Origin of the sequence: Bradyrhizobium sp. CCBAU 25360, assembly GCF_028128695.1 — a bacterium.
GTDB lineage: Bacteria > Pseudomonadota > Alphaproteobacteria > Rhizobiales > Xanthobacteraceae > Bradyrhizobium > Bradyrhizobium ottawaense.
The window spans coordinates 108,693-163,826 of record NZ_LBJA01000031.1 but is presented as its reverse complement, the minus strand read 5'-3'; the positions used below and the strand labels follow the sequence as shown (position 1 = coordinate 163,826).

General features: G+C 65.2%; 60 protein-coding genes (2 of these 60 running past the window's edge). 25 read left to right on the top strand and 35 right to left on the bottom strand.

The features are described 5' to 3' along the window. On the top strand, positions 1-92 hold the end of the coding sequence (locus XH81_RS08945) for a CHASE2 domain-containing protein (protein WP_028142925.1). Its footprint begins 1,795 nt before the window's first position; only the last 92 of its 1,887 coding nucleotides appear in the window; the start codon falls outside the window, past its left edge; the stop codon is at positions 90-92. A gap of 193 nt (positions 93-285) precedes the next feature. Here XH81_RS08945 and XH81_RS08940 read toward each other — a convergent pair whose 3' ends face one another. The 4 genes from XH81_RS08940 to XH81_RS08925 form a co-directional block, all read right to left on the bottom strand. Continuing rightward, complete coding sequence (locus tag XH81_RS08940) at positions 286-1,788, bottom strand: glycosyltransferase family 39 protein (protein ID WP_028142924.1); 1,503 nt, start codon at positions 1,786-1,788, stop codon at positions 286-288. 6 nt (positions 1,789-1,794) lie between these two features. Continuing rightward, positions 1,795-2,928, bottom strand: a complete 1,134-nt coding sequence (locus XH81_RS08935) for a glycosyltransferase family 2 protein (protein WP_028142923.1) — start codon at positions 2,926-2,928, stop codon at positions 1,795-1,797. Positions 2,929-3,169: 241 nt separating this feature from the next. Then, complete coding sequence (locus XH81_RS08930; protein ID WP_028142922.1) at positions 3,170-3,373, bottom strand: hypothetical protein; 204 nt, start codon at positions 3,371-3,373, stop codon at positions 3,170-3,172. 128 nt (positions 3,374-3,501) lie between these two features. Continuing rightward, on the bottom strand, positions 3,502-3,882 hold the full coding sequence (locus XH81_RS08925; protein WP_028142921.1) for a hypothetical protein: 381 nt from the start codon (positions 3,880-3,882) through the stop codon (positions 3,502-3,504). A gap of 104 nt (positions 3,883-3,986) precedes the next feature. Here XH81_RS08925 and XH81_RS08920 point away from each other — a divergent pair, with 104 nt between their 5' ends. Next, entirely contained in the window at positions 3,987-4,823 is an 837-nt protein-coding gene (locus XH81_RS08920) for a DUF72 domain-containing protein (protein WP_085967720.1), read from the top strand. A gap of 8 nt (positions 4,824-4,831) precedes the next feature. After that, positions 4,832-5,293 carry a DUF488 domain-containing protein gene (locus tag XH81_RS08915; RefSeq protein ID WP_028142919.1) on the top strand — a complete coding sequence of 154 codons (462 nt, stop codon included), beginning with the start codon at positions 4,832-4,834 and terminating at the stop codon, positions 5,291-5,293. A gap of 132 nt (positions 5,294-5,425) precedes the next feature. Here XH81_RS08915 and XH81_RS08910 read toward each other — a convergent pair whose 3' ends face one another. From XH81_RS08910 to XH81_RS08885, 6 genes are all read right to left on the bottom strand, one after another. Beyond that, positions 5,426-6,340, bottom strand: coding sequence for a PhzF family phenazine biosynthesis protein (locus tag XH81_RS08910; protein WP_028142918.1), 915 nt, complete (start codon positions 6,338-6,340; stop codon positions 5,426-5,428). 184 nt (positions 6,341-6,524) lie between these two features. Beyond that, complete coding sequence (locus tag XH81_RS08905) at positions 6,525-7,832, bottom strand: adenylate/guanylate cyclase domain-containing protein (protein WP_028142917.1); 1,308 nt, start codon at positions 7,830-7,832, stop codon at positions 6,525-6,527. Positions 7,833-7,861: 29 nt separating this feature from the next. Beyond that, entirely contained in the window at positions 7,862-9,025 is a 1,164-nt protein-coding gene (locus tag XH81_RS08900) for an ABC transporter permease (RefSeq protein ID WP_028142916.1), read from the bottom strand. Beyond that, on the bottom strand, positions 9,022-9,954 hold the full coding sequence (locus XH81_RS08895; RefSeq protein ID WP_028142915.1) for an ABC transporter ATP-binding protein: 933 nt from the start codon (positions 9,952-9,954) through the stop codon (positions 9,022-9,024). The genes XH81_RS08900 and XH81_RS08895 overlap by 4 nt, the downstream gene beginning before the upstream one ends. Beyond that, complete coding sequence (locus tag XH81_RS08890) at positions 9,951-10,868, bottom strand: HlyD family secretion protein (RefSeq protein WP_240536402.1); 918 nt, start codon at positions 10,866-10,868, stop codon at positions 9,951-9,953. The genes XH81_RS08895 and XH81_RS08890 overlap by 4 nt, the downstream gene beginning before the upstream one ends. Continuing rightward, on the bottom strand, positions 10,865-11,548 hold the full coding sequence (locus XH81_RS08885; RefSeq protein ID WP_028142913.1) for a TetR/AcrR family transcriptional regulator: 684 nt from the start codon (positions 11,546-11,548) through the stop codon (positions 10,865-10,867). Before XH81_RS08885 ends, XH81_RS08890 begins: the two co-directional genes overlap by 4 nt. 110 nt (positions 11,549-11,658) lie before the next feature. On the opposite strand from XH81_RS08885, the gene XH81_RS08880 reads away from it, so the two are divergent. The 3 genes from XH81_RS08880 to XH81_RS08870 are packed head-to-tail and all read left to right on the top strand — an operon-like array spanning position 11,659 to position 12,881. Next, positions 11,659-11,994 carry an ArsR/SmtB family transcription factor gene (locus XH81_RS08880; protein WP_028142912.1) on the top strand — a complete coding sequence of 112 codons (336 nt, stop codon included), beginning with the start codon at positions 11,659-11,661 and terminating at the stop codon, positions 11,992-11,994. After that, positions 11,991-12,455: an SRPBCC family protein gene (locus tag XH81_RS08875; RefSeq protein ID WP_028142911.1), complete on the top strand. Its 465-nt coding sequence runs from the start codon at positions 11,991-11,993 to the stop codon at positions 12,453-12,455. Before XH81_RS08880 ends, XH81_RS08875 begins: the two co-directional genes overlap by 4 nt. A gap of 12 nt (positions 12,456-12,467) precedes the next feature. Beyond that, positions 12,468-12,881: a GFA family protein gene (locus tag XH81_RS08870; RefSeq protein WP_028142910.1), complete on the top strand. Its 414-nt coding sequence runs from the start codon at positions 12,468-12,470 to the stop codon at positions 12,879-12,881. 4 nt (positions 12,882-12,885) lie between these two features. Here the strand turns inward: XH81_RS08870 and adhP are convergent, their stop codons facing one another. The 11 genes from adhP to XH81_RS08815 all read right to left on the bottom strand — a co-directional run bounded on the left by adhP (position 12,886) and on the right by XH81_RS08815 (position 22,070). After that, positions 12,886-13,911, bottom strand: a complete 1,026-nt coding sequence (gene adhP, locus XH81_RS08865) for an alcohol dehydrogenase AdhP (RefSeq protein WP_028142909.1) — start codon at positions 13,909-13,911, stop codon at positions 12,886-12,888. A gap of 134 nt (positions 13,912-14,045) precedes the next feature. After that, complete coding sequence (locus tag XH81_RS08860; protein WP_028142908.1) at positions 14,046-14,456, bottom strand: DUF2000 family protein; 411 nt, start codon at positions 14,454-14,456, stop codon at positions 14,046-14,048. A gap of 127 nt (positions 14,457-14,583) precedes the next feature. Next, positions 14,584-14,973: a DUF4189 domain-containing protein gene (locus XH81_RS08855; protein ID WP_028142907.1), complete on the bottom strand. Its 390-nt coding sequence runs from the start codon at positions 14,971-14,973 to the stop codon at positions 14,584-14,586. 192 nt (positions 14,974-15,165) lie between these two features. Then, positions 15,166-16,770 (bottom strand): NTP transferase domain-containing protein, encoded by a 1,605-nt coding sequence (locus XH81_RS08850; RefSeq protein WP_028142906.1) that lies wholly within the window; start codon positions 16,768-16,770, stop codon positions 15,166-15,168. Then, the gene (locus tag XH81_RS08845) at positions 16,767-17,468 is read right to left on the bottom strand and encodes an XdhC family protein (protein WP_028142905.1); all 702 of its coding nucleotides are present in this window, start codon (positions 17,466-17,468) and stop codon (positions 16,767-16,769) included. The genes XH81_RS08850 and XH81_RS08845 overlap by 4 nt, the downstream gene beginning before the upstream one ends. 2 nt (positions 17,469-17,470) lie before the next feature. After that, positions 17,471-17,794: an XdhC family protein gene (locus tag XH81_RS08840; RefSeq protein WP_007602422.1), complete on the bottom strand. Its 324-nt coding sequence runs from the start codon at positions 17,792-17,794 to the stop codon at positions 17,471-17,473. A gap of 10 nt (positions 17,795-17,804) precedes the next feature. Next, positions 17,805-19,007, bottom strand: a complete 1,203-nt coding sequence (locus XH81_RS08835) for a vWA domain-containing protein (protein ID WP_028142904.1) — start codon at positions 19,005-19,007, stop codon at positions 17,805-17,807. A 161-nt stretch (positions 19,008-19,168) separates the two neighbouring features. Beyond that, complete coding sequence (locus XH81_RS08830) at positions 19,169-20,107, bottom strand: AAA family ATPase (RefSeq protein ID WP_028142903.1); 939 nt, start codon at positions 20,105-20,107, stop codon at positions 19,169-19,171. A gap of 62 nt (positions 20,108-20,169) precedes the next feature. Beyond that, complete coding sequence (locus XH81_RS08825; RefSeq protein WP_028142902.1) at positions 20,170-20,976, bottom strand: FAD binding domain-containing protein; 807 nt, start codon at positions 20,974-20,976, stop codon at positions 20,170-20,172. Positions 20,977-21,003: 27 nt separating this feature from the next. Then, complete coding sequence (locus XH81_RS08820; RefSeq protein WP_028142901.1) at positions 21,004-21,489, bottom strand: (2Fe-2S)-binding protein; 486 nt, start codon at positions 21,487-21,489, stop codon at positions 21,004-21,006. 134 nt (positions 21,490-21,623) lie between these two features. Then, positions 21,624-22,070 carry an SRPBCC family protein gene (locus tag XH81_RS08815; RefSeq protein WP_028142900.1) on the bottom strand — a complete coding sequence of 149 codons (447 nt, stop codon included), beginning with the start codon at positions 22,068-22,070 and terminating at the stop codon, positions 21,624-21,626. 173 nt (positions 22,071-22,243) lie between these two features. Between XH81_RS08815 and XH81_RS08810 the strand changes: the two genes are divergently transcribed. The 3 genes from XH81_RS08810 (at position 22,244) to XH81_RS08800 (ending at position 24,932) form a co-directional block, all read left to right on the top strand. After that, positions 22,244-23,599, top strand: a complete 1,356-nt coding sequence (locus XH81_RS08810) for a 3-carboxy-cis,cis-muconate cycloisomerase (RefSeq protein ID WP_028142899.1) — start codon at positions 22,244-22,246, stop codon at positions 23,597-23,599. A 28-nt stretch (positions 23,600-23,627) separates the two neighbouring features. Next, a complete protein-coding gene (pcaD, locus tag XH81_RS08805) occupies positions 23,628-24,410 on the top strand; it encodes a 3-oxoadipate enol-lactonase (protein WP_028142898.1) in 783 nt (260 codons plus the stop codon). 129 nt (positions 24,411-24,539) lie between these two features. Further along, positions 24,540-24,932 carry a carboxymuconolactone decarboxylase family protein gene (locus tag XH81_RS08800; RefSeq protein WP_028142897.1) on the top strand — a complete coding sequence of 131 codons (393 nt, stop codon included), beginning with the start codon at positions 24,540-24,542 and terminating at the stop codon, positions 24,930-24,932. On the opposite strand, the gene XH81_RS08795 is transcribed toward XH81_RS08800, so the two are convergent. Next, a complete protein-coding gene (locus tag XH81_RS08795; RefSeq protein WP_028142896.1) occupies positions 24,894-25,430 on the bottom strand; it encodes a hypothetical protein in 537 nt (178 codons plus the stop codon). The two genes, XH81_RS08800 and XH81_RS08795, sit on opposite strands and share 39 nt — an antisense overlap. Before the next feature lie 226 nt (positions 25,431-25,656). After that, complete coding sequence (locus tag XH81_RS08790; protein WP_018316535.1) at positions 25,657-25,839, bottom strand: hypothetical protein; 183 nt, start codon at positions 25,837-25,839, stop codon at positions 25,657-25,659. Between the two features lie 276 nt (positions 25,840-26,115). Here XH81_RS08790 and XH81_RS08785 point away from each other — a divergent pair, with 276 nt between their 5' ends. The 5 genes from XH81_RS08785 to XH81_RS08765 all read left to right on the top strand — a co-directional run bounded on the left by XH81_RS08785 (position 26,116) and on the right by XH81_RS08765 (position 31,215). Next, a complete protein-coding gene (locus XH81_RS08785; RefSeq protein ID WP_028142895.1) occupies positions 26,116-27,033 on the top strand; it encodes an ABC transporter permease subunit in 918 nt (305 codons plus the stop codon). An 11-nt stretch (positions 27,034-27,044) separates the two neighbouring features. Further along, positions 27,045-28,364, top strand: a complete 1,320-nt coding sequence (livM, locus tag XH81_RS08780) for a high-affinity branched-chain amino acid ABC transporter permease LivM (RefSeq protein ID WP_028142894.1) — start codon at positions 27,045-27,047, stop codon at positions 28,362-28,364. Next, on the top strand, positions 28,361-29,194 hold the full coding sequence (locus tag XH81_RS08775) for an ABC transporter ATP-binding protein (RefSeq protein WP_271596101.1): 834 nt from the start codon (positions 28,361-28,363) through the stop codon (positions 29,192-29,194). The genes livM and XH81_RS08775 overlap by 4 nt, the downstream gene beginning before the upstream one ends. After that, positions 29,191-29,934: an ABC transporter ATP-binding protein gene (locus tag XH81_RS08770; RefSeq protein ID WP_026201689.1), complete on the top strand. Its 744-nt coding sequence runs from the start codon at positions 29,191-29,193 to the stop codon at positions 29,932-29,934. Before XH81_RS08775 ends, XH81_RS08770 begins: the two co-directional genes overlap by 4 nt. 162 nt (positions 29,935-30,096) lie before the next feature. Further along, positions 30,097-31,215 carry a branched-chain amino acid ABC transporter substrate-binding protein gene (locus tag XH81_RS08765; RefSeq protein ID WP_028142892.1) on the top strand — a complete coding sequence of 373 codons (1,119 nt, stop codon included), beginning with the start codon at positions 30,097-30,099 and terminating at the stop codon, positions 31,213-31,215. An 81-nt stretch (positions 31,216-31,296) separates the two neighbouring features. Here the strand turns inward: XH81_RS08765 and XH81_RS08760 are convergent, their stop codons facing one another. Beyond that, on the bottom strand, positions 31,297-31,683 hold the full coding sequence (locus XH81_RS08760) for a response regulator (RefSeq protein WP_028142891.1): 387 nt from the start codon (positions 31,681-31,683) through the stop codon (positions 31,297-31,299). Between the two features lie 241 nt (positions 31,684-31,924). On the opposite strand from XH81_RS08760, the gene XH81_RS08755 reads away from it, so the two are divergent. Genes XH81_RS08755 through XH81_RS08745 form a run of 3 tightly spaced genes read left to right on the top strand, consistent with a single transcriptional unit; the run spans position 31,925 to position 36,050 of the window. Further along, positions 31,925-34,732, top strand: a complete 2,808-nt coding sequence (locus XH81_RS08755; RefSeq protein ID WP_028142890.1) for a PAS domain S-box protein — start codon at positions 31,925-31,927, stop codon at positions 34,730-34,732. A gap of 58 nt (positions 34,733-34,790) precedes the next feature. After that, positions 34,791-35,786, top strand: coding sequence for a P1 family peptidase (locus XH81_RS08750; protein ID WP_028142889.1), 996 nt, complete (start codon positions 34,791-34,793; stop codon positions 35,784-35,786). A gap of 51 nt (positions 35,787-35,837) precedes the next feature. Continuing rightward, positions 35,838-36,050, top strand: coding sequence for a KTSC domain-containing protein (locus XH81_RS08745; protein ID WP_028142888.1), 213 nt, complete (start codon positions 35,838-35,840; stop codon positions 36,048-36,050). Positions 36,051-36,063: 13 nt separating this feature from the next. Here XH81_RS08745 and XH81_RS08740 read toward each other — a convergent pair whose 3' ends face one another. After that, entirely contained in the window at positions 36,064-36,855 is a 792-nt protein-coding gene (locus tag XH81_RS08740) for an EF-hand domain-containing protein (RefSeq protein ID WP_028142887.1), read from the bottom strand. Between the two features lie 255 nt (positions 36,856-37,110). On the opposite strand from XH81_RS08740, the gene rpe reads away from it, so the two are divergent. From rpe to XH81_RS08725, 3 genes are all read left to right on the top strand, one after another. Next, positions 37,111-37,812: a ribulose-phosphate 3-epimerase gene (rpe, locus tag XH81_RS08735; protein ID WP_028142886.1), complete on the top strand. Its 702-nt coding sequence runs from the start codon at positions 37,111-37,113 to the stop codon at positions 37,810-37,812. Positions 37,813-37,977: 165 nt separating this feature from the next. Further along, positions 37,978-38,118, top strand: a complete 141-nt coding sequence (locus XH81_RS08730; protein ID WP_162832251.1) for a hypothetical protein — start codon at positions 37,978-37,980, stop codon at positions 38,116-38,118. A 208-nt stretch (positions 38,119-38,326) separates the two neighbouring features. Then, positions 38,327-38,518 carry a hypothetical protein gene (locus XH81_RS08725; RefSeq protein ID WP_028142885.1) on the top strand — a complete coding sequence of 64 codons (192 nt, stop codon included), beginning with the start codon at positions 38,327-38,329 and terminating at the stop codon, positions 38,516-38,518. Between the two features lie 25 nt (positions 38,519-38,543). Here the strand turns inward: XH81_RS08725 and XH81_RS08720 are convergent, their stop codons facing one another. The 5 genes from XH81_RS08720 to XH81_RS08700 form a co-directional block, all read right to left on the bottom strand. Beyond that, positions 38,544-39,983, bottom strand: coding sequence for a serine/threonine protein kinase (locus XH81_RS08720; RefSeq protein ID WP_028142884.1), 1,440 nt, complete (start codon positions 39,981-39,983; stop codon positions 38,544-38,546). Positions 39,984-39,988: 5 nt separating this feature from the next. Beyond that, entirely contained in the window at positions 39,989-40,729 is a 741-nt protein-coding gene (locus tag XH81_RS08715; protein WP_028142883.1) for a metallophosphoesterase family protein, read from the bottom strand. 131 nt (positions 40,730-40,860) lie between these two features. Then, positions 40,861-41,466, bottom strand: coding sequence for a hypothetical protein (locus tag XH81_RS08710; RefSeq protein ID WP_028142882.1), 606 nt, complete (start codon positions 41,464-41,466; stop codon positions 40,861-40,863). Next, positions 41,459-42,145, bottom strand: a complete 687-nt coding sequence (locus tag XH81_RS08705) for a hypothetical protein (RefSeq protein WP_028142881.1) — start codon at positions 42,143-42,145, stop codon at positions 41,459-41,461. The genes XH81_RS08710 and XH81_RS08705 overlap by 8 nt, the downstream gene beginning before the upstream one ends. Continuing rightward, positions 42,142-42,927 (bottom strand): MotA/TolQ/ExbB proton channel family protein, encoded by a 786-nt coding sequence (locus XH81_RS08700; protein ID WP_028142880.1) that lies wholly within the window; start codon positions 42,925-42,927, stop codon positions 42,142-42,144. The genes XH81_RS08705 and XH81_RS08700 overlap by 4 nt, the downstream gene beginning before the upstream one ends. A 199-nt stretch (positions 42,928-43,126) precedes the next feature. Between XH81_RS08700 and XH81_RS08695 the strand changes: the two genes are divergently transcribed. The 3 genes from XH81_RS08695 to XH81_RS08685 all read left to right on the top strand — a co-directional run bounded on the left by XH81_RS08695 (position 43,127) and on the right by XH81_RS08685 (position 45,571). Next, a complete protein-coding gene (locus tag XH81_RS08695; RefSeq protein ID WP_271596100.1) occupies positions 43,127-44,497 on the top strand; it encodes a sensor histidine kinase in 1,371 nt (456 codons plus the stop codon). Positions 44,498-44,504: 7 nt separating this feature from the next. Further along, positions 44,505-45,155: a response regulator gene (locus XH81_RS08690; protein WP_028142878.1), complete on the top strand. Its 651-nt coding sequence runs from the start codon at positions 44,505-44,507 to the stop codon at positions 45,153-45,155. A gap of 107 nt (positions 45,156-45,262) precedes the next feature. After that, positions 45,263-45,571, top strand: coding sequence for a hypothetical protein (locus XH81_RS08685; RefSeq protein ID WP_018316558.1), 309 nt, complete (start codon positions 45,263-45,265; stop codon positions 45,569-45,571). Between the two features lie 15 nt (positions 45,572-45,586). On the opposite strand, the gene XH81_RS08680 is transcribed toward XH81_RS08685, so the two are convergent. Further along, on the bottom strand, positions 45,587-46,174 hold the full coding sequence (locus XH81_RS08680) for a TetR family transcriptional regulator (protein WP_028142877.1): 588 nt from the start codon (positions 46,172-46,174) through the stop codon (positions 45,587-45,589). A gap of 564 nt (positions 46,175-46,738) precedes the next feature. Here XH81_RS08680 and purB point away from each other — a divergent pair. Then, positions 46,739-48,046, top strand: a complete 1,308-nt coding sequence (gene purB, locus XH81_RS08675; protein ID WP_028142876.1) for an adenylosuccinate lyase — start codon at positions 46,739-46,741, stop codon at positions 48,044-48,046. Positions 48,047-48,106: 60 nt separating this feature from the next. Here purB and XH81_RS08670 read toward each other — a convergent pair whose 3' ends face one another. Beyond that, a complete protein-coding gene (locus XH81_RS08670; RefSeq protein ID WP_028142875.1) occupies positions 48,107-48,601 on the bottom strand; it encodes a hypothetical protein in 495 nt (164 codons plus the stop codon). A gap of 149 nt (positions 48,602-48,750) precedes the next feature. Here XH81_RS08670 and XH81_RS08665 point away from each other — a divergent pair, with 149 nt between their 5' ends. Continuing rightward, a complete protein-coding gene (locus tag XH81_RS08665) occupies positions 48,751-49,923 on the top strand; it encodes a M20 aminoacylase family protein (protein WP_028142874.1) in 1,173 nt (390 codons plus the stop codon). Positions 49,924-49,947: 24 nt separating this feature from the next. On the opposite strand, the gene XH81_RS08660 is transcribed toward XH81_RS08665, so the two are convergent. The 3 genes in view from XH81_RS08660 to XH81_RS08650 are tightly spaced (at most 41 nt apart) and all read right to left on the bottom strand, a layout consistent with a single transcriptional unit that may run on beyond the window. Beyond that, positions 49,948-51,768: a caspase family protein gene (locus tag XH81_RS08660; protein WP_049801763.1), complete on the bottom strand. Its 1,821-nt coding sequence runs from the start codon at positions 51,766-51,768 to the stop codon at positions 49,948-49,950. A 41-nt stretch (positions 51,769-51,809) separates the two neighbouring features. Then, on the bottom strand, positions 51,810-53,681 hold the full coding sequence (locus XH81_RS08655; RefSeq protein ID WP_080670193.1) for a caspase family protein: 1,872 nt from the start codon (positions 53,679-53,681) through the stop codon (positions 51,810-51,812). Beyond that, positions 53,681-55,134, bottom strand: partial view of a caspase family protein gene (locus XH81_RS08650; RefSeq protein WP_028142872.1) — the 3' portion only. Its footprint extends 388 nt past the window's final position; the window shows 1,454 of its 1,842 coding nt (coding positions 389-1,842); its start codon lies off the right edge, out of view; its stop codon occupies positions 53,681-53,683. Before XH81_RS08650 ends, XH81_RS08655 begins: the two co-directional genes overlap by 1 nt.

The following is a 55,134-nucleotide window of genomic DNA, read 5'->3' as shown; positions in this document are numbered from 1 at the left end:
TCCGTGGCCGCTCCGGCGTCGTGACCGTGTGGTTCTGGCGGGATCACAGTGGGCCGGGCCAGGGTGCGACAAAGGCTGAGATGATCGACTGATAGTCGTTGCTATCGACCCAGCACTCGGCTGTCGTCCCCGCGAACGCGGGGACCCATACCGCGTGATCTGTCGATGAGCACAGCTGGCCATACCAACTGAAAGATCGCCCACGAACAGTCTTCGCCAAACTGCTCCCTGGGGGTATGGGTCCCCGCGTTCGCGGGGACCACGCTGTGGAAGCAGTGCGGCCTACTACCGCGCTTCCGGCGGCGGCGAGCGGTCGAGGACGTCGCCCTTGGCGCCCTCCAGCAGATCGACGCTGTAGGTCTCGACCACGAGCGGCCCGCGCTTGCGCTGCAATTGCGCGACCTGCGTCACCTTCGCAAAGAGGTCGTTGAGGACGGGATGACCGTCCGGGCGCAGCTCGTCGACATAGAGCAGCTTGCCCGCGAGCAGCTTTGGATCGGGCTCGCCCATGTTGACCCAGCGGATGCGCTGGTTCTGCTGCACCACGCAGGTGCCGCGGGGCAAGTAAAAGGCCAGCCAGCCCGTGGTGCCGTAGTCCTGCGCGAGCACGCAGGTCGCGCCATGGCGCGCGCGCACGGCTTCGATTTCGGCAGCGAGCTCGCGCCAGCCGACGCCGACGCTGCGCACGGTGGCATCGCGGCGATAACCCGAGAGCCAGCCGGTGTTGGCCTGCACGATGAGTGCTGCAAACATCACGATGCCGACAGGCGCGGCCCAGCGCAGGCAGAAATCCACCAGGCGGCGCTGGCGCGGCTTCCATTGCACGAGGTTGGCGGCAGCGGCCGCGGCGACGACGAAGGGCGGATAGACCGGCGCGAACCAGTTGGCCTCGACGCGGGCATGCAGCGAATGCCAGACGAAATAGGCGACGATGGTCCAGAACATCGCCTCGATCAGCACACGCGAGGCCAGTGCGCCGGCCCGGCGCCAGGTCAGCGCGTGCAGACCCATCGCGCCGAGGATGAAGACCAGCGGGGTTGCGAACGCGATCTGGGTGGGGATCAGCTCGGCGATGAAGACGGGTCGGAAGTCCTCGATCTTCGCGCGCCCGAGCTGCTTTGCGAACGAGACCCATTGATGGTCCGCATTCCAGAGGATCACCGGCGAGAACAGCGCCAGAGCAACGAGACCGCCGAGATAGGGCCAGGGCGAGAGGAACCAGCGCCTGAGCTTCGGCACGCAAGCGAGCCAGATCAGGATCCCGGCGCCAAAGAACATCGCCGTGTATTTCGACAGCAGTGCCGCACCGACGGCCGCGCCGACCGCAAGCCACCAGACGCCGCGGCCGGTCTCCAGTACTTTTGCGAGGAAGAACAGCACGAAGCTGGATGCGACCAGGAGCGGCGCATCCGGCGTCACGATCAGCGTGCCGACGGAGGCCATCATGGTTACGTTGAGCAGGACGGCGCTGGTCGCCGCCACGCGCGCGCCGCCGAACAGGATCGCAGCGGAGCGGTAGATCGCATAGCTCATCGGCAGTGCGAGCAGGATCGAGACGAGGCGGACGCCGAGTTCGGTATCGCCGGCGATCATGGTGCCGGCGCGGATGACATAGGCGACCATCGGCGGATGGTCGTAATAGCCCCCGGCGAGGTTGTTCGACCACATCCAGTAATAGGCTTCGTCGAAGGTGATCGGCGTGAACGCGGCCGCGACGAGCCGCAGGGCCACCAGCGCCAGAATCAGCAGCACGGTATTGCGGACGATCCGCGCGTCAGCCCCGCCCATCGTGGGTTATTTCTTGCGCCAGACGAACAGGCCTGACATCGCGTAGTTCCACACCACACCCATCAGCGCACCGGCCATGCCGGCCAGCCACCAGATCGGCTCCTGGTCGTAGACCGAGAAGGCGACGCCGACATTGGCGAGCAGGCCGACGCTGCACACGATGTAAAAGGCGATCAGGCCGCGCAGCAGCGCAAAGCCCTTCAGCCGCTGGTCGCGATAGGTGAGGAAGTTGTTGAGGATGAAATTGCTGGTCATGGCGACGATGGCGCCGGCGGCCTGCGCCTCCGCGAACGGCACCTTGAACAGCTGAAGTCCGATGAACAGCGTGGTGAGATGCACCACGAGGCCGATGCCGCCGACCATCGCGAACAGGATGAAGCGCAGCGAGACGATGTCGTTGCTCAGCTTGGCCAGCACGAGGCCGAGGAAATCGAGCGCGACCATGGAATCGAGCTTGCTTTCGCCGTGCTGACGGGCGCCGAAAGTGTAGGGAATCTCGACCGCCCGCAAGCCGCCGTGCGCGGTCGCGACGACGTCGAGCAGGATCTTGAAGCCGTGCACGGAGAGCTTCGGCGCGAGCTGCTCGAAACGATCGCGGCGGATCATGAAGAAGCCGCTCATGGGATCGGCGATCTCGACCCGCAGCATCTTCCTGGCGAACTCGGTTGCCAGCGCGCTGGCGCCGGCGCGCTGCTTGTTGAAGCCCTCGCTCTTGTAGCCCTCGATGTAGCGGCTGCCGACCACGAGGTCGGCCTCGTCGCTTGCGAGCAGCAACAGCATCTTCGGCAGTTGCGTCTCGTCGTGCTGGAGGTCGGCGTCGATCACGGCCACAAAGGGCGCGCTGGACGCCAGGATGCCCTCGATGCAGGCGCCCGACAGGCCGCGGCGGCCGATGCGGCGGATACAGCGCACGCGGCTGTCCTGCTGCGCCAGCGCGCGCACGACGTCCCAGGTGCCATCAGGTGAATTGTCGTCGACGAACACGACTTCCCAGGCGACGTTGGCGAGCACCGCCTCCAGCCGCCGGTACAGCACCGTGACATTGTCGCGCTCATTGAAGGTCGGGACGATGACCGACAGTTCCGGCCCTGCTTGAGCCTGCAGCGGATTGTCGGAGCCCGGTCTGATCGCTTCATTCATGACGGCAGCGTATATCCGCCGCGTCCTGCGCTGCCAAGCCGGGGTTTCCAAGGGAATTTGGCCAAAAGAGGCCCTAAAATGCCAACGACCCCGGAACGGCGGGCCGCGCGTACATCCGGCGCGAGCCCAAGCTATTCCAAGGTCGTTCCAACGCCGGAGTTTTCGCTCAACGGCGCCGTTAAAAGCTAGATAGGAATGACAAGACCGCTTCGCAAGGGGCGAAAAGGACGATTTTCGTGCCTTATTGGTTGGGCACTTCCCGGATGATCGGCCCGCGCGGCGCCGGCGCGGCGGGAGCCGCGGGTGCGGCAGCCGGCGCCGGCTCGACTTTCGCCGGCTTAGGCGGCTTGCCGTACTGGCCAATCGGCCCGAACACGACGGCGACTGCAAGCACGATCGCGGCAGCGATCACGCCCAAAATGCCCCCTACCGACTCAGACGCCATGGAAACCCATCCCCGTTCCAGATACGCCCCGTGATATCACGGATGCGCGCGGAGCCGGAAGGGCTGCCGTGAGGCGAATGGCTGATGAGGCGGTCCAGGCTTCTGCCCTGCTCGCTATTAGCCGTTGCCTACTTCGCTGGCGGCCTCTGCTTGACGAAGGCCGTCACGATGTCCTTCTGCGCGGCCTCCACTGCCCTGTTCGCGGTAGCGAGATGGGCGCCGGCATCGATGCTCGGGTACTGCGTGGTGAGATAGTCGAGCAGCGCCACTCGGTAATATTGCCGCTCCGACGAACAGGCGCCCGCGACCGAGCGGCCAAAATCCTGTTCCGTCATTCCCCGATTGCTGTCGCGCGAATATTCCCGCGCCAGGCAATGCCAGTAATCGTCGCGGCCCTGCATGGCGAGCTTCTGCGCGCCCTTCGCATCGTCGTCATCCGCCATGACTGGAGATATCATGGCAGCAGATGTCATCATGACGAGCGCCGCTCCCACCATCAGCATCCGCATCCTTTTTCTCCTTTTTCGCAGATCCTGCCGCGACCTTAGACGGGACGCAGCAACTGGCCAATCACAACTGGTTTGACTAGGATGACGGCATCCCCTCCACGTCGATGCGAGATCCTTCCGTGGCCAAAGCAAAAACTGCGTCCAAAAAGTCAGGCAACATCTTCATCGGCATCGGCGGCTGGACGTTCGAGCCGTGGCGCGGCGTGTTCTATCCGGAGAAGCTGACGCAGGCGAAGGAGCTGTCCTACGCGGCCTCGAAGCTGACCTCGATCGAGATCAACGGCACCTATTACGGCTCGCAGAAGCCGGAGAGCTTTCGCAAATGGGCGAGCGAGGTGCCCGACGGCTTCGTGTTCTCGGTGAAGGGACCGCGATTCGCCACCAACCGCCGGGTGCTGGCGGAAGCCGGCGATTCCATCAAGCGGTTCTATGATTCCGGCGTGCTGGAGCTCGGCGACCGTCTCGGGCCGGTGCTGTGGCAGTTCGCGCCGACCAAGAAATTCGACGGCGCCGATTTCGGCAAGTTCCTCGAGCTATTGCCGCGCAAGCTCGAGGGACGCGCGCTGCGCCACGTCGTCGAGGTCCGCCACGACAGCTTCTGCACACCGGACTTCGTGGCGCTGATCCGCGAGTTCGAGACGCCCGTGGTGTTCGCCGAGCACGGCAAATATCCCGCCATCGCCGACGTCGCCGGTGATTTCGTCTATGCCCGGCTGCAGAAGGGCAATGACGAGATCAAGACCTGCTACCCGCCCAAGCAGCTCGATGCCTGGGCCGAGCGCCTTCAGGCCTGGGCTTCGGGCGGTGAACCGGACGACCTGCCCAAAGTTGACAAGGCCAAGCCAAAGAAGGAGCCACGCGACGTGTTCGCCTACGTCATCCACGAGGGCAAGGTGCGCGCACCGGCCGGCGCCATGGAACTGATCGCAAGGGTGAGCTGAGGTGCGCCATGGCAAAGGCGAAAAAGCTGTTCACCATCGGCTATGAGCAGACGCCGCCCAAGGCGGTGCTGGATGAGCTGGTAGAGGCCGGCGTCAAGCTCGTGGTCGACGTGCGCGCGGTGACATCCTCGCGCCGGCCGGGCTTTTCCAAGAAGCAGCTTTCGGCAGGGCTCGACGAACGTGGTATCGCCTATGTCCACCTCGCCGCGCTCGGCACGCCGAAGGAAGGCCGGCTCGCCGCACGCAGCGGTCAGTACGATGTGCTGGAGAAGATCTTCTCAAAGCACCTCAAGGCGCCCGAGGCCAAAGAGGCGATGGACGAGCTCTCGGCGCTGGTGAAGAAGGCCGGCCCCGTCTGCCTGCTCTGCTACGAGAGGGATCACACGCATTGCCACCGCCAAATGATCGCGGAGATCATCGAGGAGCGCGATGGGGTTGCGGTGAAGAATTTGGCGGGACGGCAGGTGTAGCCGGAGCTCGGGCGGGGAACGAAACCACGACGGCGTGCCCCAGGTTGCACCTCGGCCGCGCATCCTTCGAGGCTCGCAAGGGCTCGCATCTCCAGCGACAACGGCTTCGCCATTGCGCGGGGATGATGGTTCCTATCCCTCCCCTGCCAGCTTGAACGTCCCCTCCATCATTTGCACGCAGCTGCCGCCGACATGGGCGGAGATGATCTTGCCGTCCTGCTTGCGCACGCGCGTCAGCAGCAGGCTCGGCCGGCCCATGTCAAAGCCCTGGCCGACCGTGAGCTTGAGCTCGCCATCGCGCACGGGATCGAGATCGGCGAACAGTGCGGCCGCGGCAACCGTGGCGCTGCCGGTGGCGGGATCCTCAGCGTAGCCGCCGGCGCCGCGCATGAACATCCGCGCCTGGATCTCGCTAGGCGCCTCCGCCGCGGGCACATCGCGCGTATAGAACCACACCGAGACTGCACCGTCGCGCGGCAAGAGCCTGCCGAAGGCCGCCGCGTCGGACCTGGCCCGCTTCAGCGCATCGCGCGAACGTACTTCCGCCACCACGAAGGGCGTTCCGACGCCGACGACCTGCGGCGCATGGCGATCGGTCCTGATGTCATCGGCGCTCAGGGAGATGCAGGCCGCGACGTCTTCGGCAGAAAGCTGCGCAAGCCGTGACAGCGGCTGCGGCGCGGTGAGCTCGGTGCTGACCACCCGTCCCTGCTCGCGAAAAATATCGACCGGCACGAGCCCGGCCTTCTCCTCGAATAGCAGGCGCGGCTTCGGCTCCTTGGCGAGGCTCGCCAGCACGAAGGAGGTGCCGATATTGGGGTGGCCCGCAAAGGGCATCTCCCGGACCGGGGTGAAGATACGCACCTCGGCATCGTTGGCCTTGTCACGCGGCGGCAGCACGAAGGTGGTCTCGGAGTAGTTGAACTCGGTCGCGATCGTCTGCATCTGCGCCGTCGTGAGCCCGCCGGCGTCGAGCACCACGGCGAGCTGGTTGCCGCCGAAGGCGCGGTCGGTGAACACGTCGACGGTGATGTAGCGGCGCTGCATCGTCACTTCCTCATGCAAGTCGCGGCCGCGACCGGCCGCATCGGGCGGCAGTCTATAAGCCGGCGACATCGCTCGTCATGCCCCAAAATTCGGAGCAATCGGAGCAATCGCGGAAGAGATTCTAGAAGCCTTCAACGAACCGCGGCTCGCTTCAACGAAACGCGACTCACATTTGAAGGCCCCCTCAGCCGAGCTGAAACACCGCCACCTTCCGCTCATAGCCGCGCACCTCGACCTCGCCGAGCGCAACGGCATCGTCACCATCGTTGCCCAGCGCCTCGCGCACGGTCGCGGAAATCAGCAGTTGCGAGCCGAACTCCTTGTTCAGCGCCTCCAGGCGCGATGCGAAGTTCACGGTGTCACCGATCACCGTGTACTCCTTGCGCCGGGGCGAGCCGATATTGCCGGCGACGACCTCGCCGAAATGAATGCCGATGCCGATGCGCAGCGGCCAGCTCGTCTGTGCGTTGATGCGGTCCATCGCACTCAGCATCTCGCGGCCTGCGGCCACCGCGCGATGCGCGGCGTCGGAGGCTTCCAGCGGCGCGCCGAACAGCGCGAGAAAGCCATCGCCGAGAAACTTGTTCACGATGCCGCCGTGGCGATCGAGGACGTCGACCAGCACCGCAAAGGCGCCATCGAGCCGGTCGACCACCTCCTGTGGGGTGCGCGACTGCGCGCCCGCCGTGAAGCCGCGGAAATCGACGAACATCACAGCGACGCGGCGGACGTCGCCGCCACCGCTGGTTCCCGCCGCCATCAGCCGCTCCACCACCTGCGGAGAGACGTGCTGGCCGAACAGGTTCGTCACCCGGTCGCGTGCGGTCGCCGCCGCGATGCTCGCGGCGAACTGGCGGCGCAGCTGAGCGCCGACCGCGCCCGCCAACGCGCCACAGATCAGGATGACGATGCTGCGCACAGCGTGGAAATAGATCAGGGGCTCGCCGGCCTCGTCGGCCGCGTTGTAGAGCAGCGCGACGGACAGAAGCCCGGCTGCGGCGACGAAGCCTGTGAACGCAGAGAGCCAGAAGTCGAGCCGCAAGGTCGAGAGGATGACGAAGATGAAGTACATCAGCGGCACGGCGAAACCGAGCGCCTGGCTCGCGCCCATGGTCCGGGTTTGCAGGATCAGGATCACCGTTGGCAGCGAAGTCTCGATCAGCGTGCCGATATAGCGCCGGATCACCGGCAGATCGCGATCGAGCCGGAGGTTCTTCCTGATCTGGGTGTGGACCCAAACCTCGAACAGGATGAAGCCGCCGAGCAGGCCGTAGACCTCGACAAGCCCTTCCGTTCCGCGCCACACCCGGTTCACCACACTGGGGTCGATCAAATAGATCGCGGTGAGCAGCACCATCATGACGCAGCCCGTCATGATCAGCGCCCGCACCCGGAGCAACTCGGTGCGAAGCACTTCGCGTGTCAGCTCGCGCTCGAAATCCTCCGATAGCACGGCGTGCTGCCGTGTCCTCCTGCTGGCAAATCTGACCATTCCGCCCCTCGATTCCGGGGTATTGTGCCTCAATCCAGCGTGCGGCGGAAGCGCGTCACGGCGATGGTCATGGCGAGCGCCATCAGGATCGCCAGTGCCAGGGCGTCGAAATGCAGATTCTGCATGGTCGCGCCCTTCAGCATGATGGCGCGGACGATGCGAAGGTAGTGCGTCAGCGGCAGGCATTCGCCGAGGTACTGCGCCCAGGTCGGCATGCCCGCGAAGGGAAACATGAATCCGGACAGCAGAATGCTCGGCAGGAAGAACATCATCGACATCTGCATGGCCTGGAGCTGGTTCTGCACCACGGTCGAGATGGTGTAGCCGATCGACAAATTGGTGGTGATGAACAGCGTCGAGAGCAGTGCCAGCAGGAACAGATTGCCGAGCACGGGGACGCCGAACAGGCCAACCCCGATGCCGATGATGAGAAACGCCTGCACGAAGCCGACGAGCACGTAAGGCACGATCTTGCCGAACATCACCTCGACCGGCTTGATCGGCATCGACAGCAGGCTCTCCATGGTGCCGCGCTCGACCTCGCGCGTGACCGACAGCGCGGTGAAGATCAGCATGGTCATGGTGAGGATGGTGCCGACCAGGCCCGGCACGATGTTGAGGCTGGAGCTAGCTGCCGGGTTATAGCGGGCATGCGCGCGGATCTCGAACGGCATCTCCGGGGGATCGCCGATGTAGAGATCGTGCTTGAGCGCGGTCTGCACGACCATGCCGAGCGAGCCGATCGCCGCGCTCGCCGCCACCGGGTCGGTGGCATCGGCCGCAACCAGCAGCGCCGGCCTGTCGCCGCGCCGCACCGCGCGCTCGAAGCCGCGCGGGATCTCGACACCGAACAGCACCTTGCCGGATTTCAGCAGATTGTCGAAATCCTCGACATCGTGCACCTCGTAAAGGAAGCGGAAATAGGCAGTGTTCTCCAGAGCTTTCAGGATCGAGCGGGCGAGATCGGAGTCCTCCTGGAGCAGCACCGCGCTCGGCAGATGATGCGGCGTGGTGTTGATGGCATAGCCGAACAGCATCAGCTGCATCACCGGCAGCATCACGATCATCGCGAACGAGACGCGGTCGCGCCTCAGCTGGATAAACTCCTTGATCAGCATCGCATAGGAGCGCCGCAGGAAGCCGAAGCGCTCGCGGATTTCGTGCTGTGGTGCGGGATGATCGACGGCACTCATTGGAAATTGTCCTTGGAGCGCCCCATCAGTTCGATGAACACGTCTTCCAGTGAGGGATGCGACTTCTGCCAGTGCAGGCCGCTTCGCTCGCGCCACGGCGCAATGCTGGCTTCGAGCGCGGCAACGTCCCGCCCCGAAACGTGCAGCGAGGTGCCGAACGGCGCCACCATATCCACGCCGGGCTTGCCGGTGAGCTCGGCCGCGAGCTCGTTCAGGTCTTCGCCCGTCACGGTGTAGGTCGTCAGCGCGGATTTCGCGATCACCTCCTCCACGGTGCCGTGCACCAGCAGATGGCCGTAGGCGATGTAGGCGATCTCGTGGCAGCGCTCGGCCTCGTCCATGTAATGGGTCGAGACCAGCACGGTGAGGCCCTCGGCGGCAAGCGCGTGGATCTCGTTCCAGAAGTCACGCCGCGCCTTCGGATCGACGCCGGCGGTCGGCTCGTCCAGCAGCAACAGTTTCGGACTGGGCAGCGTGCAGGCACCCAGCGCCAGCCGCTGCTTCCAGCCGCCGGAAAGCTCGCCCGCAAGCTGCTCCTCGCGTCCCGAGAGCCCGAGCCGCTTGATCATGTCGCGCGCTGCCCCGCGCGCATCGGCCAAGCCATAGAGCCGCGCGACGAATTCGAGGTTCTCGCGCACCGAAAGATCCTGATAAAGGCTGAAGCGCTGGGTCATATAGCCGACCTGGCGCTTGATCTTTTCGGCATCGCGGCGGATGTCGTAGCCGAGACAGGTGCCCTCGCCGCTATCCGGGGTGAGGAGACCGCAGAGGATACGGATGGTCGTGGTCTTGCCCGAGCCGTTGGGCCCGAGGAAGCCGTAGATCGAGCCGCGCTTCACCTGCATCGACAGATCGTGCACGACCTCGCGGCCGCCGAACGATTTGGTCAGGCCCTTGACGTCGATCGCGATGCCGCTCTCGCCATTCATCGCTTGTCCGCCACCGGTGTCTTCGGATTGAGATAGACGTCGATCGGCTGTCCGACCCGCAGCGCGTCGGGGCGCGACGGCCGCGCCTGGATCAAATAGACCAGCTTGTTGCGCTCATCGAGGCTGTAGATGACAGGCGGGGTGTATTCGGCCGAGGTCGCAATGAAGTAGATCTTTGCGGTGAGATCGGCCGCGCAATTGTCGCAGCCGATCCGCACCGTGTCGCCGATCGCAAGCTTCGGCAGCGCGGTCTCTGGCACGAAGAAGCGCAGCTTCATGTTGCCGGGCGGCATGATCGACAGCACCGGGCGCTGCGCCGCTACCATCTCGCCCTCGCGGAAATAGATCTGCTGGATGGTGCCGGCAACGGGCGCAAAGCCCTTGCGCCGCGCCATCCGCGTCTCCGACGTCGCCACCCGCGCTTCCGCGACGCGCAAGGCAGACACGGCCGAATCGAGATTGGCCTGCGTGCCGGAGCCGGTCTTGCTCAGCGAGGCTGCGCGGTCATAGGTCTGTTGTGCGTTGGCGAGCGTCGCCTTTTGCTGATTGAGATCGGCAAGCTGAAGGTCGTCGTCGACGGAATAAAGGGCATCGCCGACCTTGACCTCGTCGCCCTCGCGGACATTGAGCTTCGTCACCCGCCCCGCTTCGTCCGGGCTGACGAAGATCATGTCGGCCTCGACCCAGCCCTGGAAGCCGGGATCACGCTTTTCGTTGCACCCGGCGAGACCGGTGGCGAGTGCCAGAACCGCGATCGCACAGAGGCGCGACAGATTCGGCTGTCGATCCCTCACCCTGAGGAGCCGCGAAGCGGCGTCTCGAAGGGCGAGAAGCCACAGCCGGGCCTGCATCCTTCGAGACGCGCGTTCCGCGCTCCTCAGGATGAGGTGAGAGATGGTTCGTGACGACGTCATGTCGTCCTCCGTTCGCCAAAAATCAAATCGAGATGAACGCGCAGCATGTCCTGCGCGTCGAGCGGCGCGTGCCGCGCAAACAGGCTTTGCCAGATCACCGCAATCATCGCGGGCGCGACCAGGATCTGCGGATAGCGCGCGAGGTCCTTCTCCCGGATCTCGCCGCGGGCGATCCCGAGCTCGATCAGCGTGCGCATCGCGGCGATCCCGCGCGAGACGACCTCGCGGTAGTAGAAGTCGGCGACGGACGGAAAGCGCGGGCCCTCCGCCACAATCAGGCGTACCAGATCACCCCGCCTGGTGCCGATGACCTCTTTCAGGAAATTGCTGGCAAAGGCCTCGACGAGGTCGCGCACCGAGCCCGTCGGCGGCGGCAGTGCGGTCAGCCGCGCCACGACCGGCACGATCACGACGCGCACCAGCTCCTCGAACATCGATTCCTTGTCCTTGAAGTGCAGGTAGATCGTGCCCTTGGCGACGCCGGCGCGTTTGGCAATGTCGTCGAGTCGCGTTGCGGCAAAACCGCGGGCGATGAACTCCTCCATCGCGGCGTCAACGATCGCCGCGCGCCGCTCCTGCGCGCGCGCAGCACGGTTCGATGCAGGCACCCCTCCGCGGGCTGCCGCAGGCTCCGCGCTCTGTGCCGACTTGTTGGCGAGCTTGGTCGACTTCTTCATCATTAGATGTATATGACTGACTAGTCAGTCATAGTCAAGTTAAGGCTGTTCTCTTGGGTAGCCTCAGACGAATTAGTATTGACTAATTAATTAGCGTCGGCTAATTGAATGACATGATCGAAACCGCTCCAAACCCCGTCACCACTGTGATGCGCGCCCTCGCCGACCCGACGCGCCGGGCGGTGTTCGAGCGCGTGTTCGAGAGCAAGGAGATCACCGTCGCCGAGCTGACGCGCGGCAGCGGCGTAACCCAGGGCGCCATCTCGCAGCACCTGAAGTCGTTGAAACAGGCGGGCCTCGTCGCCGAGCGCGCAGAGGGCCGCAACGTCTATTACCGCGCCGCGCCGCAGGGGCTCGAACCGCTGGTCACCTGGATGGACCATTACGGCGTGTTCTGGCGCGAGCGCTTCCAGAATCTGCGTGACCTCTTGAAGGAGATCGATCCGTGAGTGCTGTTGCTTCCAAGATCCAGACCCAGGACATCGTCATCGACGAGGTCTTCCCTCACGCCGTCGCGACGATCTGGAAGGCGCTGACCAGCGCACAGCTGATTGCGCGCTGGCTGATGCCGCCGACCGGTTTCGAGGCCGTCGAAGGCAACACCTTCACGTTCAAGACCAACCCGGCCGGCGCGTGGGATGGCACGATCCATTGCCGCGTTCTGGAGGTCGTGCCGAACCAACGCTTCGCCTATGCCTGGAAGGGTGGCGACGAGGGTAACACCGGTTACGGCTCGGCGCTCGACACGGTCGTCACCTGGTCCCTCACGCCGGTCGAAGCAGGGACGCGCGTGCGCGTGGTGCACTCCGGCTTCGTGACGCCGACGAACGACACCGCTTATCGCAACATGAGCGACGGCTGGGTCAAGGTGCTGCAGCGGCTGGATGCCATCTCCGGCGAAGACAAGTAGGGAAGCACCTCAATGGACAAGCCCTATACCGGCGGCTGCGCCTGCGGCGCGATCCGCTATTCGATTGCCGGCGAACCCCTGTTCAGCAATCACTGCCAGTGCCGGGACTGCCAGCGCGAAAGCGGCAGTGCGCATGGCTCATACGCGACGTTCGCACGAGCCGGCGTCACGCTAACCGGCGAGGCGAAGCATTGGGATATCGTCGCCGACAGCGGCAACGTGAAGACGCGCGGCTTCTGCACGCAGTGCGGCGTGCCTGTGTACATGACCTTCGCGGCGCAGCCCGACGTCTTCACAATCCGCGCCGCGAGCCTCGACGAGCCTGCCCGCTACAAGCCGCAGGCAGTCACTTTCGCCGCGCGCGGCCATGACTGGGATCGCCTCGATCCCAGCCTGGTAACGTTCGAAGGCATGCCGCCTGGATGAGGCGCTAGCCGAAATCAAGCACCATGCGACCGTCGATCTTGCCGGCCTTCATCCGCTCGAAGACATCGTTGATCTGCGCTAGCGGCACCTTCGTCACTTCGGCCTTCACCTTGCCATCGGTGGCGAATGCGACGGCTTCGTCGAGGTCGCGCCTCGTGCCGACGATGGAGCCGCGCACCGTGATGCGCTTGAGGACGACGTCGAAGATCGGCGTCGGGAATTCGCCCGGCGGCAGGCCGACGAGGCTGACGGTGCCCTTCCGGCGCACCATCTTGAGCGCCTGGGCGAACGCGGCGGTCGAGACCGCCGTCACCAGCACGCCGTGGGCCCCGCCGCCGGTTGCCGCAAGAACCTGGTCCACCGCACCAGCGGTGAGGGCATTGACCGCGAGATCGGCGCCGGTTTCGCGCGCCAGCTCCAGCTTGTCCTCGGCGATATCGACGGCAGCGACCTTGAGCCCCATCGCCTTGGCGTACTGAATCGCGACATGGCCGAGCCCGCCGACACCTGAGATCACCACCCACTCGCCGGGCCTGGCCTCCGTCTCCTTCAATCCCTTGTAGGTGGTGACGCCGGCGCACAGGATCGGCGCGATGGCGGCGAAATCGACCGTCGCCGGCAGCTTTGCGGCGAAGGCGGCCGAGGCGATCACATATTCTGCGAAGCCGCCGTTCACGCTGTAGCCGGTATTGTGCTGGTGCTCGCACAGGGTCTCCCAGCCGGTCTCGCAATATTCGCAAGACATGCAGGCGTCGTGCAGCCAGGCGACGCCGACGGCATCTCCGACTTTCAGATTCTTCACGCCGGGCCCGAGCGCGGCGACGGTGCCGGCCGCCTCGTGGCCGGGAATGAAGGGCGGTACCGGTTTCACCGGCCAGTCGCCGGAGGCTGCATGCAGATCGGTGTGACAGACGCCGCAGGCCTTCACCTTGACCAGAATCTCGCCGGGGCCGGGCTGCGGCACCGGCACGTCCTCGATCACCAGCGGCTTGCCGAATTGCTTGACGACTGCGGCTTTCATGGTCGGCATCTGTCTGCTCCTCTGCATTTTGGAGCAGAATAACGACCCCGCGCCGCGCTCCTTTGATGGGCGTCAAACAGCACAAAGTTTGCGCAAGGCGGCCCATCATGACACCACGATGACGCCGCGCCGATGCCGGCGTGTCAGCTATGGAACTTCAGGCCATCGACGATCTTGTCGATCACCTTGCGCTCGGCGCGCATGGCGATGCCGACGAGGTTGAGATCGTTGCGCGCCACGGCCCTCACCGCCTCGCGATTGGCGGCATCGTGCGTGGTGCTGAACATGTCCTCGGTATAGACCGCCGGCTTGACGTTGCGCGCGAGCGCACGATCCAGCGCGCGCGATAGTGCCGGCCCGTCGGCGCCGTAGATCAGGATCGGCTGGCCGATCAACGCATGATAGTTCGTGCCCGAGGCGTCTTCATAGGCATCGCCAATGCATTCGGGAAAAGCCGCGGCAATGCCGCTGGTGAGGAAGGACGCGACGTTGAGCTTCTGCCAGGCCTGAAGATCGGTGCGGATCACGACCGCGATCTTGGTGTCGAACTGCATCTATTCCTTCCACTGTCATTCGGGGGCGGTCCAAAGGACCGAGCCCGGAATCTCGAGATTCTCAGGTGCGCAATTGCGCACCATAGCTCGATGCTACGCATCGCCCCGGAATGACAGCAAGAGGAAATCAACCCTTGGCGTCGCAGGCCCAGGCGCGGATCACGCATTCCTTGCCGCCGTATTTGTAGCATTCGCGCGTGGCGGCGTTGAGCGAGGCAGAGATCTTCGGCTTGACGGCATAGCCATAAGCGCCGCAGGGGTTGGCGAGATCGACCGACATCGCAGCGCAGGCGCGCTTCATCGTCACGGTCGTGCAATCGCCCTTGCACTGCTTCTGCGCCGCGGCACGCGCCTCGTGCTCGTGGCCGTAATCAAAGGCCTGGCCATAAGCGCCGCATTTGCCGACTGCAATCGCGCCGGCGGCATGGGCTTCGGTGATGTAGCGGGCGCCCGTGACGGCAACTGACAAGACAAAGCAAAACATCGCGCAACGGCGCGCGACGACGTTCGAAGCCATGGAAAATCCCCTCCCCCAAGGCAGGTGGAGGCGACTCTAAGCGGCGGTCGTTTCCAGATGGTGAACGGGTGGTTGAAATCGTGCGCGCACGGGTGGATTAGCGAAGCGCAATCCACCTCTTTTGTATCCGCGCAGACACACAGGTGGTGGATTACGCCTTCGGCTAATCCACCCTCCGCAGCTACGGCACCGTCATCCGCCTCGCGCAGCTTCCAGCGCCTGCGGCGTGTCGATATCGAGGAAGGCGCTTTCGCCGTCGACGGGCACCTCGGCTACGGCCTCGGTGTGCTTGGCGATCAGATGGCGCGCGCCGACGTCGCCATCGAGCGTCATCAGCTCCTTGAAGAAGCGGCGCGACCACAGCACGGGATTGCCGCGGCGGCCCTCGCTCACGGGCACGACGATGAGATTGCCGCGATCCGGTGCGAAGCCGTCGATGAGACGATCGATCAGACCGGCATCGATCAGCGGCATGTCGCCCAGGCACACCACGGCGCCGTCGCAAGCTTCAGGGACGGCAGCGATGCCGGCCTTGACCGAGCTGGCGATCCCGCCGGCAAAATCCGGATTCCTGACGAACTTCACCTTCAGACCCTGCAGCGCCTGCTCGACCAGCTCGGTCTGGTGGCCGGTGACCACGATCACCTCGGATGCCCTGGAGGCCAGAGCCTGCTCGGTCGCGATTCGCACCAGCTTCTTGCCGTCGAGTTCGGCGAGCAGCTTGTTTGGCCCGCCCATCCGGGTCGAACGGCCCGCCGCGAGCACGATGGCGGCGACCTGGCTATTGCCCTCGGTCTCGGGCTGTGCGCGCGGCTGCGGCCGCGTCACGATCTCCATCAGGAGGCCGCCGACGCCCATACCCATCAGCTCCGAGCGCGTCACCTTGATGCCGGCGAGGAGCCGCATCAAGACCCAGTCGAAACCGTTCTCGACCGGCGAGCGCGCACAGCCCGGTGCGCCCAGCACCGGAACGTCGCCGGCCCGCGCGATCAGCAAGAGATTGCCGGGGTCGACCGGCATGCCGAAATGCTCGATCTCGCCGCCGATCCCCGTGACGGCCGCCGGAATCACGTCGCGGCGGTCGGCGATCGCGGACGCGCCGAACACGATGACGAGCTCCGCACCGAGGCCGAGCAATTCCTTGATCGCCGCCGACAGCGCGGCTTCGTCGTGCTGGACCCGCCGCTCGGCGATGATGCTGGCACCGGCGGGTGCGAGCCGCTCGGCCGTGACGCGCAGCGTCTTGTCGATCACCTTGGATGACAGGCCCGGCAGCAGCGTCGAGACCACGCCGACGCGCTGGATCACGTAAGGCGCGATCTTCAGCACGTCCTTGCCTGCGGCTTTCACCGCGGCATCGCGCAAACTGCCTTCGACGCCGAACGGGATGATCTTGACGGTGCCGACCATCTCGCCCTCGACCACCGGCTTGTAGGCGGTGAGCGTCGCAAAGGTGATGGCTTCGTCGATGTTGTTGATGCGGTCGACCGCGGCGCGGTCGATCACCAGCACGCCCGGACGTGCGGCGAACAGATTGGCACGGCCGGTGAAGGCACGCTCGACATGAATGCCCTCGCCGCCGACGGCCAGCGCGATGCCGGCGGCCGCAACGTCCTCGGAGACGTCGCCCGCCTCCATGCGCACCACGACGATGTCCTTGATGCCGGCGCGCGTGAGCTGCTCGACCTCGGCAGGCCCGATCGTCGTGCCCTTCTTCAGCACCAGCGGTCCCTGGCGCAGGGTATGGACGGTCACCCCGCCGATTGCATCCTTGGGGCTCGCCGGGCCGAACTTCATGCCGCTTCTTCTTTTTCTTTGGGTGGCAGGCGGAGCACCGCGGTGATCTCCGCCATGATCGACACCGCGATCTCGGACGGGGAGACCGCGCCGATCGCGAGGCCAATGGGCGCGTGAATGCGCGCGATGTCGCTTTCCTTGGCGCCCTGCGCCCGCAGCCGGTCGCCGCGCTTGGCGTGCGTCTTCCGCGAGCCGAGAGCGCCGATATAGAAGCAGCCGCGCTCGAAGGCGTGCAGTAGCGCGGGGTCGTCGATCTTGGGGTCGTGCGTCACCGCGACGAAGGCGGTGTAGGCATCGACATTGAGCGGCGGCAGCGCGGTGTCCGGCCATTCGGCCACCAGCGGAACGTCGGGAAAGCGTTCGGGGCTGGCGAACGCCGTGCGCGGATCCACGACGGTCACGTCGTAGCCGAGCGAGCGCGCCAGCGGCGCCAAGGCCTGGCTGATATGGACCGCGCCGACGATGACGAGTTTTGCGGTCGGCGCGTAGACGTTGAGGAACAGCTTCTTGCCGCCGGCCTCGACATTGGCGCTCTTGCCCATGCGGAGTTGCTTGTCGAGTTCGGCGCGCAAGGGATCTTTTGCAAAATCCTTCGCCTTCACCAGCCGCTGCTCGCCGCTCTCGGTGTCGGTCACCAGGATCACCGGCCGGCGCGCGGCGCGCTCGGCGTTGAGTTCGTGCAGGATCTCGAGCTTCACGGCTAACCGACCTTTTCGACGAAGACGCGGATGGTGCCGCCGCAGGACAGCCCGACATTCCAGGCGGTCTCGTCGGCGACGCCGAACTCCAGCATCCTCGGCTTGCCGCTCTGGATCACGTCCATGGCCTCGGTGACCACGGCGCCCTCGACGCAGCCGCCGGAAACCGACCCCAGGAACGTACCCTCGTCGTTGATGACGAGGCTGGAGCCTGCCGGGCGCGGCGCCGAGCCCCAGGTCTCCACCACGGTGGCGAGCGCGACGCCACGGCCGGCCTTCTGCCAGTCCTCCGCCGCCTTCAGAATATCCTCGTCGCGATCGAGCATGGGGTGCCTCTCAAGCTGCGGAGCGGATCAGGCTGCGGTGATGCGGCGGCAGCGGCCGGGAGAGCGTCGTGATCAGCTCCTGGATCGAACTCAAATTATGTACCGGGCGGAATTCGTCAACGTGCGGAAGCATCATTTTGATGCCCTGGGCCTTGGCCTCGAAGCCGCCGAACCGGAGCAGCGGGTTGAGCCAGATCAGCCGCCGGCACGAGCGGTGCAGCCGGTCCATCTCGAAGGCGAGCCTGGAATCCGCCTCCCGCTCCAGCCCGTCGGAGATCAGGAGCACGATGGCGCCCTGGCTCAGCACGCGCCGCGCCCACAATTTGTTGAAGTTGTGCAGCGAGGCCGAGATCCGCGTGCCGCCGGCCCAGTCCTCGACCGAGGCAGAACAGCTCGCCAGCGCCTCGTCGGGATCGCGCTGGCGCAGCGCGCGGGTGACGTTGGTCAGCCGGGTGCCGAACAGGAACACCGAGACGCGCTTGCGCGCATCGCCGATGGCATGGAGGAAATGCAGGAACAGGCGGGTGTACTCGCTCATCGAGCCCGAGATATCGAGCAGCGCCACGATCGGCGCCGGCTTCTCGATCCGCCCGAGACGATGGATGTCGATGATGTCGCCGCCGGTGCGCAAGGAGGCGCGTAGCGTGCGGCGCAGGTCGAGGCGAAGCCCGCGCGCATCAGGCCGGTGCCGGCGCGTCAGAAGCTCGGCCTGCGGCAGATGCATCCGCTCGACCGCACGCAGCGCCTCGCTGATCTCGGCGGCGCTCATCTGCGCAAAATCCTTCTTCTGAAGGATCTCCCTGTCGGACACCGACAGGCGCAGATCCTGCTCCTGGTGCTGCGGCGTCTCGGTCATGCGCGGCTGCGACATCGCCTCCTGCACGCGGCGGGAGCCCGCCTGCGGCTTCTTCTTGGCCTGGTCCGGCAGCGGCACCGAATCCAGCATGTGCTTCCATTCTTCCGAGGCGCGGAAGAACAGGTTGAAGGCCTGCTTGAAGATCAGCGCGTGCTCATGACGCTTGACGAAGATCGCCTCCAGCGTGGTGAAGACATCGGCGCGGTTACCGATGTCGATCACCTGGAGCGCGCTCATGGCGTCGATGACAGCGCCCGGCCCGACCGGCATGCCCGCAGAGCGCAGCGCGCGGGCGAAGCCGACGATGTTGTCGGCGAACTGCTCGGTCTGCGCGGGCGCCAGGTGGTTGATGGCCATGGTCTCGTATCCATCCCCTCGTCATTCCGGGACGCGCCACTTGTCGCGAGCCCGGAATCCATACTCCCGATCGTGGTTATGGATTCTCAGGTGCGCAATTGCGCACCATAGCTCGCGACTTCGTCGCGCCCCGGAATGACGAGCTCAGTTGTAGCGCGAGATCAATTCTCGCTCGTCGCGTCCTTCAGCACCTTCTGCAGGGTATCACCCTGCATGCGGGTGATGTCGTCCTGGTATTTGAGCAGCGCGCCCAGCGTGTCGCCGACCACTTGCGGGGTCAGCGAGCGGGCATCTAACTCCGACAGCGCGGTGGCCCAGTCGATGGTCTCGGCGACGCCCGGCGACTTGTAGAAGTCCTGGTTGCGCAAAGCCTGCACGAAGCGCACGACCTGCTGCGACAGCTTGGCGGAGATGCCGGGCACGCGCGTCTTGACGATCGCGAGCTCGCGCTCAGCGGCGGGATAATCGACCCAGTGATAGAGACAGCGCCGCTTCAGCGCGTCGTGGATCTCGCGGGTGCGGTTGGAGGTGATGATGACGATCGGCGGGCTCGGCGCCTTGACGGTGCCGAACTCCGGGATCGTCACCTGGAAGTCGCTGAGGATTTCGAGCAAGTATGCCTCGAACGCCTCGTCGGCGCGATCGAGCTCGTCGATCAGCAGCACCGGTGGTCCCGCGACGTCGGGCTCCAGCGCCTGGAGCAGCGGCCGCTTGATCATGTAGCGGTCGGCGAAGATGTCGCTCGAGAGCTGGTCGCGATCGGTGTCGCCGGCGGCTTCCGCCATCCGGATCGCGATCATCTGCGCGGCGCTGTTCCACTCGTAGACCGCGGAGGAGACGTCGAGGCCTTCGTAGCACTGCAGGCGGATCAGCTTCCGCCCGAGCGCAGCGGACAGGACCTTGGCGATCTCGGTCTTGCCGACGCCGGCCTCGCCTTCCAGGAACAGCGGCCGGCCCATGCGCAGCGAGAGATACGTCACCGTCGCCAGCGACCGCTCCGCGAGGTAGCCGCGCGACGTCAGGAGTTCGAGCATCGCATCGACCGATGCCGGCAACCCAACTGAAGTATTGGCCCCGGAAGTATTGGCCGCTGAAGTCATGAAAAAGCCAGTCTCGCTACGCCCTCACCGGGGACAAGTTTGGGCCGAGGCGTGAGGTCACCTCACTCCTTGGCGTTGGCGGCGTCGACGGCGCGCCGGGTCAGCACGCCGATGAGATGCGCGCGGTATTCGGCGCTGCCGTGGATATCGCTGTTGAGGCCCTCGGCCGGCACCTCGATGCCGTCAAGCGCCTTCGCGGCGAAGCGCTTCTTCAGGGCTTCCTCGAACGCAGTGACGCGGAACACGCCTTCGGAGCCGGCGCCGGTGACGGCAACCCGCACGTCGGACGGACGCCGCGCCACGAACACGCCAACCAGCGCATAGCGCGAGGCCTGGTTGCGGAACTTGACGTAGGCCGCCTTCTTCGGCAGCGGGAACATCACCTTCGTGATGATCTCGTCGGCTTCCAGCGCGGTCGAGAACAGGCCCTGGAAATACTCTTCGGCCTTGAGGCGCCGCTTGTTGGTGACGATGGTCGCGCCCAGCGCGAGCACGGCGGCCGGATAGTCCGCGGTCGGGTCGTTGTTGGCGAGCGAGCCGCCGATCGTGCCCTTGTGACGTACGGCGGGATCACCGATTCCGCCGGCAAGATTCGCGAGCGCCGGGATCGCCTCTCCGACGATGGCGGAGGTCGCGACCTCGGCGTGCTTGGCGGTGGCGCCGATTACCAGCGAACGGCCCTTCATCTCGATCGTATTGAGCCCCTCGATATGGGAGAGGTCGACCAGATGCGGGGGGCTGGCGAGGCGCTGCTTCATGACGGGAATCAGCGTGTGGCCGCCAGCGATCACCTTGGCGTCTTCGTTCTTCACCAGGAGGTTGGCGGCCTGCCGCACGGTCCCGGGGCGATGATATTTGAATTCGTACATCTGAATGTCCTGATCGCGGGATGCGCGTTACGCGAGGTCGGATTTCGCCATCGCCTTGGCGCCGGCGGAGATCGAGGCGACGATGTTCTGGTAGCCGGTGCAGCGGCAGAGATTGCCTTCCAGTTCTTCCCGGATCGTATGGTCGTCGAGCTCGTTGCCCTTGCGGTGCACGATGTCGATCGCGGTCATGATCATGCCCGGCGTGCAGAAGCCGCATTGCAGGCCATGGTGCTCGCGGAAGGCCTCCTGCATCGGATGCAGCGGCGCGCCGTCTGCGGCCAGCCCCTCGATCGTCCTGACCTCGTGGCCGTCGGCCATCACCGCAAGCGTGGTGCAGGATTTCACGGCCTTGCCGTCGACATGCACGACGCAGGCGCCGCACTGCGAGGTGTCGCAGCCGACATGGGTGCCGGTCAGGCGCAGATTCTCGCGCAAAAACTGCACCAGGAGGGTGCGGGGATCGACGTTGGCGGTGACTGGATTGCCGTTCACGATGAGGGAGATTTTTGCCATAAGCACTCTCTATCAGCGCCCCGACGGGTCCCGTCGAAGCGGTTCTTATAATTATTCCAACCCATCATATGGGCCATTATGCCCCGGGGCAACATCGCCCGGGACGCAAGGTGCCATGCCGAAGGCGATGACCTTCAGCCCTGTACCGCCTTGGCGAAGTTCGCGAAAAATTCGTCGGCGAGTTTCTTGGCGGCGCCGTTGATAAGGCGCTGGCCGAGCTGCGCCAACTTGCCGCCGATCTGCGCCTCGACATCGTAGGACAGCAGCGTGCCGCCGTCCTTCTCCGCCAGCTTGACCACCGCGCCACCCTTGGCGAAGCCGGCGACCCCGCCCTCGCCCTCGCCCGAGATCTTGTAGCCGTTCGGCGGGTCGAGATCGGAGAGCGTGACCTTGCCCTTGAAGCGTGCCGACACCGGGCCGACCTTCATTTTCGCCGTTGCGCGAAAGCCGCCGTCCTCGGTCCTCTCGAGTTCCTCGCAGCCGGGGATGCAGGCCTTCAGCACCTCGGGATCATTGAGCTTGGCCCACACGGCCTCGCGCGGCGCCGCAAGCTGGACTTCGCCGTTCATCGTCATGGCCATGAGGGTGCCTCCCGGATCGCGTAACTTATAGTGCTGATCAAGTAACGCAGGCACGCGGCAAAGGAAAGGGCGACACCCGGTCAAGTGCAATGCAAATTCGCAACTGCAAAAAGACGTGTGCGGGCGGTTGGGGATTGGCACAGCCGGGCCATGATGATTAGGTCGCGCGCAATATGAGCACATCCCTCTCCCCCCTGCTCGCACCGATGCTGTCGAGCGCCGCCATGCGCGCGGTCTGCGATGACCGGTCGACCCTGCAGAACATGCTCGATTTCGAGGCAGCCCTGGCACGCGCGGAGGCCGCCACGGACGTGATTCCGGCCTCTGCGGTGGGCTCGATCGAGGCCGCATGCAAGGCCGATTTCTTTGACATGGCGGCGCTGGCAGAGGCCGCGACGCGATCGGGCAATCTGGCGATTCCCCTGGTCAAGATGCTGACCGCCAATGTCGGCAGGGCCGACACCGAGGCCGCGCGCTACGTGCATTGGGGCGCCACCAGCCAGGATGTCATCGACACCGCGACCATGCTCACGCTTCGCGCCGGCCTCGATGCGCTGGACGCCGACCTCAGCCGCGCCATCAAGGGGTTCGCCGCGCTGGCGCGCAGCCATCGCAACACCGCGATGGTGGCACGGACCTGGCTGCAGCACGCGCTACCGATGCCGTTCGGCCTGAAAGCCGCCGAATATGCCGCAGGCCTCGCTCGCGCCCGCTGCCGCCTGCGGCGGCTCTCCCGCAAGGGCCTCGCGCTGCAATTCGGCGGCGCCGCCGGCACACTGGCGGCCCTCGGCGACAAGGGGCTGGCGGTGGCCGAGCGGCTGGCGCAGGAGCTGAACCTGCCGCTACCGGAAGCGCCCTGGCACACCCATCGCGACCGCATCGCGGAGGCCGCTTCGGCTTTCGCTATTCTGGCTGGAACCTGCGGCAAGATCGCGCGCGACATTTCGCTGATGATGCAGACCGACGTCGCGGAGGCCTTCGAGCCCGCGGGCGAAGGCCGCGGCGGCTCCTCGACCATGCCGCACAAGCGCAACCCGGTCGCCGCCGCAAGCGCGCTGGGCGCCGCCACAATGGCCCCGCAGCTTGCAGCGACGATATTTGCGGCCCAAGTGCAGGATCATGAGCGCAGCGCGGGCCCCTGGCACGCGGAATGGCCGACGCTGCCGCAATTGATGCTGGTCGCCTCAGGCGCGCTGGCCGCCATCGTCGACATCGCCGAGGGCCTCGACGTCGACGCCGCGCGCATGCGCAGCAATCTCGATGCGACGCACGGCCTGATCATGGCGGAAGCTGTCACCTTCGCGCTGGCCGACAAGATCGGCAAGAGCGATGCGCATCATCTCATCGAGACCGCCAGCAAGCGCGCGGTCGCCGAGAAGAAACATTTGCGCGAGGTGCTGACGGCCGATTCGCAGGTCACTGCCCATCTTTCTCCGGAAAAAATTGCGGCATTGTTCGAGCCGATGGCCTATCAAGGGGCTTCCCAAGCCTTGATCGACCGGCTGCTCGACAGCCTCGACCGCGAATAAGAACCGCAAAGTACGACGGAGACGCCGCATGCCCATGATCGATGCCGACGGTTGCCTGCTCAACGTCTCCGTCGAGGGCCGCGACGGCGGGCCGACGCTGATGCTGTCCAACTCGCTCGGCTGCACGCTGCAGATGTGGGAGCCGCAGATGAAGGCGCTGACGCAGGTGTTCCGCGTCATCCGCTACGACCGCCGCGGCCACGGCAAGTCAAACGTTGCGCCCGGCCCCTACACCATGGAGCGCTTCGGCCGCGACGTGCTCGCGATCCTCGACGACCTCAACATCGAGAAGGTGCATTGGTGCGGCCTGTCGATGGGCGGCATGGTCGGGCAATGGCTCGGCGCCAACGCGCCGGAGCGCTTCGGCAAGCTCATCCTCGCCAATACCTCCTGCTACTATGCCGAGCCGACCAAATGGCTGGAGCGCATCGACGCCGTGAAGAAGGGCGGCATCGCCGCGGTCGCCGATGCCGTGATCGCGGGATGGCTGACGCAGGACTTCCGCGAGCGCGAGCCTGACATCACCGCGAGGATGAAGTCGATGCTGCTCGCCTCCCCCGTCGAAGGCTACCTCGCCTGCTGCGAGGCGCTGTCGACGCTCGACCAGCGCGCGCTGCTGCCGAAGATCAAGAGCCCAACGCTGGTGATCGCCGGCCGTCACGACATGGCGACGCCGATCTCGGCGGGCGAGTTGATCCGCTCGAATATTCCGGGCGCAAGCATGACCATCATCGACGCCGCGCATATTTCCAACGTCGAGCAGCCGCACGCGTTTACGGACGCGGTGGTGGGGTTCTTGACGCAACGCTAGTTGTTGTCACCGTCATTCCGGGGCACCTCGAAGAGGCGAACCCGGAATCTCGAGATTCTCAGGTGCGCAATTGCGCACCATGGTTCGATGCTTCGCATCGCCCCGGAATGATTGACTGGAGGCACCACAATGGACGACCAGAAGCGCCGCGATGCCGGCATGAACGTGCGCCGAAAGGTGCTGGGCAATGCCTGGGTCGACAAGTCGATCGCGAACCGCAATGCGTTCAACACCGACTTCCAGGACATGATCACCCGCTACGCCTGGGGTGAAATCTGGACCCGGCCGCATTTCGACGAGCGCACGCGGCGTGTGCTGGTGATCGGCACCATGGTCGCGCTCGGGCAATGGGACGAGTTTCGCCTGCATGTGCGTGCGGCGCTCGCGGAGGGGGGCTTCACCCCCGACGACATCAAGGAAATCCTGCTGCAGCAGGCGATCTATTGCGGCGTGCCGGCGGCGAACCACGCCGTCAAGGAAGCCTCAGCGATTGTGCAGGAGCTCGGCCTGCTCAAGACCTAGCGACGCAGGGATCTCGGCAGGGGTCTCGACGCTCTGCGGAGCCGCATCGGGCCGCTCGATCAGGATCACGATGGCAGCACCGAGCAGCAGCAGCAGCTCGGTGGCGTGCAGCCGGAGCGCGGCCATCTCGCCGACCTTCGAAGCCATCACCATGCTGGCAAACGAGATCAGGCTGCCGATCGCCAGCGCGATCCCGAGCGCCTCGTCGCTGCCGCCGGACTTGCGGGTCCGGGGGACGCAGAGCAGAGCCAGATAGATCGCAAAGAACGCCACCACGGTAAGCCGGCCCAGCGCAAGCAGCCAGGCCGCGCGCACCGTGCTCATCCCTGCCATCTGGAGATGGTCGCTGAGGAACAGCGCGACGGCGACGCTCGGCCGCTCGTAGAGGCCATGCACCGGTGCGACGATGATGTTGAAGGCGACGATGGTCCAGGCCGGAATGAAATAGGCCGCCAGCAGCGCGCCGTTGACCGAGCCGATCCGCCAATTCCTGAACATGCCGCTTCCCGTTTCGTCGACCACGCGCCTTCCGCTGGGAAGGCTTTGCCGGGAGCTAACTCGCATCAGACTGTGGCGGCAATTTAAACCCTTTGTTTACCTTAATTGCCCTGCCCCCGTCGTTCCGGGGCAATGCGCAGCATTGACTCGGCAACCAACTGCCCAAAAAAAGACCCCGCCTTGCGGCGGGGCCCTCCTCACTAACCTTCTTTCTCGGGCTCCCAAATTACTTATCCTGCTGGCCGCCCTGCTGCTGGCCGGGGCGATCGCCCTGGCGCATCGGATCGTTCTGCTGCTGCTGTCCAGGTTTCTGACCGCCGCCCTGCTGCTGGCCCGGCTGCTGACCTGGGCGCTGCTGGCCGGGGTTCTGACTCTGCTGACCCGGATTCTGGTTCTGCTGCTTCGTCATTCGGGGAACTCCCTTGTTGGACGTCAGAGGCGAGATAACGGCCGGCATCCGCTTTGGTTGCCCGAGGAACCCGGTTCCTCGCAGTTGCGGAACCGACGGCCAAATGAGCTCTGTACAAGACCTTCTGCCAGAGCGTGAGCTGTTGCAGCCGCCAGTTCCCTCCTGTTACAAATCCGGAAGAATGCTTAGGGGCTGCCGGGGCCCAAGAAACGGCCCAAGAAACCCACTCTCCTAAGAGCTCCTTTTGAGCCCGCGTCAGGTTTGGTACGGCAGCCCATGGATTACTTCGCCCAGCAGCTCATCAACGGTCTCGTTCTGGGCTCGATCTACGGCCTGATCGCCATCGGCTACACGATGGTCTACGGCATCGTCGGCATGATCAACTTCGCCCATGGCGACGTCTTCATGATCGGCGGCTTCATCGCCCTGATCACCTTCCTGATCCTGATCTCGTTCGGACTGACCGCGATCCCGCTGATCCTGCTGGTCGTGCTGCTGGTCTCGATGGCGATCACCGCGCTCTATGGCTGGACCATCGAACGCATCGCCTACCGGCCGCTTCGCCATTCCTTCCGCCTCGCCCCGATGCTGTCGGCGATCGGCATGTCCTTCGTGCTGACCAACTATTCGCAGGTTGCGCAGGGCGCGCGCGTCAAGCCGATCCCGCCCTTCATCACCGGTGGCTACACCCTGCATGAGAGCACGGACGGCTTCGTGATCCAGCTCTCCAACATCCAGATCATGGTGGTGATCACCACTATCGTGCTGCTGGCGATCTTCACCTGGCTGGTATCGCGCACCCGGCTCGGACGCGACATGCGCGCCTGCGAGCAGGACCAGACCATGGCGGCGCTGCTCGGCGTCGACGTCGACCGCACCATCTCCATGACCTTCGTGATTGGTGCCGCGCTCGCCGCGGTCGCGGGCCTGATGTATCTGCTCTATTACGGCCTCGTCGATTTCTTCATGGGCTTCGTCGCCGGCATCAAGGCGTTCACCGCTGCCGTGCTCGGCGGCATCGGCTCGCTGCCGGGGGCCATGCTCGGCGGCCTCGCGATCGGCCTGATCGAGACGTTCTGGTCGGCCTATTTCTCGGTCGAGTACAAGGACGTCGCAGCGTTCTCGATCCTGATCGTGGTGCTGATCTTCATGCCGACCGGCCTGCTCGGCCGTCCCGAAGTCGAAAAAGTCTGACGGTCGCGCGCGTGACAGCTCCCTCGACCAACACGGCCAAACCTGCAACTGGCATCTCCGCTCTCCTGAAGACGGCTTTCGTCAATGCGCTGATCGCGTTGGTGCTGTTCTCGCTGATGATCGGCATCCGCACCGAGGCGGGCTCCTCCGGCCAGCTCACCTATTGGACCCGCTTCGGCGACCTCGCGTCCATCGTCGCCGCCGTGTTCGGCGGCTCGATCGCGATCGAGCTGCTTCGGCAATGGATCGGCCCGACCGGCGCCGAGAAGCTGGTGCCGCCGGCGGTGCAAAGCGGCATATCGTTCATTGGCCGCTACCTCGCGCCGGCGCTCCTGATCTTCACGCTGCTGGTGCCGGTGATCTTCTATAACCAGCGCTACATCCTCGACCTCGCGATCCTGGTGCTCACCTATGTCATGCTGGGCTGGGGATTGAACGTCGTGGTTGGGCTCGCGGGCCTGCTCGATCTCGGCTACGTCGCCTTCTATGCTGTCGGTGCCTATTCCTACGGACTGCTCGCCACCAATTTCGGCTGGTCGTTCTGGATCTGCCTGCCGCTCGCCGGCATCCTCGCCGCCTTCTGGGGCGTCCTGCTCGGCTTCCCCGTGCTGCGCCTGCGCGGCGACTATCTCGCCATCGTGACCCTCGCCTTCGGCGAGATCATCCGCTTGGTCATCATCAACTGGCAGGATCTCACCGGCGGCCCCAACGGCGTCTCCGGCATTCCCCGCCCCACCTTCTTCGGTATCCCGCTCGACAACAGCGACGACGGGCTCGCCGCCAGGCTCGGCATCGAATATTCGCCGACGCACCGCATCGTCTTCCTGTTCTACCTGATCCTGGCGCTGGCGCTGCTCACCAACTGGGCGACGATCCGCCTGCGCCGCCTCCCGATCGGACGGGCCTGGGAAGCCTTGCGCGAGGACGAGGTCGCCTGCCGCGCGCTCGGCATCAACACCACGACCACCAAGCTCACGGCGTTCGCGACGGGTGCGATGTTCGGCGGCTTTGCCGGCGCGTTCTTCGCCACCCGGCAGGGCTTCATCAGCCCGGAATCCTTCACCTTCCAGGAATCGGCGCTGGTGCTCGCCATCGTCGTCCTCGGCGGCATGGGCTCGCAGCTCGGCGTCGCGCTGTCCGCGCTCGCCATGATCGGCGGCTTCGAACTGTTCCGAAGCCTGGAGGGCTATCGCATGCTGGTGTTCGGCATGGCCATGGTGCTGATCATGATCTGGCGGCCGCGCGGCCTTATCGGCCATCGCGCACCGACCGTGTATCTGACCAAGGCGCAAGCGATCTCCTCCGACCTCGTCAAGGAAGGGCACGGATGAGCGGCGACAAGATTCTCAGCGTCGACCGACTCGCCATGCGTTTCGGCGGCATCGTTGCCGTGCAGGACCTTTCTTTCGCCGCCGAGCGGAAGAAGATCACCGCGTTGATCGGGCCGAACGGCGCCGGCAAGACCACCGTCTTCAACTGCATCACCGGGTTCTACAAACCGAGCGGCGGCGCCATTCGCCTCAGCCTTGCCGGCGGCAGGACGATCGCGCTGGAGCGGCTGAACGATTTCCGCATCGCCAAGCAAGCCAAGGTGGCTCGCACCTTCCAGAACATCCGGCTGTTTCCCGGCATGACCGCGCTGGAAAACCTGATGGTGGCGCAGCACAACGCACTGATGCGCGCCTCCGGCTTCACCTTCCTCGGCCTGATCGGCGCTCCCGGCTATCGCGATGCCGAAAAGCGCGCGATTGATCTCGCCACGGACTGGCTCAAGCGGGTCAATCTGCTCGACCGCGCCGACGATGCCGCAGGCAATTTCGCCTATGGCGACCAGCGCCGGCTCGAGATCGCGCGCGCAATGTGCACCGAGCCCGCGCTTCTGTGCCTGGACGAGCCCGCCGCCGGCCTCAATGCGCGCGAGAGCGCGGCCTTGAGCGAGCTCCTGCTCTCGATCCGCGACGAGCTCGGCACCTCGATCCTCCTGATCGAACATGACATGTCGGTGGTGATGGAGATCTCCGACCACATCGTGGTGATGGACCATGGCGTCAAGATCGCCGAAGGCACGCCGCGCGAGGTCCGCGACGATCCCAAGGTGATCGCCGCCTATCTCGGCGCCGACGAGGAAGAGGCGGCAGCCGTGATGGAGGGCGGGTCGTGACCGCGGCGCCCTCTCCCCTGCTCGCGATCCGGGGCTTGCGCGCCGCCTACGGCAAGATCGAGGCGCTGAAGGGCGTCGACGTCGAGATCAATGCCGGCGAGATCGTGGCGCTGATCGGCGCCAACGGCGCCGGCAAGTCGACGCTGATGATGACGATCTTCGGCAAGCCGCGCGCCCGCGCCGGCCAGATCCTGTATGAAGGCCGCGACATCACCGACGTCCCGACCCACGAGATCGCGCATTTGCGTATCGCGCAATCGCCGGAGGGCCGCCGCGTCTTCCCGCGCATGAGCGTGGCGGAAAACCTCCAGATGGGGGCGGATGCCACCGAATGCACGGAGGGCGAACGCGAGGCGACGCTGCAACGCGTCTTCACGCTGTTTCCGCGCCTGAAGGAACGCTACGCCCAGCGCGGCGGAACGCTGTCCGGCGGCGAGCAGCAGATGCTGGCGATCGGCCGCGCCTTGATGAGCCGTCCCCGCCTGCTCCTGCTCGACGAGCCCTCGCTTGGCCTTGCGCCGCTGATCGCGCGCCAGATCTTCGATGCGATCCGCACCCTGAACCGGCAGGACGGCCTGACCGTCCTGATCGTCGAGCAGAACGCCAACCACGCCCTCAAGCTCGCCCATCGCGGCTACGTCATGGTCAATGGCCTGATCACGCTGGCCGGTACCGGCGCCGAATTGTTGCAGCGCCCCGAGATTCGCGCTGCCTACCTGGAGGGCGGCCGGCACGGCTGACCGGCCGGCAAGCCCGACCCGCGTGCGGCCGAATGTGGCGAGATATCTCTGCCGATGCCCGTATTTTGCCGGTGACTTCTCGGTAAATTCATTCGAGAATGGCGTTGGTTTGGACCGGGCACGCCCGGCAACTTCCACAGGCGACCACCCGCGAGGTATCTCATGAAGTCACTGAAGCTCATCGGTCTGGCATTCGGCGCGTCGATCGCGCTGTCGAGCGCGGCGTTCGCGCAGGATGTCACCGTCGCAGTCGCAGGCCCGATGACCGGCGGCGAGTCCGCCTTCGGCCGCCAGATGAAGAACGGCGCCGAAATGGCCGTGGCCGATATCAATGCCGCAGGCGGCGTCAACGGCAAGAAGCTCGCGCTTTCCGTCGAGGACGACGCCTGCGACCCGAAGCAGGCGCGCTCGATCGCCGAAAAGATCGCCGGCGCGAAAATCCCGTTCGTGGCCGGGCACTATTGCTCGTCGTCGTCGATCCCGGCTTCGGAAGCCTATGCCGACGGCAACGTGCTGCAGATCACGCCGGCCTCGACCAATCCGCTGTTCACCGAGCGCAAGCTCTGGAACGTGGCGCGCGTCTGCGGTCGTGACGATCAGCAGGGCCTGATCGCGGCGCAGTACATCGCCAAGAACTTCAAGGGCAAGAACATCGCGATCCTCAACGACAAGACCACCTACGGCAAGGGTCTTGCCGATGAGACCAAGAAGGCGCTCAACAAGGCCGGCGTCACCGAGAAGATGTACGAGTCCTACAACAAGGGCGACAAGGACTTCAACGCGATCGTCTCGCGCTTGAAGCGCGACAACATCGACCTCGTCTATGTCGGCGGGTACCATCAGGAGAGCGGCCTGATCCTGCGTCAGATGCGCGACCAGGGCCTCAAGACCGTGCTGATGGCCGGCGACGCGCTCGCCGACAAGGAGTACGCCTCCATCACCGGCCCGGCCGGCGAAGGCACGCTGTTCACCTTCGGCCCCGATCCGCGCAACAAGCCGACCGCGAAGAAGATCGTCGAGGCTTTCAAGGCCAAGAATATCGACCCGGAGGGCTACACCCTCTACACCTACGCGGCGATGCAGGTGTGGTCGCAGGCGGCCAAGAAGGCCGGCACCACCGACGCCAAGAAGGTCATGGAGGCGATGAAGGCCGGCAAGTGGGACACCGTAATCGGTCCGGTCGAGTATGACGCCAAGGGCGACATCAAGCAGATCGACTACGTCGTCTACAAATGGGACGCCAAGGGCAACTATGCCGAGATCAAGGGCAACGGCACCTAAGCCCGCTTGCCGCGCCCTCGGACCGCCATACGATCGTCTCCACGCCCCGGCTTGCCCGGGGCGTTTCTTTTCGCAGCGGGTTCAGACGGCTGCAGGCAGCTCGCCGCTGGCCGCGGCCTGGGCTTTCCGAAGCGCTTGCAGGAGATCGTTCGGCCGAAACGGTTTCTGCAGGCAGACCACGTTGGCCAGGTGGGACGACTGCTCCATGAAATCCAGCGCCGTCATTCCGGACACCGCAACGACGGGAAGCCCCGGCGCCTGCTCGCGCAGGGTCGCGATGACGTCGACACCGCTGACGTCGCCAAGGAAAATATCGACAATCGCCGCGTCAAAAGAGCCTTCCGCAAAGGTTTTCAGCCCGGCCGCACCGCTGTCGGCCTCGGCAACCTCGTAACGGTTGACCCGAAGCACGATCGCGACCATCGCGCGCACGTCCTTCTGGTCGTCGATGATGAGAATACGAGGCATGGGAATGACCCCCACAGATCGATCCAAATCGTATGATTCAAACCTGGAACCCGCCGCGGCGGCAGGGCATTATGACACCGCCCAGTAAAGCGCATCTTACCCGATCCCTATTCCGCGCTCCCACCAAAATTAAGTAAGCTGTAACCTTCGGTTGAGTCGTCACTGCAACAGTTCACGACACGCGCCCGGAACGGGCTACCGTGGGGGGCCGTCAAGTCTGCCGTATCCTGGAACTGCGGAGATGCTCAAAACGGGTCTGCATGAGATGAACGTGCCTGCGATCGACCGAAGCACATTTCTTTCAACTCTGCCGGCCGCATCGGCCGACCGGACCGCGGCAATGTGGATCGTCGGCATCTCTTCGATCCTGTTCGCCTTGGCCGTGCCGTTTGCAGGTATCCAGCTGCCGCCGGTCCCCGCCTTCGTCGCGAGCTACCAATCCGCCCTGGCGGTGAGCGACATCATCACGGCTGTGCTGCTGCTGTCGCAGTTTTCGGTGCTGCGGACCCGCGCCCTGTTGTGGCTGTCGACCGGCTACCTGTTCACCGCCGCGGCAGCGCTGGTCCATGCCCTCACCTTTCCCGGCCTGTTCGCGCCGACCGGGCTGTTTGGCGCCGGCAGTCAGACCACGGTCTGGCTCTACATGGTCTGGCACGGCGCCTTCCCTCTGTTCGTGCTGGGCTATGCCTGGCTGAAGGAAAAGGACGGCGGCCCCAGGGTCCGGGGCACGACAAGCAACGTGATCTACGCCATCGTGCTCGGCGTCGTCGCGACCATGGCTGCCTTCACCTGGATCGTCACCGCCCAGCACGATCTGTTGCCGGTCCTGCTCCGCGACAGCCGATACACACCGACCATGATCGGGGTCGTTTCCTTTGTTTGGTCACTGAGCTTCGCCGCGCTCGTTTCACTGTGGTTCCGGCGTCCGCATTCGGTGATCGACATATGGCTCATGGTCGTGATGTGCGCATGGCTGTTCGACATCGCGCTGTCTGCGATCGTCAACGTCGTGCGCTTCGATCTCGGTTTCTACGCCGGCCGTCTCTATGGCCTCTGCGCGTCGAGCTTCGTGCTGGCGGTGCTGTTGATCGAGAACGTTCGCCTCCAGGCCCGGACGGTGGGTCTTGTCGGCAGGCTGCGCGAGCAATCGGCGTCGGATCGCGACTTCTACGGCAAGCGCCTCGCCCTGTATGGCGCCGTCGTCGAATCCTCCAACGACGCCATCATCACCCAGTCGCTCAACGGCGCCATCACCGGCTGGAACCGTGCCGCCGAGCACCTGTTCGGCTATTCCGCCGCAGAGGCCGTCGGCAAGCCGATCGACATCATCGTGCCTGAGGATCGCAAGCCCGAAGTCAGGAGCATTCTCAATCGCATCAGCAGCAACGAGTCGATTGCCCAGCACGAGACGGTCCGTCTCAGGAAGGATGGTCGCGCGCTCGACGTCGTCCTCAACGTCTCGCCACTTCGGGCGGAGAGCGGCGAGATCATCGGCGCCTCCAAGATCGCCCACGACATCACCGAGGAGAAGCAATCCAGGGAAAAGCTTCGCCGCGAGATCGAGGAGCGCCAGCGCATCTTCGAGACTTCGCAGGACCTGATCCTGGTCACCGACGGTTTCGGCAATTTCATCCAGGTCAGCCCAAGCGTGAAGGACATCCTGGGCTTCAGCCCGGAAGATCTGATCGGGCACAGCGCCACCGAGTTCATTCACCCCGACGACCTCGATAGAACCCGGGAGGAGATGCGCGCGGCGCGGCGCGGCGCGGTCAAGCGCAGCTTCGAGGCGCGCTACTATCACTACGACGGTCACGAGGTCACGCTGAACTGGATGGGCACCTGGTCCGAGCCGGTGAAGCGTCACTTCTTCATCGGCCGGGATCTCACGGAGAAGCAGGCCGCCGAAGCCCAGTTCCGGCAGGTCCAGAAAATGGATTCCATCGGTCAGTTGACCGGCGGCGTCGCTCACGATTTCAACAACGTGCTGACCGTCATCACCGGCACGATCGGCATCTTGTCCGACGCGGTCGCCGACCGGCCCGAGCTGGCTGCGATCACCAAGCTGATCGACGACGCCGCCGAGCGCGGCGCGCAGCTGACCAAGCACCTGCTTGCCTTCGCCCGCAAGCAGCCGCTCCAGCCCCGCGAGATCGACGTCAATGCGCTGGCACTCGAAGCCGCCAAGCTGTTGCACCCCACTCTGGGCGAGCAGATCACCATCATGCCGCAGCTCACCGAGGATGCATGGCCGGCTCTGGTCGACCCCGGCCAGCTTTCCACGGCGATCCTCAATCTCGCGCTGAACGCGCGTGACGCGATGCCCGATGGCGGCACCCTGGTGCTGGAGACCCGCAACGTCTTCCTCGACGACGGCTATGCCAGCATGAATGCCGACATGGTCGCCGGCAGTTACGTGATGATCGCGGTCAGCGACACCGGCTCCGGAATTCCGCCGGAGTTGATCGACCGGGTGTTCGACCCCTTCTTCACCACCAAGGAGGTTGGCAAGGGTACCGGGCTTGGGCTCAGCATGGTGTTCGGCTTCGTCAAGCAGTCCGGCGGCCACATCAAGATCTACAGCGAGGAAGGCCACGGCACGAGCGTCAAGATCTACCTGCCGCGCTCGAGCGGCGTGCAGGAGACCGAGATCGAAGTGCTCCAGAACGCGCCCATCACGGGCGGCGACGAGAAGATCCTGATCGTCGAGGACGACGCACTGGTGCGGCAATACGTGGTGACCCAGGTCAAGAGCCTCGGCTACACCGCGCTCGAGGCCGCCAACGGCGCGGAGGCCCTGACCATCATCGACAACGACAAGACCATCGACCTGCTCTTCACCGATATCATCATGCCGGGCAACATGAACGGCCGCCAGCTTGCCGATGAAGCCGCCCGCCGCCGCCCCGACCTCAAGACGCTGTTCACCTCGGGCTACACCGAGAACGCCATCGTCCACCACGGCCGGCTGGATTCCGGCGTGCTGCTGCTGGCAAAGCCCTACCGCAAGTCCGAGCTTGCCAAGATGCTCAGGACGGCACTGGCGAGTTGAGCCTGCGTCCTCTCTGCGCTATCGCAGTTCGCGAACTGCACTCAACGATGAGGCCGCCTTGAAAAATCTGCTCACCGATATTGCCGGCGTCCGCGTCGGCCATGCCGAAGATACGAAAGTGGCCTCCGGCACGACCGCGATCATCTTCGACCAGCCGGCGGTCGCGGCGATCGACGTCCGCGGCGGCGGCCCCGGCACGCGCGAGGACGCGCTGCTCGATCTCGCCAACACCGTCGAGCGCATCGACGCGATCGCACTGTCAGGCGGTTCCGCGTTTGGCCTCGATACCGGCGGCGGAGTGCAGGCCTGGCTCGCCGAGCAGGGCCGCGGCCACCGGGTTCGGGAAGCACTGATCCCGATCGTGCCGGGCGCGATCCTGTTCGATCTGCTCAATGGGGGCGACAAGGCCTGGGGACGGTTCTCGCCCTATCGCGACCTCGGCTACGCCGCGGCGGCCGCCGCCGGCACTGACTTTGCGATCGGCAGCGCCGGCGCCGGCCTCGGTGCCACCACCGCAACGTTCAAGGGCGGGCTCGGCTCGGCCTCGGCGGTAACGCCTGATGGCGTCAAGGTCGCCGCGATCGTCGCCGTCAACGCGGTGGGAAGCGTCACCGTCGGCAACGGACCCTGGTTCTGGGCGGCGCCGTTCGAGGTGAACGGCGAGTTCGGCGGACGTGGCCTGCCGGACAAGTTCACCGACGACATGCTCCGCATGCGCATCAAGGGCGGTCCTTCCGCGAACGCGCGCGAAAACACCACCATTGGCGCCGTCGTCACCGACGCAGTGCTGACCAAGCCCCAGGCCAAGCGGCTCGCGATGATCGCGCACACCGGATTCGCCCGGGCGATCTATCCGGTGCATGCACCGACCGACGGAGACGTGCTGTTTGCGGCCGCGACCGGTGAGAAGCCGATCGATCCGCTGGTCGGCCTCACCGAACTCGGCACCGTCGCGGCCAACGTGGTCGCACGCGCAATCGCCCGCGGCGTCTATAGCGCGGCCGCGCTGCCGTTCCCGGGGGCGCAGCCGTCCTGGAAGGACCGGTTCGGCTAGAAACCGAAACGGCGGATACGGCGTTATCCTGGCGGGCGAAGGTGTACCGCCATGCCGTCTTCCGTGATCCGCTTCTTTTGCTATGCGCCGGATACGCGCGAGTTGAAGGTGGCTTTCGTCAGCGGACGCCTCTATGTCTACGAGGATGTTCCGCCCGAGGTCGCCGCCGCGTTCAGGGAAACGCGCTCAAAGGGGGCGTTCTTCAACCACGAAATCCGCGACCGGTACGCCTATCGTGACATCACGCAGGAATATGCCGGCTAATCTCGGATGCCGCTCACACGCTCATCGACATCGACGAACCGGCAGCCGCCGAAGAACCCTGCCCGCCTTGCTGCTGCATCAACTGCGCGAACAGATCGTAAGCCGAGTTGCGGGGGCTGGAGGCGCCCGGCACCGTCGTCGACATCTTGAAGCCGTCGGCATAGGTGACGGTCGTCGTGGTCGAGCCGTCGGCAGCGGTCGTCGTGGTCGAGGTCGATCCGCCGCCGGACTTCGACGAGGAATCCGATCCGTCGCCCGCGCCGCCGGCGCCTTGCGCGTGATGGTGTCCGTGGCCGCTCTTCAGCGCCTTCGACATCTCGTCAAGGCTGACGTTGCCGTCGGCATTCGCATCCAGCTTCGAGAAGACATCGTCGGCCTGCGCGAGGTTGGTGCCGCCGGCGCCCAGCGCGTCCTCGAACTCGGACTTGGTAATGCTGCCGTCGCCGTCCGCATCGATCTGCGAGAACAGATCCTTGAGCGCAGTCTCCCGGCCCTTCGACATCGAGGACGACGAACTCGACGAGGTCGAGCTCGCCGAACTGCTCGCGCCGTCGGTCGACTGGCTCTGCGCGGCGAGCAGCGCGTTCATGGTCTCCGGCGCGATCTGTGGAGGACTGCCTGAGCCGACCAATGAGGTCGTCATGCTGCCCGTGCTGCTGTCGATCGCGAACGGGTTGGTTGCGCCTTGCGAAGATCCGGCCTTCTGCGTTGACCCGGCCTTCTGCGTCGACGAGGACGACTTCGAGTTCGTCAGCGACTGGATCGCGTCGAGCGCGCTGGACACGGCGCCAAGGGCTAACAGCATTGCACAACTCCAACCGACGCGGCATGCCGCGGCCAATGTTCTGTCGGGTAACGTCAGCAAGCGTCGTGCCAGCGCAAAAAGTTCAATGAAATCCGCCGCCACCGCGCCTTGGACGGCGCGGGAACACCGGCAATTCATGCCGGTCGCGGCAGAAATTTCCGCCCACAGGAAGCACGCCTGCCCTGCATTGCCCGCCACGGAGGCCCATGTTAGGCGAGGCCCAATCTTCTTTCGGCCGCCACGGGAAACCGCGCCATGACCCAAGCCTTCGCCCCCCGCCCCCTGGCAATCGCGCCCTCGATCCTGGCCTCGGACTTCTCCAGGCTCGGCGAGGAGGTGCGCAGCGTCGACGCCGCCGGCGCGGACTGGATCCATCTCGACGTGATGGACGGTCACTTCGTTCCCAACATCTCCTACGGTCCCGACGTCATCAAGGCGATGCGCCCGCACACGAAGAAGGTGTTCGACGCGCACCTGATGATCTCGCCCTGTGACCCCTATCTCGAGGCCTTTGCGAAAGCCGGCTGCGACCACATCACCGTGCATGCGGAGGCCGGTCCGCATTTGCACCGCTCGCTCCAGGCGATCCGCGCGCTCGGCAAGAAGGCCGGCGTCTCGCTCAATCCCGGCACCCCGGTCAGCACGCTCGAATATGTCCTCGACCTCGTCGACCTCGTGCTGGTGATGTCGGTCAATCCCGGCTTCGGCGGCCAGGCCTTCATCCCTTCCGCGATCGGCAAGATCCGCGACATCCGCGCGATGACGGCCGGACGCCCGATCGATATCGAGGTTGATGGCGGCGTCGGCCCCGATGTTGCAGGCGCGCTCGCCGCGGCCGGCGCCAACGCCTTCGTCGCCGGCACATCCGTGTTCAGGGGCGGCACGCAGGAAGCCTACAAGACCAACATCGCCGCGATCCGCAATGCCGCGCTAGGAGCTCGCGGCGAAGCGATTTGAGCTGGATCAAACGGCATGGGCGGACGGCGGAAAATCCCGCGGCTTTTACGGGTGTTGTGACGCGTATTGCCTAAAATTGCACTCTTGATCCGTACTCGTCCGGACTTCACTGATTCGCGCAAATCACCGCAAGTGACTCCTGCCTGCTTTTGACGGGAGCACATCATGACGACGACCCTGGTTTGGACTGGCGTAGCGTTGTGGTTCGGGTTCAACGCGGCGATTGCAACTCGCAGCCTCTTTGTCGCACGACCAGTGAAGGCCGCGGCTTCCGCCCGCATCATCCACCTTCGTCGTCGTGGCTGAGCGCCATGCAGATCGCACTCGTGAAGCGCCAGCCGAAGCGCAGGTGCCGCATCCCCCGCCGCCCGCATCCGGGCCTCGACTATTTCTTCGGCCGCCTCGAGCGTGCCGATGGCGCACTCGGACGATGCCGGGCTCGACAATTCGGACCTCGATCATTCGTTTCCGTCGCAGCGCCGACACTGAGACACTCTTTTCCGGACCACCTCCCATGAAACCGCACTGCCCGAACTGCCTCAAGGAAATGACCAAGGCATCCGCGTCGCGTAACCTGTTCAGTTGCGAGCCCTGCCGCGAGATCATCCAGTATTTCGGCGGCAGCGCGGATCACGGCGGGCCCGGCCCGCAATTCTGTTGGCCGATCCGCCGCAAGCGCACCGCTCACTCCGCCCACGCGGCCTGATCCAGCCTCAAATCGGCCAGGCGGCCTATCCCGGCACTTCGCCGGCATTGGGCTCGCCGGCTTCCCCCGCCATCCGCGGCGGCCGTACCACGGTGACGGTGCAGGCCGCTTCCGAAGCCACCTTGGCCGAGACGCTGCCGAGCAGCGTGCGCCTGAACGAGCCCTGCCGCGCACCGATGATGACGTGGTCGACCTGGTTGACCTCGGCGAACTCCAGGATCGCGGCGGCGGGATCGACCGCCTCCAGCACATGAGCCGACAGCCGGCTCTCATCCAGCTTGAGCGGCGTCGCCCAATGCCTGAGCGCGACCAGGCGGTCGATATGCTTGTTGGACCCCTGCTCGTCCAGGGTACGGTCGATCGCGATCCGGTTCAGTTTGAGCACGTTGACACAGGCAAGCCGCGCTGACGGCAAGGTGGCAAGGATGCGCTCGGTGGTCACACGCAGCGCCTCGTTCAACTCCGGTGCGCCTTCCACGGTGTCGAGCGCGACGGCGAGGATAGGGCTCGATGCGATCTGGGCGGCGACATCCGATTTCGCGCGCGGCGCCATGACGCCCTGGTTGAAGCGGCGCCGCCAAGCGACGCCGATGGGGTCGCGCTTCACCCGCTCCGAGCGCGCGGTGAGCTTGACCTGGTCCGGATGGGCGAGATCGAAGGCGAGCTGCGACGCCGTCGGATAGCGCCACACCGGCTCGATCTCGAGACATCGCAACACCACCTCCTGAAGCCAGGGCGGGTAGTCGGCGCGCAAGCTTCGCGGCGGATACGGATCGCGCCACAGCCGGCGCCGCATCGCGCGCATCGTCTCGCCCTCGCCGAAGGGCCGCTCGCCAGTCGTGAAGAAATAGAGCAGCACGCCGAGCGAAAACAGATCGCTGCGCTGATCGTCGCGCACCCCTGACAGCCGCTCGGGCGCCATGTAGGGCGCGGTGCCGTAAGGCAGGCGGAATTCCTCCTGCAGGAGATCCGGCAGGTGGTTGTGATGCGACAGGCCGTAGTCGATCAGAACCGCCTCGCCGCTATCGCGGAACATGATGCTGCTCGGCTTGATGTCGTGATGGATCACGTTCTGGCGGTGGAGATCGGCAAGCGCGGTTGCGATCTTGGCGACGAGCTGCCGCGCCTCGTCGTAAGGCAACGGCAGGTCGGGCAGCCGCTTGTAGAGCGTGGTCCCGCCGATGCGCTCGATCACGACATAGGCCTGGTGCGCGAAATCGCCGGTGCCGAAACAGGCCGGGACGTGCGGACCCGCCAGCCGCGGCAAGATCATCATCTCCATCTCGAAGGAGACGATCGCGGCGGGATCCTCGCCCTCCGACACCCGCGGAATCTTCATCAGCAAGGGCACGTCGATGCCGGGATGGGTGACCGTCCACAACGTCGCCATGCCGCCGGCATGAACGCATTCACCGATGGTGTAACCATCGATCAACGCGCCGGATTTGACCAGGGGCTTCGGCATCGCCGTCAGCGCCCCTGCGAGAGCCGGTCGGCGAGCCAGTGCGGCAGGCCGTTGTCGCGAATCCTGTCCGCCGCGGTCTCGATGTCATAGGGCGCGCGGCAGTAGGTGATCTGGCACGTCTCGGTGTCGAACAATACGAAGGCCGCAGACGGATCGCCGTCGCGGGGCTGGCCGACCGCACCGAGCACGGCGAGCCATTGCCGGCCGCGCAGAAGCTGCACCGGGACGTCGGTCTTCGGGACGAAGCTCGTCATCTTGGCCGTCACCGACATCGAATAGAGCGCGGGACGATGGATGTGGCCGCAAAACGTGACATGAGCGGGCGTTGCAATCAGGCTCTTGGCGGCGTCCACCGTCGAGCGGACATAGTGCCAGCGCTGGGGGCTGGAGGCTTCCGAATGCACGAAGAGACGATCGCTATCCTCCACCAGCATCGGCAGTTCGGTCAGGAACCGCCTCTGCGCGCTATCAAGCCGGCCGCGGGTCCATTCGATCGCGATTTGCGCCTCGGCGTTCATGGTCTCCGTCGGGGAATTGACCGCCTGGTCGTGATTGCCGCGCACGGCGATCGCACCCTGGGCAACGAGCTCCATCGCGGTATTCACCACCCATTCCGGATCGGCGCCATAGCCGACGAAATCGCCGAGCAGGACGAACCGCTCAGCGCCCTTCGCACGGGCAACCTTCAGGCAGGCCTCGAAGGCCTGCCTGTTGCCGTGGATATCCGAAAAGACAGCTAGGAGCACGCACCCTCCACCCTCCAATTCTTATTGAAGGCCGGTAAGGCCAAATTGAGGGAGGTCAAAACCATGCGCCAGCGCCGCGCCGATTACCAGCGCAGCCTTGCGGTGATGATCTTGCGGTGATGATGATGAGCCTATTGCTCGTCCTTTGGCGGCATCCGGGGCGGCGGCAGCGGGGTGAAGCTCACGCCTTGCGCGCCGGCCGGCGGGGCGATGAATTCGCCGGTCGAGGAATCGCCGCCGGTGGTCTCCAAAATGGTCTTGGGCGTCACATATTCGCGGACCATGTCGATGAGGCTGCCATCGCCGCCGCCGAAATCAGCGGCGCGGCCGCCTTGCGGATGTCCCAACGCGATTTCGTTCTCCGCGGCATGGGTCTTGTCGGCGAGCCTGTCGTCGTAGGGCACGCGGAAGGCGCGCGGGATGCCGCTCGGGCGATTGTCCTCGTCGAGCTGCTCGACCCACAGATAGATCGAGCCGGGATCACCCTGAAGCGAATGCGGCTCGACGATGCGGGCCTTCAGCAGCTTGAAAGTCGCCGGCAGCCGGTCGGCACTGGCCCAACCGAGCAGCCCGCGCATTTCGGTGAAGCTGACGACGTAGAAGGCGCTGGTCACGACCACGGCGATCGCCTTCAGCGACCAGTGCAGCCGCGCGTAGACCAGCACGACCAGCAGCAGCGCGCCGATCACGGCGTAGGCGAGCGACAGCGTGAGGATGACCGTTTGCAGGCTAGTCACGGCGCACCCTCGCAGCGTTGTTGCTCACACCGGTCCTCGGGTCGAGATCGGCGCCGTTGCGCCACCCGGTGCGGAACGTCTCCAGCAGCGATTTCGGCCGCTGGTCCACATTGACGACCTTGCCCTCGGCATCGAGCCGGAACCGCACCGCGGTCTTCTCGTCGCCGGTGTGGTCGAGCGTGAACTTGTTGTCGAAGACCACCTGCGCGGTCGGATTGAGCTTCTGCACCTTCACATTGGCCGTGACGGGTTCGCCGGTCGTCGCCACGAAATGCGAGACGTTGACGGTGTATTCGCCGGCGACGATGCCGCGCACCGTGACGATCTCCTCGCGGATCGGCGAGGCGATCTTCTTGCCGTTGACCATGATGAAGTCGTTGGCCCCGCCGCGGTCGTCGCGATCGAGGGTCAGGAAGCCGGCCTCACGATGGCGGTACCAGGCGATATTGCCGACGGGATCCTGCACGAACAGGTCGAGGTCGTCGGGGTGGCTATCCGGCCAGTCCAGCGTGATCATGAACTCGGCCTTGGAATCGATCTTGCCCTCCTTGGCATCAGGGGAGACCGCGAGCAGCGCAAGAAAGAACAGGAACGCGATCACCTGGAGCGCCTTGAACAGCATCACGCCCAGCGGATCGAACGGCTCCTCGCGCGGATAGAGACCGAAATCATCCATCATGACGGGATTCCGACACCCTTGATTCCAGACCCCTTGCGCTCCAGCACCGGCGTCACATAGGTCTCGGTCAGCACCACCGCATCCGAGAACACCCGCTGGGTCGCGGCATCCAGCATATAGTACTGGATACGGACCAGGATCGAGCCGACGAGGCCGGCGAGCGTCGTGTACATCGCGACCGCCATGCCGTCGCTCATCAGCCCCATCGAGGAGCGCATCGCGACCTTGTCGGCGGCATCCAGCCCCGCGATCGGGGCCAGCATGATGATGAAGCCGACGATGGTGCCGAGCAGGCCGAGCTTCATCAGCGTATCCGAGACGAAGGCGCCGAATCCATTGGAGCCGCGCAGCCGGTCCGCGAGCGTCCGCAGCAGCAGCGTCTGGTCGACCGGGCGGTAGTCCTGCGCGGCCGCTTTCGTCACCAGGCTCTGGATGTGGTCGCGCACCAGCCCGCGCGGCAGCACCGCCGCGCTCGCGTCAAGCACCTTGCCGCCCTCAGGCGCGGCGAGCGCCTCGCGGCAGCGCCGCGCCGCTGCGCCTTCACGCGCGATCGCCCGCGTGCGCAGGAAGCAGTGGCCGCAGGTCAGGACATAGAGCACCGCGATGACGCTCGAAATGTAGGTCCGGTCCGAGGTCAGCATCAGATGGATCAGGCCGAACCGCCACAGCAGCACGACGGCGAAGACCGAGAGCCCCGTGAAGATCATCCAGAACAGGAGCGCGCTGCGCTCGGATGGGTCGGTCGCGGTTCCCGCGATCGGTCCAATCGTGATCGAACTCATGCTGCACTGCTCCCGGCCCGCAACGATTGGCCTGCAAAGATTTCCGGTCGATTAGATCAAAGCCGTCGTATCAGGTCCAAAGACCCATGCCCAATCCGGCTTGGGAAATTTGCCCGAGCTGCAATCCCGCCACACCCCGCAATTGGCAAGGCGCGGCGGCATTGTTAGGCTGAGCTTATCAAACGTCGAGGGTGATCGCATGCGCCTCGTGCTTCAGCTTGTCGCCCGTCTGCTGCTTATCGTAGCCCTGTGCCTTGGCGCGGCAACCATATGGGCCACATTCGACGCCTATCGCAGCGTCGACCGGTCGACTGCGGCCTCGGCGCAGCGGGTCGCGCAGGCGCTTCAGGCGCTGTATTGGCGCGAGCTTTTGTTGCGCAGCAGCAGAGCGCGCGAGCACCTCCTGCCCGTTCCGGACTGGCGCACCCTGGAGACCATGAAGCTGATCTCGCCCGGCGTCTGCGTCGAGTTCCAGCCGGCTGCCGCATTCGAGAAGCCGCTCTGCGGCCAGAGCGAGGGGCTGGGCAAGACCCCGCCGCGCTGGTTCGCCGCGATCGTGCCGACCTTCCTCGGCAGCCACGCCGAGGTGGTCCGGCCGGTCAGTCACCGCGCCGCGACCGCCGGCACCGTGGTCGCGACGCCGGATGCCGCGGCCGCCGTCTCACTCGCCTGGGAATACATCCTCAACGTGATCGACGTCGCGCTGTTGATGGCGGCGGCGATCGCGCTGCTGGCTTCGCTGGCGATCGCGCATGCGCTGGCACCGGCGCGCACGATCGTGACCGCCCTGCAGCGCATGGCGCGCGGGCAGTATCGCACCAAACTCCCGCGTTTCCGCTCCATGGAGCTGGCGATGATCGGCGGCGCCGTCGACGAGCTCGGCGGCCGGCTGGAGGAAGCCACAGAGCAGCGCGCCGCGCTGACGCGGCGCCTGATCGAGATCCGCGACGACGAGCGCCGCGCCCTCGCCCGCGAGCTGCACGACGAGTTCGGGCAGAATCTTTCCGCCATTCTCGCCTTCGCCAACACGATCGAAACGGCGAGCACGAAGGACAATCGGGATAATGGCATCGCGCAGGACGCGCGCATGATCTCGCAGGCCACCCATCATCTGATGGCCTCGCTCCGCGATGCGCTGAAGCGTCTGCGCAATCCCCTGCCCGAGGAGCTCGGGCTCGAGGCAAGCCTCGTCAATCTCGTCGACAGCTGGCGCTCACAGAGCGCGGCGCGGCCGACGATCCAGCTCGATCTCAGGGGTGACCTCACTGACATCAGCGGTCCGGCCGCCACCACGGCCTATCGCGTGGCACAGGAATGCCTGACCAACGCGCTGCGTCACGGTACGGCGCGCGAGATCTCTTTGCGCATCGAACGCCGGGCCGGCGAGGATGACGCGCTGCTCATCCGTGTCGAGGACGACGGCGGCGGCGATGCGGAGCGCGTCTCGCAATCTGCCGGCTTCGGCCTGACCGGCATCCGCGAGCGCGTCACGGCGGCCGGCGGATCGCTCTCGATCCTGCCCGCCCGCGGCGGCCTCAGTGTCGCCGCCACCATCCCGCTCGCCGCGTGAGGGCGGAATGAGCGAGGTTGCAGCAACAGGCATCTCCGTGCTGCTCGTCGACGACCACCCGATCGTCCGCCAAGGCTATCGGCGCGTGCTGGAAAGCCAAGGCGATCTGCATGTCGTGGCGGAGGCCGACAACGCCGCGGACGCCTACAGTGCGTTCAAGGCGCATGATCCCGATGTCGTCTTGCTCGACATCTCGATGCCCGGCGCGAGCGGGCTGGAGGCGATCCGCAACATCCGCGCGCGCAGTCCGCGGGCGCGGATCCTCGTCTTCACCATGCACAACGAGGCCGTGCTGGTGAAAGCCGCCTTCAGCGCGGGGGCCAGCGGCTTCGTCACCAAGAGCAGCGAACCGTCCGCCGTCGTCACCGCGATCCGCGCCGTCGCGCGCGGCGAGCGGGCCATGAGCGACGATATCGCGCATATCCTCGCCGAGGACAGTCTGTCGGCGGGCTCAGCGCTGGATCAGTTGGGCGAGCGGGAGATCGAGATCCTGCGCCAGTTCGCCGGCGGCGCCACCACCGAGCAGATCGCGACGCACCTCAATCTCAGTGTGAAGACAGTGCAGAACTACCACTATCTGATCAAGACCAAGACCGGCGCGCGCACCGACGCGCAGCTGGTGCGGCTCGCCGCGACCTGCGGGCTGACGAAGATCTAGCAGCGGGGCTGCCGCTTTCCCCACGTCACTTGAAGATTTCGAATCTGCCGGGCCCGATGGAACGGAGGCCATCCGGCTCCGGTTAGGAGTAGAGTGGAGGAATCGCCATGAGTAAGGCTCATCACAAGGCAGTCGACCATCCCCCGATCATCACCGTAGGCGAGCTCATCGATGAACTTTGCCGCCTGCCCGATACGGCCGTCGTCCACTTCCGCTGCCCCATGCTCGAGCAGGAGCTGACATTCTACCGCCTTCGAAAGCGGTCAAAGGATGCCGTTGAAATCGCGGTCAATGCATATCCGGAGAGCCCGCCAGTCGTACCGGCGACCAACGGCGGTGCGTTTCAGCCGCGCAGGCACGCGACAGCCGCGCCCCCCGTTCGGGAGAGTGCGCTTCTTCACAAGGCAAGAGGGTGAGATAGGCCTCCGGGTCTAGGCCGCCTTCAGGCCGCGCAGCAGCAGCGCGAGCGTCGCATCGACGCGCGCGGAGAGATCCGCATCCTTCCACTCGTCGGCATGCGCCGGATGGTGGAAGCGGACGGTGGCATCGAAGATCGCGCGCGCAGTGGTCTTGACGTCGCCGATGGCGAATGCGCCCTGCTTCACGCCGTCAGTCAGGATCGCCGAGATCTGGTCGATCATGGTGTCCTTGTGACATTTGACGGCCGCGCAGGCCTCGCGCGCCAGCGTCAGATAGGTCTCGAACATCTCGGGGTCGTCGAGCACACGCGAACGCTTGGCGGCGAACAGCGTCCGCAGCCAGCGGTCGAGCCGCGCCGGCGCCGGGCCCTGCTCCGCAGCGATCTGGCGGAGCGGCGCGTCGATGCGGTCCAGCCAGCGTTTGGCAACGGCCTCGCGCAGCGAGGCCTTGCTCGGGAAATGGCGATACACGCTGCCGTGGCTCACATCGAGCGCACGGGCAACGTCGACCACGGTGGCCTTGGCAAGTCCGTAACGCCGCAAGACGTCCTCGGTCACTTCGAGGATCCGCTCCGGCGTCAAGACAACGGCTTCATTCATGCCAGCACCATGTTCCCGTTTGGGCTCAGTTATCCGGCGATAGAGCTGCTTCCGAAGCGCCCATGCCGGCCGTTTCGGAAAGCTTTCGCCTTAATGAGGCAGTTTTGCAGCCTGCGCCGCGATCTGGCGCGCCACCAGCAAATTGAGCCAATGCCCAATCGCCCCGGTGAGATTGATGATTTCGGTCGTCATTTTCTTATGTCTCCATTCGTCCACGGCCCTCGCCCTTCGATGGCGACCTTCGATCCGAGAGGTATTTCGGATGTCGGGCTCCCCCCTGGAGGTGACCGCGGGACACCCAATCGGAGCGTCCGAGAAGGAATATACACGTCCCGCTGACAGATTTCAATATCTGTCAGTCAATGATCCGTGATTGACAGTTAATATTTGCGGCTGGCGTCGCCATCCCCGGCCATCCGGTCCGGTGGATAGCTCGGCGATCCCCCTCTCCCGGGACCCAGACCGTTTGTTTCGCCCTGCCTGCTCTGTTAAATCACGGCGTAAAAAGCATTTTGGCCGGCGCCGCCCCTTGGGACCGCCCGCCCACCTTCCTGGAGCCGTCAGATGATCCCCCGCTATACCCGCCCGGAAATGGCCTCGATCTGGGAGCCGCAGACCCGGTTCAAGATCTGGTTCGAGATCGAGGCGCATGCGGCGGACGCCCTCGCCGCTCTCGGCACCATCCCCAAAGAGGCCGCCAAAACGGTCTGGGCCAAGGCCAAGGACGCCACCTTCGACGTCGCCCGCATCGACGAGATCGAGCGCGAGACCAAGCACGACGTCATCGCCTTCCTCACTCACCTCGCCGAGATCGTCGGCCCCGAGGCGCGCTTCGTCCACCAGGGCATGACCTCGTCCGACGTGCTCGACACCTGCCTCAACGTCCAACTCACCCGCGCCGCCGACCTCTTGCTCGCCGACCTCGACAAGGTGCTGGCCGCACTCAAGAAGCGCGCCTTCGAGCACAAGATGACGCCGACCATCGGACGCAGCCACGGCATCCATGCCGAGCCCGTGACCTTCGGCCTCAAGCTCGCTTATGCCTATGCCGAATTCTCGCGCGCCAAGGAGCGCCTGATCGCGGCGCGGAAGGAAGTCGCGACTTGCGCCATATCAGGCGCCGTCGGCACCTTCGCGCAGATCGATCCGCGCGTCGAAGAGCACGTTGCGAAAGCCATGGGCCTTGTCCCCGAGCCGATCTCGACCCAGGTGATCCCGCGCGACCGCCATGCGATGTATTTCTCGACGCTCGGCGTGATCGCCTCTTCGGTCGAGCGCATCGCGGTCGAGATCCGCCACATGCAGCGCACCGAAGTGCTGGAGGCCGAAGAGTTCTTCTCGGAAGGACAAAAGGGCTCCTCGGCGATGCCGCACAAGCGCAACCCGGTGCTGTCGGAGAACCTCACCGGCCTCTCCCGCATGGTGCGCGCCTATGTGACGCCTGCCCTGGAGAACGTCGTGCTCTGGCACGAGCGCGACATCTCGCACTCCTCGGCCGAGCGCATGATGGGCCCTGACGCCACCGTGACGCTCGACTTCGCGCTGGTGCGCCTCGCCGGCCTGATCGACAAACTCCTGGTCTATCCCGCCAACATGCAGAAAAACCTCGACCGCCTCGGCGGCCTCGTCCATTCGCAGCGCGTGCTCCTGGCGCTCACGCAGAAGGGCGCGAGCCGCGAGGACGCCTACAAGCTCGTGCAGCGCAACGCGATGCCGGTCTGGCGCGGCGAAGGCGATTTCCTTGTTCTGCTGAAGAAGGACGCCGAGGTGAAGAAATATCTGACCGACCCCGAGATCGAGGAGCAGTTCGACCTCGGCTATCACCTCAAGCACGTCGACACGATCTTCAAGCGCGTGTTCGGCGAAAGCTGAGCACCGCTTGCGTCGCCCAGGAGCCACGCTCGTGGCTGCCGGGGCTCGTGCAATTGCGGTCTATAGTCGCTTCTGCAGCCATTTCACGAGCGCGGGGCTGCCGATGGTGGCGGTGATGAAGCCGCACATATTGCCGTCGACATAGCCCGCGCGGCCGCGCCCTTGCACGTAGCGCTTGCTGAAGAAGATCGTGTGCAGCTTGTTGCCAGCGTCATCGAGGAAGACGAGCTGCCAGCGCAAATCGGGCTGGTAAGACAATTGTACAGGCGCCAGCGTCTTGACGGCTGCCGCCAGTTCGGTCGCGTCGGTCGCGGTCAGAACCTGCGTCTTGCGTTCGCTCGCGTAGCTCGAAAAATGCTCCGGCGAGATCGGGATGCTGGCGAGCAGCCGATCGGAGATCTTCTGAAGATCGATCCGCTTGATCTGCCCCGCCTGGATCTTCTGACTGATCGATCCAATCACGGCAGTGGCCGGGCCGACATCGCAGGCGAAGGCCGGGCGCGCCATGAGCGAGAAGCAGGCCGCCAGCACAAGAATGTCGCGTCCGAACTTCATGGCCTGCCCTCGTCCCTACCGTACCGCTGCCTCACCTTATAGCCACGGAGTGGGGCGACGAAAGCCCGGCGACCATTTGCGGACCGCGATGCCGCGGAGTACGCTTCCAGCCCATCGCCCCTGCGAACACAGAAGAAACGGACCCTTTCATGCCCATCGTCAACCGCGTTGCCGCCCTCTCCGACGAAATGGCCGCCTGGCGCCATGACTTCCACGAGAACCCCGAATTGCTCTACGAGGTCCACCGCACCGCCGGCATCGTCGCCGAGAAGTTGCGCGAATTCGGCTGTGACGAGGTGGTGACGGGTATCGGCCGCACCGGCGTCGTCGGGGTGATCCGCGGCCGCAAATCCGCCTCCGGCAAGACCATTGGGCTCCGCGCCGACATGGACGCGCTGCCGATCATGGAGACCTCGGGCGTGCCTTATGCGTCGAAGGTCCCCGGCAAGATGCACGCCTGCGGCCATGACGGCCACACCGCGATGCTGCTGGGTGCCGCCAAATATCTCGCCGAGACGCGCAATTTCGACGGCACGGCGATCATGATCTTCCAGCCCGCCGAGGAAGGCGGCGGCGGCGGCAAGGCCATGGTCGAGGACGGGTTGATGACGCGCTGGAACATCCAGGAGGTCTACGGCATGCACAACATGCCGGGCCTGCCGGAAGGTCACTTCGCCACGACCCCCGGTGCGATGCTCGCCTCCTCCGACAACATCCAGATCACGGTCCACGGCAAGGGCGGCCACGCCGGCGCGGGTCCGCACAAATCCGTCGACAGCGTGCTGATCGGCTCGCAGATCGTCAACGCGCTGCAATCGATCGTGGCGCGCAACGTCGATCCGCTGAAGTCAGCCGTCATCTCGATCACGCAATTCCACTCCGGCACCGCCTTCAACATCATCCCCGAGGTCGCCGAGCTCGGCGGTACCGTGCGCACGCTCGATCCCGAGGTACGCGATCTCGTCGAGCGCCGCATCGGCGAAGTCGCCGAGAGCGTCGCCCGCGCCTATGGCGGGTCGGCCGAGACGAAATACACGCGGATGTATCCGGTGACGATGAACCATGCGCGCGAGGCCGGCCTTGCCGCCGACGTCGCCCGCGACATCGTCGGCACCGACCGCGTCAACGACAAGTTCATCCCGATGATGGGCGCCGAGGACTTCTCCTTCATGCTCGAAGCGCGTCCCGGCGCGATGGTGCTGGTCGGCATGGGCGACGGCAACGAGTGCCACCACCCGGCCTACGTCTTCAACGACAACATCCTTGGCCACGGCGCGTCGTTCTGGGCGCGTCTGGTCGAGACGCGGATGCCGGCGGGGTAATCCCTCGCCTCAGCGGGGGCCGCTTCAATTGCAGACCTCGGTCAAGCCGCCACCGTTAATGGCAACGCTCGGCGATCGTCCCAGCTTGCAGCCGGGACGAAGGGGCCGGCAGCCGGCATTTGTGCATACGATCTGGCCGGACGAATTCGCTTGTGAAGCAGCCGGCGATGACTCACTCTTTTTCCGGTCCGAGTCACGCCTTGCGGGTTCATCGCGCGTCGCGACGGGCTTTTTCTCCGGGATCTTTTCGCATTCGTTGTCGTCGCTGATACGGTGACCAGCACGGCACACGATCTTGCTGCATTGGTCTCCATCCGCCCTGAAACCGTGATCGCAAACCAGGGGACACACCCGCCCCGACTTTCCCTTGAGGGCGTCCAGCACATCGGCGTTCGCAACCTTCGCATCGAATTTGGTGCCGGCGTATTTGTTGAACAGCGTCAGCGAGCGTTGCGCCGTCTCGCTCCACTCGCTGTACGGCTCGGCCTTCATGCAGCCGACGCGCCGCAGCTCGACTTGCACGGATCTCGGCAGATCTTGCCCCGGAGCGGAGCTCGGCGGCGGCGAAAGCGCTGCAACCTTCTTGCTCTCGGCATTACTGGCCTGCTTGTCCGCAACCTGCTTCGCGGCGGCGTCGGCCGCCGCCTTCTCCATGACCTGCTTTTCCGCGAGCGCCCTCGCAGCCGCGGCTTCGGCTACCTTGCGCTCGCGTTCGGCCGCTTCAGCCTTCGCCTGCTCGATCTGCTTTTGCTTTTCCGCAGCGATCCGCGCGTCCTCGGCCGCTTTGGCGGCGGCGGCTGCCTTTTCCAGCTCAGCCTTCTGGGCACGCTCAGCAGCGAGCTTCACCTTTTCCTGCTCGGCCAGCCGCGCCTTCTCGGTCGCCGCCGTGCGCTCCTCCTCGGCGGCGATCTTCTTGAGCTGCACGCGGGCGAGGTTCGCGTAGAAGCCGTCCGGATAGGTCTGCAGGAAAGCTTCCCAGGCCTCGCGCAGCCCCGCCTGAAGCGCAAGCTCGTAGTCCCTGCGCACGCTGTCCTGCGGATTGGCCTGCGGTCCCGCCACAGCGACCGGCTTCGCCGGCACCAGCGGCACGTCGTCGCCACCGAGCGAGCCGTAGACATAGGGCTCCTGCCTGCTGCCGGTGTTCTTCAGGACGTCGTCCCGCACGAAGCCGAACGCCTTGCGCAGATCAAGCCCGGGCTTCGGCAGGTGCTCGACCAGCGCCGCGGCGAAGGGACTGTTGCGGGAATCGCCGTCGGACGCCGTTGATCCCGCCTTGGCCGCGAACGCGATCATTGTGTTCGGGCTGGTCGGCTCCACCTTGGCAAGACCTCGCCCGATGGCGCGCGAGGCCACCATGCGCTTCATGGTCTTGGAAAAGGGATTGTCGCGGCAGGCGTCGAGGATGACGAGGCGGAGCCGTTTTGCCGGCTCGACGGCGAACAGTGCACGGTCGAGCGCAACGGTCTCGTCGAGAACGTCGCCGTCGGTCTCCAGCATCGCGTCGGTCGGGATAAGATAGTTGCTGCCGTCGAGCTCGATGCCGTGCCCGGCGTAGTAGATCACCGCCATGTCGGCGTCGCGGACCCTGCCGGCAAAGTCACGCAGCGTCCGCCGCATCTCGGAGGCATTGAGGTCTGTCTTGACGTCGACTGCATCGAAGCCGGCTTTCCTGAACATGTCACCGATCAGGGCGGCATCGTTCACGGGGTTGGTGAGCCGCAGCGTGTTCTTGTAGGCGGAATTGCCGATCACGAGCGCGACGCGCTTCTCGGCCTGCGCCGGCGCGCAAGTTACGAGAGTGGCAACGATCAAAGCGCAGAAAGATCGAACAATATTCACGCACATTACCTATCAGCCTTGATGCATTTCATGTGACCATTCGAAGGCTAGTTGCACACTTCCGCTTGACCCATGCCCGCGCCACCCGGGGTAGGATCTCGCACGATGCGACATCCTTTCGCGACCGGCCTACATACACCACTCCTGCAGATTATCTGTCCTGAGGCTTCCGATTTTGGGGCAGCGGTTTCCGCTTCCTTTCGGCTTTGGTCGCGCTTCCTCGTATCCTCACGCGTGGCAACCGGCTTCTTCTCGGATACTTTCTCGCACTCATTGTCGTCGCCAAGACGATAGCCGGCGCGGCAAGTGATCTTCACGCATTGATCGCCATCGGCCTTGAAGCCGAAATTGCACACCAGCGGACAGACGCGTCCCGGCTTTGCTTTCAATGCATCGAGCGCGTCGACGCTGGCGAGCTTCACGTCGAACTGCGTGCCAGCATATTTGTTGAACAAAGTCAGCGAACGTTGCGCGGCCGCCGTCCACTCGCTCTCCGTAGACGAGGTCAGGCAGCCGACGCGACGCAGTTCGCTTTGCACGGATTTGGCGAGGTCAGCTGCAGACAACGTTGAAGTCGGCCCCGGCGAAAGCGCGGCAACCTTCTGATTTTCGACCTCCGGCAACTGCCGATCGGCGGCGGGCCTGGCCGCGGCCTGCTCAGCCCTCTCCGCAGCCTGCTTCGCGGCAAGCTCGGCCTTGGCTTTCTCCGCCGCCTGCCTCTCGGCCAATGCCTTCGCTGCGGCCGCCTCGGCAACCTTGCGCTGCTGCTCGGCCGCCTCGGCCCTCGCCTGCTCGATCTGCTTCTGCTTCTCTGCGGCGATGCGGGCATCTTCGGCAACCTTGGCCGCAGCGGCCGCCTTGTCCTGCTCGGCCTTCTGGGCGCGTTCGGCAATGAGCCTGGTCTTTTCCTGCTCGGCCGCCTTGGCCTTCTGCTCGGCCGCAGCGCGCGTCTCTTCGGCGCCGATCTTGTTCAACTGGCCTTTGGCGAGATTCGCATAGAATCCCTCAGGATATTGCGCCAGGAACGCTTCCCAGCCGTCACGGGTGCCGAGTTGGAGCGCAAGTTCATAGTCTCGCCTGAGCTCAGACTGCGGATTGGCTTGCGGGCCGGTCGCAACGGGCTTGGCAGGAACGAGCGGCACGTCGTCGCCGCCGAGCGAGCCATACACGAATGGCTCTTGCTTGTTGGCCGTGCTCTTCAGCACGTCATCGCGCACGAAGCCGAACGCTTTGCGCAGATCCAGGCCGGGTTTTGGCAGGTGGTCCGAGAGAGCCGTGGCGAACGGGCTGTTCCGGGAGTCTCCATCGGACGCCGTCGAGCCGGCCTTGGCCGCAAACGCAATCATCGTGTTCGGAGTTGTTGGCTCGACCTTGGCGAGGCCGCGGCCGATCGCGCGCGAGGCCACCGTGCGCTTCATCGTCTTCGCAAAGGGATTGTCTCGGCAGGCATCGAGGATGACGAGCCGAAGCTGCTTGGCAGGCTCGATGCTCACCAGCACGCGATCGATCGGCAACGCCTCGTCGTAGACGTCGGTGTCGGTCTCGAGCGCGGCATCGGTCGGGATCAGATAGTTGGTGCCGTCCACCTCCATGCCGTGGCCCGCATAGTAGATGACCGCGACATCGGCATCCCGGGTCCGCCCGCCGAATTCGCGCAGCGCCTTGCGCATTTCAGACGCGTTCAAGTCCTGCCTGACGTCGACCGTATCGAAGCCGGCCTTCCTCAACATGCCGCCGATCAAGCCGGCGTCGCTCGCGGGGTTGGCAAGCTTCGGCACGCTCTTGTAGGCGGAATTGCCGATGACGAGCGCGACGCGCTTGTCGGCGAGCGCCGGGCTGCAGGCGAGACAGCCTGCAAGAGCAAAAAAAGCAAGGGCCGTCAGCGCGATGGAGCAAGCCCGAAAGATGTGCTTCATCATCAGTTGCATATTTCAGCCGGTATCTTAGCCGCGGGATTGGAAGGATGATTAGCGGTCCCGAGCCGGCATCCCTTGGCGATCGGCCTGCATCCGGCGGCATTGCAGATCATCTGTCCCGAGGCTTGCGGCGCGGCCGGCGCGGCCTCCCTTTGCTTTCGATCCGTATCCCGCCTCCGCGACTCCTCGCGCGTCGCGACCGGCTTCTTCTCCTGGACCTTCTCGCACTCGTTGTCGTCGCCGACGCGATAACCGGCGCGGCAGGTGATCTTGACGCATTGGTCGCCGTCGGCCTTGAAGCCGAAATTGCAAACAAGCGGGCAGACCCGCCCCGGCTTCGCCTTCAGCGCGTCGAGCGCATCCACGCTGGCGAGCTTCACGTCGAACTGGGTGCCGGCATATTTGTTGAACAGCGCCAGCGAGCGCTGCGACGTCGCGCTCCAGTCGCCGTCTGCGACGGAGGACAGGCAGCCGACGCGGCGCAATTCGCTCTGCACGGATTTTGTCAAATCAGCCGCCGATAACGTGGATGCCGGCGCGGGCGAGAGCGCAGCGACTTTCTGGTTCTCGACTTCGGGCATCTGCCGATCGGCCGTCGGCTTGGCGGCCTGCTCAGCCCTCTCCGCCGCCTGCTTTGCGGCAAGCTCGGCCTTGGCCTTCTCCACGGCCTGCTTCTCGGCAAGCGCCTTCGCAGCCGCCGCCTCAGCTACCTTGCGCTGGTGCTCGGCCGCTTCCGCTTTCGCCTGCTCGATCTGCTTTTGCTTCTCTGCGGCGATCCGCGCCTCTTCCGCCGCCTTGGCAGCTGCTGCTGCCTTCTCCTGCTCGGCCTTCTGGGCGCGCTCGGCGATCAGCCTCGTCTTTTCCTGCTCGGCCGCCTTGGCCTTTTGCTCGGCCGACGCGCGCGTCTCTTCGGCGCCGATCTTGTTCAACTGGCCCTTGGCCAGGTTGGCGTAGAAACCGTCCGGATACGCCGCCAGGAACGCTTCCCAGCCGTCGCGCGTCGCAAGCTGAAGCGCGAGCTCGTAATCCCTGCGAATGGCATCCTGCGGGTTGGCCTGCGGACCGGTCGCGGCGGGCCTCACGACGAGGGGCACGTCGTCGCCGCCGAGCGAGCCATAGACATAGGGCTCCTGCTTGTAGCCGGTAGTCTTGAGCACGTCGTCGCGCACGAAGCCGAAGGCCTTGCGCAGATCAAGGCCCGGCTTCGGCAGATGCTCGACCAGCGCAGCGGCGAACGGACTGTTTCGCGCATCGCCATCGGACGCCGTCGATCCTGCCTTGGCCGCGAAGGCGATCATGGTGTTCGGGCTGGTCGGCTCGACCTTGGCCAGGCCGCGCCCGACGGCACGTGAAGCCAGCGTGCGTTTCATCGACTTGGCGAAGGGGTTGTCGCGGCAGGCATCCAGGATGATCAGGCGCAGCTGCTTGGCCGGCTCGACCGCGAACAGCGCGCGTT

Bases quoted from the DNA above. Each gene is read 5' to 3' on its own strand.
- XH81_RS08730 (WP_162832251.1), top strand. From the start codon at position 37,978: ATGACGACGACCCTGGTTTGGACTGGCGTAGCGTTGTGGTTCGGGTTC.
- XH81_RS08720 (WP_028142884.1), bottom strand. From the start codon at position 39,983: ATGCCGAAGCCCCTGGTCAAATCCGGCGCGTTGATCGATGGTTACACC.
- XH81_RS08940 (WP_028142924.1), bottom strand. From the start codon at position 1,788: ATGGGCGGGGCTGACGCGCGGATCGTCCGCAATACCGTGCTGCTGATT.
- XH81_RS08765 (WP_028142892.1), top strand. From the start codon at position 30,097: ATGAAGTCACTGAAGCTCATCGGTCTGGCATTCGGCGCGTCGATCGCG.
- XH81_RS08745 (WP_028142888.1), top strand. From the start codon at position 35,838: ATGCCGTCTTCCGTGATCCGCTTCTTTTGCTATGCGCCGGATACGCGC.
- XH81_RS08690 (WP_028142878.1), top strand. From the start codon at position 44,505: ATGAGCGAGGTTGCAGCAACAGGCATCTCCGTGCTGCTCGTCGACGAC.
- XH81_RS08870 (WP_028142910.1), top strand. From the start codon at position 12,468: ATGGACAAGCCCTATACCGGCGGCTGCGCCTGCGGCGCGATCCGCTAT.
- XH81_RS08660 (WP_049801763.1), bottom strand. From the start codon at position 51,768: ATGTGCGTGAATATTGTTCGATCTTTCTGCGCTTTGATCGTTGCCACT.
- purB (WP_028142876.1), top strand. From the start codon at position 46,739: ATGATCCCCCGCTATACCCGCCCGGAAATGGCCTCGATCTGGGAGCCG.
- XH81_RS08680 (WP_028142877.1), bottom strand. From the start codon at position 46,174: ATGAATGAAGCCGTTGTCTTGACGCCGGAGCGGATCCTCGAAGTGACC.
- XH81_RS08900 (WP_028142916.1), bottom strand. From the start codon at position 9,025: ATGAGTGCCGTCGATCATCCCGCACCACAGCACGAAATCCGCGAGCGC.
- XH81_RS08840 (WP_007602422.1), bottom strand. From the start codon at position 17,794: ATGCTCGATCGCGACGAGGATATTCTGAAGGCGGCGGAGGACTGGCAG.
- XH81_RS08835 (WP_028142904.1), bottom strand. From the start codon at position 19,007: ATGGCCATCAACCACCTGGCGCCCGCGCAGACCGAGCAGTTCGCCGAC.
- XH81_RS08920 (WP_085967720.1), top strand. From the start codon at position 3,987: ATGCGAGATCCTTCCGTGGCCAAAGCAAAAACTGCGTCCAAAAAGTCA.
- XH81_RS08855 (WP_028142907.1), bottom strand. From the start codon at position 14,973: ATGGCTTCGAACGTCGTCGCGCGCCGTTGCGCGATGTTTTGCTTTGTC.
- XH81_RS08760 (WP_028142891.1), bottom strand. From the start codon at position 31,683: ATGCCTCGTATTCTCATCATCGACGACCAGAAGGACGTGCGCGCGATG.
- XH81_RS08695 (WP_271596100.1), top strand. From the start codon at position 43,127: ATGCGCCTCGTGCTTCAGCTTGTCGCCCGTCTGCTGCTTATCGTAGCC.
- XH81_RS08740 (WP_028142887.1), bottom strand. From the start codon at position 36,855: ATGCTGTTAGCCCTTGGCGCCGTGTCCAGCGCGCTCGACGCGATCCAG.
- XH81_RS08850 (WP_028142906.1), bottom strand. From the start codon at position 16,770: ATGAAGTTCGGCCCGGCGAGCCCCAAGGATGCAATCGGCGGGGTGACC.
- XH81_RS08790 (WP_018316535.1), bottom strand. From the start codon at position 25,839: ATGACGAAGCAGCAGAACCAGAATCCGGGTCAGCAGAGTCAGAACCCC.
- XH81_RS08670 (WP_028142875.1), bottom strand. From the start codon at position 48,601: ATGAAGTTCGGACGCGACATTCTTGTGCTGGCGGCCTGCTTCTCGCTC.
- adhP (WP_028142909.1), bottom strand. From the start codon at position 13,911: ATGCCGACCATGAAAGCCGCAGTCGTCAAGCAATTCGGCAAGCCGCTG.
- XH81_RS08655 (WP_080670193.1), bottom strand. From the start codon at position 53,681: ATGATGAAGCACATCTTTCGGGCTTGCTCCATCGCGCTGACGGCCCTT.
- XH81_RS08800 (WP_028142897.1), top strand. From the start codon at position 24,540: ATGGACGACCAGAAGCGCCGCGATGCCGGCATGAACGTGCGCCGAAAG.
- XH81_RS08725 (WP_028142885.1), top strand. From the start codon at position 38,327: ATGAAACCGCACTGCCCGAACTGCCTCAAGGAAATGACCAAGGCATCC.
- XH81_RS08895 (WP_028142915.1), bottom strand. From the start codon at position 9,954: ATGAATGGCGAGAGCGGCATCGCGATCGACGTCAAGGGCCTGACCAAA.
- XH81_RS08880 (WP_028142912.1), top strand. From the start codon at position 11,659: ATGATCGAAACCGCTCCAAACCCCGTCACCACTGTGATGCGCGCCCTC.
- XH81_RS08885 (WP_028142913.1), bottom strand. From the start codon at position 11,548: ATGATGAAGAAGTCGACCAAGCTCGCCAACAAGTCGGCACAGAGCGCG.
- XH81_RS08860 (WP_028142908.1), bottom strand. From the start codon at position 14,456: ATGCAGTTCGACACCAAGATCGCGGTCGTGATCCGCACCGATCTTCAG.
- XH81_RS08910 (WP_028142918.1), bottom strand. From the start codon at position 6,340: ATGCAGCGCCGCTACATCACCGTCGACGTGTTCACCGACCGCGCCTTC.
- XH81_RS08905 (WP_028142917.1), bottom strand. From the start codon at position 7,832: ATGGTCAGATTTGCCAGCAGGAGGACACGGCAGCACGCCGTGCTATCG.
- XH81_RS08815 (WP_028142900.1), bottom strand. From the start codon at position 22,070: ATGGCCATGACGATGAACGGCGAAGTCCAGCTTGCGGCGCCGCGCGAG.
- XH81_RS08705 (WP_028142881.1), bottom strand. From the start codon at position 42,145: ATGATGGATGATTTCGGTCTCTATCCGCGCGAGGAGCCGTTCGATCCG.
- XH81_RS08685 (WP_018316558.1), top strand. From the start codon at position 45,263: ATGAGTAAGGCTCATCACAAGGCAGTCGACCATCCCCCGATCATCACC.
- XH81_RS08830 (WP_028142903.1), bottom strand. From the start codon at position 20,107: ATGACTTCAGCGGCCAATACTTCCGGGGCCAATACTTCAGTTGGGTTG.
- XH81_RS08915 (WP_028142919.1), top strand. From the start codon at position 4,832: ATGGCAAAGGCGAAAAAGCTGTTCACCATCGGCTATGAGCAGACGCCG.
- XH81_RS08795 (WP_028142896.1), bottom strand. From the start codon at position 25,430: ATGTTCAGGAATTGGCGGATCGGCTCGGTCAACGGCGCGCTGCTGGCG.
- XH81_RS08755 (WP_028142890.1), top strand. From the start codon at position 31,925: ATGCTCAAAACGGGTCTGCATGAGATGAACGTGCCTGCGATCGACCGA.
- XH81_RS08820 (WP_028142901.1), bottom strand. From the start codon at position 21,489: ATGGCAAAAATCTCCCTCATCGTGAACGGCAATCCAGTCACCGCCAAC.
- XH81_RS08890 (WP_240536402.1), bottom strand. From the start codon at position 10,868: ATGACGTCGTCACGAACCATCTCTCACCTCATCCTGAGGAGCGCGGAA.
- XH81_RS08665 (WP_028142874.1), top strand. From the start codon at position 48,751: ATGCCCATCGTCAACCGCGTTGCCGCCCTCTCCGACGAAATGGCCGCC.
- XH81_RS08925 (WP_028142921.1), bottom strand. From the start codon at position 3,882: ATGCGGATGCTGATGGTGGGAGCGGCGCTCGTCATGATGACATCTGCT.
- XH81_RS08810 (WP_028142899.1), top strand. From the start codon at position 22,244: ATGAGCACATCCCTCTCCCCCCTGCTCGCACCGATGCTGTCGAGCGCC.
- XH81_RS08785 (WP_028142895.1), top strand. From the start codon at position 26,116: ATGGATTACTTCGCCCAGCAGCTCATCAACGGTCTCGTTCTGGGCTCG.
- XH81_RS08825 (WP_028142902.1), bottom strand. From the start codon at position 20,976: ATGTACGAATTCAAATATCATCGCCCCGGGACCGTGCGGCAGGCCGCC.
- pcaD (WP_028142898.1), top strand. From the start codon at position 23,628: ATGCCCATGATCGATGCCGACGGTTGCCTGCTCAACGTCTCCGTCGAG.
- XH81_RS08930 (WP_028142922.1), bottom strand. From the start codon at position 3,373: ATGGCGTCTGAGTCGGTAGGGGGCATTTTGGGCGTGATCGCTGCCGCG.
- XH81_RS08775 (WP_271596101.1), top strand. From the start codon at position 28,361: ATGAGCGGCGACAAGATTCTCAGCGTCGACCGACTCGCCATGCGTTTC.
- XH81_RS08700 (WP_028142880.1), bottom strand. From the start codon at position 42,927: ATGAGTTCGATCACGATTGGACCGATCGCGGGAACCGCGACCGACCCA.
- XH81_RS08935 (WP_028142923.1), bottom strand. From the start codon at position 2,928: ATGAATGAAGCGATCAGACCGGGCTCCGACAATCCGCTGCAGGCTCAA.
- rpe (WP_028142886.1), top strand. From the start codon at position 37,111: ATGACCCAAGCCTTCGCCCCCCGCCCCCTGGCAATCGCGCCCTCGATC.